This is a genomic window from Streptomyces sp. NPDC002181, from assembly GCF_042890485.1.
Lineage (GTDB): Bacteria > Actinomycetota > Actinomycetes > Streptomycetales > Streptomycetaceae > Streptomyces.
This window is the reverse complement of sequence record NZ_JBIASC010000017.1, coordinates 54415-112085: the sequence shown is the minus strand read 5'-3', so window position 1 is coordinate 112085 and position 57671 is coordinate 54415. Positions and strand designations below refer to the sequence as shown.

General features: G+C 72.0%; 50 protein-coding genes and 3 pseudogenes (2 of these 53 only partly in view). 35 read left to right on the top strand and 18 right to left on the bottom strand.

Annotated features, from left to right (window positions below):
• The 4 genes from ACFYXV_RS31395 to ACFYXV_RS31380 all read left to right on the top strand — a co-directional run.
• On the top strand, positions 1-161 hold the 3' end of the coding sequence (locus ACFYXV_RS31395) for a TetR/AcrR family transcriptional regulator (RefSeq protein ID WP_385462401.1). Its footprint begins 475 nt before the window's first position; 161 of the gene's 636 nt are visible here — the last part of the coding sequence; its start codon lies off the left edge, out of view; its stop codon occupies positions 159-161.
• Positions 162-495: 334 nt separating this feature from the next.
• Positions 496-1449: a DUF4344 domain-containing metallopeptidase gene (locus ACFYXV_RS31390; RefSeq protein ID WP_389384715.1), complete on the top strand. Its 954-nt coding sequence runs from the start codon at positions 496-498 to the stop codon at positions 1447-1449.
• A 93-nt stretch (positions 1450-1542) separates the two neighbouring features.
• Positions 1543-1860, top strand: coding sequence for a hypothetical protein (locus ACFYXV_RS31385; protein WP_389384714.1), 318 nt, complete (start codon positions 1543-1545; stop codon positions 1858-1860).
• Positions 1861-2042: 182 nt separating this feature from the next.
• Complete coding sequence (locus ACFYXV_RS31380; protein ID WP_389384713.1) at positions 2043-3887, top strand: sugar-binding protein; 1845 nt, start codon at positions 2043-2045, stop codon at positions 3885-3887.
• Between the two features lie 121 nt (positions 3888-4008).
• Here ACFYXV_RS31380 and ACFYXV_RS31375 read toward each other — a convergent pair whose 3' ends face one another.
• The 6 genes from ACFYXV_RS31375 to sigK form a co-directional block, all read right to left on the bottom strand.
• Complete coding sequence (locus tag ACFYXV_RS31375; protein WP_389384712.1) at positions 4009-4914, bottom strand: oxidoreductase; 906 nt, start codon at positions 4912-4914, stop codon at positions 4009-4011.
• Positions 4915-5175: 261 nt separating this feature from the next.
• Positions 5176-5619 carry a tetratricopeptide repeat protein gene (locus ACFYXV_RS31370; protein WP_385462415.1) on the bottom strand — a complete coding sequence of 148 codons (444 nt, stop codon included), beginning with the start codon at positions 5617-5619 and terminating at the stop codon, positions 5176-5178.
• A 262-nt stretch (positions 5620-5881) separates the two neighbouring features.
• On the bottom strand, positions 5882-6610 hold the full coding sequence (locus ACFYXV_RS31365; protein WP_389384711.1) for an NB-ARC domain-containing protein: 729 nt from the start codon (positions 6608-6610) through the stop codon (positions 5882-5884).
• Positions 6611-6619: 9 nt separating this feature from the next.
• Positions 6620-7048, bottom strand: a complete 429-nt coding sequence (locus tag ACFYXV_RS31360; protein WP_389384710.1) for a hypothetical protein — start codon at positions 7046-7048, stop codon at positions 6620-6622.
• A 148-nt stretch (positions 7049-7196) separates the two neighbouring features.
• A complete protein-coding gene (locus ACFYXV_RS31355) occupies positions 7197-7946 on the bottom strand; it encodes an anti-sigma factor domain-containing protein (protein WP_389384709.1) in 750 nt (249 codons plus the stop codon).
• A complete protein-coding gene (gene sigK / locus ACFYXV_RS31350; RefSeq protein WP_389384708.1) occupies positions 7943-8548 on the bottom strand; it encodes an ECF RNA polymerase sigma factor SigK in 606 nt (201 codons plus the stop codon). Before sigK ends, ACFYXV_RS31355 begins: the two co-directional genes overlap by 4 nt.
• Before the next feature lie 226 nt (positions 8549-8774).
• On the opposite strand from sigK, the gene ACFYXV_RS31345 reads away from it, so the two are divergent.
• From ACFYXV_RS31345 to ACFYXV_RS31275, 15 genes and pseudogenes are all read left to right on the top strand, one after another.
• Entirely contained in the window at positions 8775-10361 is a 1587-nt protein-coding gene (locus ACFYXV_RS31345; RefSeq protein ID WP_389384707.1) for a molybdopterin-dependent oxidoreductase, read from the top strand.
• 82 nt (positions 10362-10443) lie between these two features.
• A complete protein-coding gene (locus ACFYXV_RS31340) occupies positions 10444-11088 on the top strand; it encodes a fasciclin domain-containing protein (RefSeq protein WP_389384706.1) in 645 nt (214 codons plus the stop codon).
• A gap of 248 nt (positions 11089-11336) precedes the next feature.
• Positions 11337-11867 carry a GNAT family N-acetyltransferase gene (locus ACFYXV_RS31335; RefSeq protein WP_389384705.1) on the top strand — a complete coding sequence of 177 codons (531 nt, stop codon included), beginning with the start codon at positions 11337-11339 and terminating at the stop codon, positions 11865-11867.
• Between the two features lie 231 nt (positions 11868-12098).
• Positions 12099-12677, top strand: coding sequence for a TetR/AcrR family transcriptional regulator (locus ACFYXV_RS31330; RefSeq protein WP_389384704.1), 579 nt, complete (start codon positions 12099-12101; stop codon positions 12675-12677).
• A gap of 83 nt (positions 12678-12760) precedes the next feature.
• Positions 12761-13213, top strand: a pseudogene (locus ACFYXV_RS31325) (MFS transporter); the annotation flags it as partial.
• A 100-nt stretch (positions 13214-13313) separates the two neighbouring features.
• Positions 13314-13982 (top strand): hypothetical protein, encoded by a 669-nt coding sequence (locus ACFYXV_RS31320; RefSeq protein ID WP_389384703.1) that lies wholly within the window; start codon positions 13314-13316, stop codon positions 13980-13982.
• A gap of 69 nt (positions 13983-14051) precedes the next feature.
• A complete protein-coding gene (locus ACFYXV_RS31315) occupies positions 14052-14984 on the top strand; it encodes an MBL fold metallo-hydrolase (RefSeq protein WP_389384702.1) in 933 nt (310 codons plus the stop codon).
• Positions 14985-15190: 206 nt separating this feature from the next.
• The gene (locus tag ACFYXV_RS31310; protein ID WP_385462446.1) at positions 15191-15400 is read left to right on the top strand and encodes a hypothetical protein; all 210 of its coding nucleotides are present in this window, start codon (positions 15191-15193) and stop codon (positions 15398-15400) included.
• The gene (locus tag ACFYXV_RS31305) at positions 15387-16778 is read left to right on the top strand and encodes an amidase (RefSeq protein WP_389384701.1); all 1392 of its coding nucleotides are present in this window, start codon (positions 15387-15389) and stop codon (positions 16776-16778) included. Before ACFYXV_RS31310 ends, ACFYXV_RS31305 begins: the two co-directional genes overlap by 14 nt.
• Before the next feature lie 303 nt (positions 16779-17081).
• Positions 17082-17561, top strand: coding sequence for a DedA family protein (locus ACFYXV_RS31300; RefSeq protein WP_385462452.1), 480 nt, complete (start codon positions 17082-17084; stop codon positions 17559-17561).
• 191 nt (positions 17562-17752) lie between these two features.
• Positions 17753-18385, top strand: coding sequence for an NAD(P)-dependent oxidoreductase (locus ACFYXV_RS31295; RefSeq protein ID WP_389384700.1), 633 nt, complete (start codon positions 17753-17755; stop codon positions 18383-18385).
• 90 nt (positions 18386-18475) lie between these two features.
• Positions 18476-19057, top strand: coding sequence for a hypothetical protein (locus tag ACFYXV_RS31290; protein WP_389384699.1), 582 nt, complete (start codon positions 18476-18478; stop codon positions 19055-19057).
• Between the two features lie 116 nt (positions 19058-19173).
• The gene (locus ACFYXV_RS31285; RefSeq protein WP_389384698.1) at positions 19174-20538 is read left to right on the top strand and encodes a pyridoxal phosphate-dependent decarboxylase family protein; all 1365 of its coding nucleotides are present in this window, start codon (positions 19174-19176) and stop codon (positions 20536-20538) included.
• Between the two features lie 358 nt (positions 20539-20896).
• A complete protein-coding gene (locus ACFYXV_RS31280; protein ID WP_389384697.1) occupies positions 20897-21334 on the top strand; it encodes a hypothetical protein in 438 nt (145 codons plus the stop codon).
• 161 nt (positions 21335-21495) lie between these two features.
• Positions 21496-22167, top strand: a complete 672-nt coding sequence (locus ACFYXV_RS31275) for a lysophospholipid acyltransferase family protein (RefSeq protein WP_389384696.1) — start codon at positions 21496-21498, stop codon at positions 22165-22167.
• Here ACFYXV_RS31275 and ACFYXV_RS31270 read toward each other — a convergent pair.
• From ACFYXV_RS31270 to ACFYXV_RS31260, 3 genes are all read right to left on the bottom strand, one after another.
• Entirely contained in the window at positions 22152-22460 is a 309-nt protein-coding gene (locus ACFYXV_RS31270) for a hypothetical protein (protein ID WP_385462470.1), read from the bottom strand. The two genes, ACFYXV_RS31275 and ACFYXV_RS31270, sit on opposite strands and share 16 nt — an antisense overlap.
• 105 nt (positions 22461-22565) lie before the next feature.
• Positions 22566-23621: a tartrate dehydrogenase gene (locus tag ACFYXV_RS31265; RefSeq protein WP_389384695.1), complete on the bottom strand. Its 1056-nt coding sequence runs from the start codon at positions 23619-23621 to the stop codon at positions 22566-22568.
• A gap of 70 nt (positions 23622-23691) precedes the next feature.
• Positions 23692-24594, bottom strand: a complete 903-nt coding sequence (locus ACFYXV_RS31260; protein ID WP_389384694.1) for a LysR family transcriptional regulator — start codon at positions 24592-24594, stop codon at positions 23692-23694.
• Between the two features lie 285 nt (positions 24595-24879).
• On the opposite strand from ACFYXV_RS31260, the gene ACFYXV_RS31255 reads away from it, so the two are divergent.
• The 4 genes from ACFYXV_RS31255 (at position 24880) to ACFYXV_RS31240 (ending at position 27212) form a co-directional block, all read left to right on the top strand.
• Positions 24880-25104, top strand: coding sequence for a hypothetical protein (locus tag ACFYXV_RS31255; RefSeq protein ID WP_385462478.1), 225 nt, complete (start codon positions 24880-24882; stop codon positions 25102-25104).
• 201 nt (positions 25105-25305) lie between these two features.
• On the top strand, positions 25306-25989 hold the full coding sequence (locus tag ACFYXV_RS31250) for a DUF4232 domain-containing protein (RefSeq protein ID WP_389384693.1): 684 nt from the start codon (positions 25306-25308) through the stop codon (positions 25987-25989).
• Between the two features lie 132 nt (positions 25990-26121).
• Entirely contained in the window at positions 26122-26400 is a 279-nt protein-coding gene (locus ACFYXV_RS31245) for a GlsB/YeaQ/YmgE family stress response membrane protein (RefSeq protein ID WP_389384692.1), read from the top strand.
• A gap of 455 nt (positions 26401-26855) precedes the next feature.
• On the top strand, positions 26856-27212 hold the full coding sequence (locus ACFYXV_RS31240) for a hypothetical protein (RefSeq protein WP_385462487.1): 357 nt from the start codon (positions 26856-26858) through the stop codon (positions 27210-27212).
• Positions 27213-27244: 32 nt separating this feature from the next.
• On the opposite strand, the gene ACFYXV_RS31235 is transcribed toward ACFYXV_RS31240, so the two are convergent.
• The 3 genes from ACFYXV_RS31235 to ACFYXV_RS31225 all read right to left on the bottom strand — a co-directional run bounded on the left by ACFYXV_RS31235 (position 27245) and on the right by ACFYXV_RS31225 (position 29830).
• Positions 27245-28609, bottom strand: coding sequence for an NAD(P)/FAD-dependent oxidoreductase (locus ACFYXV_RS31235; protein ID WP_385462490.1), 1365 nt, complete (start codon positions 28607-28609; stop codon positions 27245-27247).
• Between the two features lie 120 nt (positions 28610-28729).
• Entirely contained in the window at positions 28730-29122 is a 393-nt protein-coding gene (locus tag ACFYXV_RS31230; protein ID WP_383497635.1) for a YciI family protein, read from the bottom strand.
• 57 nt (positions 29123-29179) lie between these two features.
• Entirely contained in the window at positions 29180-29830 is a 651-nt protein-coding gene (locus tag ACFYXV_RS31225; RefSeq protein ID WP_389384691.1) for a dihydrofolate reductase family protein, read from the bottom strand.
• Positions 29831-30065: 235 nt separating this feature from the next.
• Here ACFYXV_RS31225 and ACFYXV_RS31220 point away from each other — a divergent pair, with 235 nt between their 5' ends.
• Complete coding sequence (locus ACFYXV_RS31220; protein WP_389384690.1) at positions 30066-31742, top strand: serine/threonine-protein kinase; 1677 nt, start codon at positions 30066-30068, stop codon at positions 31740-31742.
• 57 nt (positions 31743-31799) lie between these two features.
• Here the strand turns inward: ACFYXV_RS31220 and ACFYXV_RS31215 are convergent, their stop codons facing one another.
• Positions 31800-33071, bottom strand: coding sequence for an ankyrin repeat domain-containing protein (locus tag ACFYXV_RS31215; protein WP_389384689.1), 1272 nt, complete (start codon positions 33069-33071; stop codon positions 31800-31802).
• 135 nt (positions 33072-33206) lie between these two features.
• Between ACFYXV_RS31215 and ACFYXV_RS31210 the strand changes: the two genes are divergently transcribed.
• Positions 33207-33791, top strand: coding sequence for a phosphatase PAP2 family protein (locus tag ACFYXV_RS31210; protein ID WP_389384688.1), 585 nt, complete (start codon positions 33207-33209; stop codon positions 33789-33791).
• A pseudogene (locus ACFYXV_RS31205) lies at positions 33746-33985 on the top strand (phosphatase PAP2 family protein); the annotation flags it as partial. The gene ACFYXV_RS31210 and the pseudogene ACFYXV_RS31205, both read left to right, overlap by 46 nt.
• Before the next feature lie 117 nt (positions 33986-34102).
• On the opposite strand, the gene ACFYXV_RS31200 reads toward ACFYXV_RS31205, so the two are convergent.
• Positions 34103-34837 carry an SDR family oxidoreductase gene (locus ACFYXV_RS31200; RefSeq protein WP_389384687.1) on the bottom strand — a complete coding sequence of 245 codons (735 nt, stop codon included), beginning with the start codon at positions 34835-34837 and terminating at the stop codon, positions 34103-34105.
• A 172-nt stretch (positions 34838-35009) separates the two neighbouring features.
• Here ACFYXV_RS31200 and ACFYXV_RS31195 point away from each other — a divergent pair, with 172 nt between their 5' ends.
• On the top strand, positions 35010-35846 hold the full coding sequence (locus ACFYXV_RS31195) for a helix-turn-helix domain-containing protein (RefSeq protein WP_389384686.1): 837 nt from the start codon (positions 35010-35012) through the stop codon (positions 35844-35846).
• On the opposite strand, the pseudogene ACFYXV_RS31190 reads toward ACFYXV_RS31195, so the two are convergent.
• The 4 genes and pseudogenes from ACFYXV_RS31190 to ACFYXV_RS31175 all read right to left on the bottom strand — a co-directional run.
• Positions 35800-36354: pseudogene (locus ACFYXV_RS31190) on the bottom strand (class I SAM-dependent methyltransferase); the annotation flags it as partial. The gene ACFYXV_RS31195 and the pseudogene ACFYXV_RS31190 sit on opposite strands and share 47 nt — an antisense overlap.
• Before the next feature lie 5 nt (positions 36355-36359).
• The gene (locus tag ACFYXV_RS31185; protein ID WP_385836007.1) at positions 36360-37247 is read right to left on the bottom strand and encodes a hypothetical protein; all 888 of its coding nucleotides are present in this window, start codon (positions 37245-37247) and stop codon (positions 36360-36362) included.
• A 31-nt stretch (positions 37248-37278) separates the two neighbouring features.
• Positions 37279-39225: a DNA/RNA non-specific endonuclease gene (locus ACFYXV_RS31180; protein WP_389384685.1), complete on the bottom strand. Its 1947-nt coding sequence runs from the start codon at positions 39223-39225 to the stop codon at positions 37279-37281.
• Between the two features lie 313 nt (positions 39226-39538).
• Positions 39539-42895, bottom strand: coding sequence for an ALF repeat-containing protein (locus tag ACFYXV_RS31175; protein ID WP_389384684.1), 3357 nt, complete (start codon positions 42893-42895; stop codon positions 39539-39541).
• 447 nt (positions 42896-43342) lie between these two features.
• Here ACFYXV_RS31175 and ACFYXV_RS31170 point away from each other — a divergent pair, with 447 nt between their 5' ends.
• From ACFYXV_RS31170 to xdhC, 8 genes are all read left to right on the top strand, one after another.
• A complete protein-coding gene (locus tag ACFYXV_RS31170; protein ID WP_385462521.1) occupies positions 43343-43858 on the top strand; it encodes a hypothetical protein in 516 nt (171 codons plus the stop codon).
• A gap of 44 nt (positions 43859-43902) precedes the next feature.
• Entirely contained in the window at positions 43903-46356 is a 2454-nt protein-coding gene (locus ACFYXV_RS31165) for a trypsin-like serine protease (protein ID WP_389384683.1), read from the top strand.
• 86 nt (positions 46357-46442) lie between these two features.
• A complete protein-coding gene (locus tag ACFYXV_RS31160; RefSeq protein WP_389384682.1) occupies positions 46443-48449 on the top strand; it encodes an RICIN domain-containing protein in 2007 nt (668 codons plus the stop codon).
• Positions 48450-48493: 44 nt separating this feature from the next.
• Entirely contained in the window at positions 48494-50818 is a 2325-nt protein-coding gene (locus ACFYXV_RS31155) for an FG-GAP-like repeat-containing protein (protein WP_389384681.1), read from the top strand.
• A gap of 148 nt (positions 50819-50966) precedes the next feature.
• Entirely contained in the window at positions 50967-52568 is a 1602-nt protein-coding gene (locus ACFYXV_RS31150; protein WP_389384680.1) for an FG-GAP-like repeat-containing protein, read from the top strand.
• Between the two features lie 418 nt (positions 52569-52986).
• Positions 52987-54495 carry a xanthine dehydrogenase small subunit gene (locus ACFYXV_RS31145; protein ID WP_389384679.1) on the top strand — a complete coding sequence of 503 codons (1509 nt, stop codon included), beginning with the start codon at positions 52987-52989 and terminating at the stop codon, positions 54493-54495.
• A complete protein-coding gene (gene xdhB, locus ACFYXV_RS31140; protein WP_389384678.1) occupies positions 54492-56894 on the top strand; it encodes a xanthine dehydrogenase molybdopterin binding subunit in 2403 nt (800 codons plus the stop codon). The genes ACFYXV_RS31145 and xdhB overlap by 4 nt, the downstream gene beginning before the upstream one ends.
• Position 56895: 1 nt before the next feature.
• Positions 56896-57671 carry the 5' portion of a xanthine dehydrogenase accessory protein XdhC gene (gene xdhC, locus ACFYXV_RS31135; protein WP_389384732.1) on the top strand. It continues 34 nt past the right edge of the window, so only the first 776 of its 810 coding nucleotides appear in the window; the start codon lies at positions 56896-56898; its stop codon lies beyond the right edge, outside the window.

The following is a 57671-nucleotide window of genomic DNA, read 5'->3' as shown; positions in this document are numbered from 1 at the left end:
CGGTGCAGATCGTCACCGTCCTGCGCACCCTCGCCGACCGCAACAGCGACCAGGTGCAGGCGGGCCGCCCGGCCGACGACGTCTACCCCGAGGCGGTGGCCGCCGCCGACCGGGCCTTCCGACTCCTCGGCGCGGGCCTGGCCGACGCTCTTCCCGCCTGAACACCGGCCCTTCGGGACGGGCACGGCAACGCTTCCGTACCGCGCCCTCGATCGAGCCGTCCGAGGGGCGATGGTCAGCGGTGGCCGGGGTTGAGCAGAGCGGCCGCTGCCGCGATGAAGGCCGTGGCCGCTTCCCTGGCCGTGCGCCGCGGCGCGCGCCGGCACCCACGACGTGCCGGGGGTTCCGGCCGATGGGTTTCGCGCTGCCACTTGAGTCGTCCTGTGCGGGCATCACACGAGCCCGAACGCGAACCCGCACGCGAACCCGAACGCGAACCCGAACGCGGCGGGGTGTCGCGCGCCGGTCAGCGGGTCGGGCCGAAATAATCGGGCGGTGAGCAGTGGTGGCTACTCGACCCTCGTGCGGACCGCCATGGCGGGCGCGCTCCTCGTCATCGGCTTCGCACTCGTCTCCTGCGGTGGCGACGACGAGGGGGACGAGCCGACCGGCAAGGTCACGGTCGTCTACGAGGACGCTGAGATCGCACCGAAGAACAGGCGTGTCGTCGAGGTGATCCGCAAGTCCCGCGTCCTGGAGCAGGCGGCCGACTGGGTGAACACGTCACTCGCCCTCCCGCACGACTTGGCGGTGAAGGTCACCGACAAGGTCCCGCCCGGGGTCGAGGACGCGGTGACCCAGCCCGACGGCAGAACGATCTACGTGCCCCCGGAGTTCCTCACCAAGGTCGAGGGGGTGGCCACGGACGTGGCCAAGACCGTCGAGCGTCCCGCCGTGTTCCCCCAGGACGAGTACAACGCCGACGACCTGACCGCGCTGTCGACCCAGTTCATCTTCGGTCACGAACTGGGCCACGCCCTGCAGCGTCAGCTCATGCTGGCGAACCTGGGACTGGAGGAGGACGCCGCCGACGGGTTCGCGTCGTTCTACACCGTCAACGAGGTCGGGCCCGCTCCCTCGCTCGCGGCGGCGCTCGTCTTCGACGAGCTCGCCCGCAAGGAGGGCACGACGACCCTGGAAGGGCTCTCCAGCGATCACCCCGTCACCCAGGCGCGGGTCTTCAACTTCCTGTGCTACCTCGAAGGAAGCGACCCGAAGAAGTACGAAGGCCCCCTGGTCGGCGCTGGCTACCTGCCCAAGACCCGCGCCCCGCTGTGTCCTCAGGCCTGGGCGATGCTGGACCAGGGCTGGTGGACCCAGCTCCAGCCGCATTTCGCGGCGGCGTTCAAGAAGGAGGGCGACAAGAACCAGGAGGACGCCCGCGCGCACCTGATCGCGGAGACGAAGGCCTTCGCGGAGAAGCTCGACGAGCTCCGCAGCGGCCAATGAGCGTGCGCCGCCCCCACCGCGCGCGTTGGCCCCTGCCGAACGGGCAGCAGGTACCGTCCCGTAGCGGCCCGTCCCGAGTGAAAGGGCCCCACCATGATTGAGATCTCCCCCGGGGATCCGGAAAGCGCGGAGCCCTACCGCAGCCTGCTGCCCGTGGTCGAGCTGCTGCTCGCGCACGGCAACCGCTACGTGCCGGGCCGCGAAGGCTTCATCGTGGATCCTCGCGGCGGGGCCGTATGCGAGCTGGAACTGCCACTGGAATTCGACCTGTTGGCCTCCGAGGTGACGTTCCCGCCGACGGTGAAGGCGAAGCCCGGCGGAGACGGCATCCTGGACCGCGAGACATGGTGCCTGATCTCGGGACCCGGAGAACGCGCGAGCCGGATCGTGATGCCGAAGCGGCTGGAGTGACTTCGCCACGTCCGGGCCGTCCGCTTCTCGGCAGGCCCGAAGACGTGGACACGGCTGCGGCGGGCCTTCTGCATGCGGCCGCAGCCGCACCTCCGGCGGGATCCAAAGCCGGCCTGCGGTGCGAGAACCGCGCGTTCCGCCCCACGTTCCGGGGAGCGGCACCGTCCAGGAGGAATGGTCCTTTGACTCCACACGCATGGCGGCGGCGCGCTGCGCCGACCGGAGCCGCCGTATTCGCGCTGAGTACCGCCCTGGCCCTGCAGGGGCCCGCCGCCCAGGCCGTGGTGGGCCTGCCCGGCGCGCCCACGGCGGACCGCGGTACCGCCCATACCGACGTGCTGTTCGTCGGGGCCCATCCCGACGACGAGTACCAGTCGCTGGCCACCTTCGGCCAGTTGAAGGAGCGCGAAGGGCTGAGTACGGGCGTCGTCACCATCACCCGGGGCGAGGGCGGAGGCAACGCCGCCGGCCCACAGGAGGGAGCCGAGCTGGGGTTCCTGCGGGAGACGGAGGAGCGCAAGGCCGTCGCCCTGGCCGGAATCCGCAATGTCTTCTACCTCGACAAACCGGATTTCTGGTACACGCTGTCCGCTCCGCTGACCGCCGAAGTGTGGAACAAGGCGGCCGCGCGGCCCACGGACACCCTGGAACGGATCGTGAGGCTGATCCGGGCGACCACTCCCACGACGGTGGTGACCACGGAGGTACGCCCCTTCCACCAGCACGGCGCGCACCAGGAGGCCGCGCGCCTGACGATCGAGGCGTTCCGGCTGGCCGGTGACCCCGCCGCATTCCCCGAGCAGATCTCCCGCGAGGGGTACGAGCCGTGGAAGCCCGCGACGCTGCTGACGCAGAGCTGGGGGTTCAACGGGCCGGTGGGGCCCGGCTGCGGCACGGACCGGGTACGAGATCCGCACACCGGCCTGCCGCTACGGGGGTACTGGAGCGGCGTGCGTTCGCGCGCGCACGCCGGCAAGACGTGGGCCCAGGTGGAACGCGACGCGGCACGCAGCTACACCTCGCAGGGCTTCGGCGTCCTGCCGGCGACCGTCACCACGCCCACCGGGCAGCTGCCGTGCGAGTGGTTCACCGTGCTGGCCAGCGAGGGCAAGGCCGTGACGGCGCCGGTGCGTGAGCAGAGCGGGCTGCTTCCCCTGTACGCGGAGTTCAGGGACTGGGCACGGCAGACGGGCCTGCCGTGGCTCGCCAACGGCGCACAACCCGCCTACCCGTCCCACCCCGCCACCAGCGTGCCGGCCGTCGCAGTGGCTCCCGTCGTGGACGGGAAGGCGGAACCCGGTGAGTACCCGGGACCGCCGCTGACGCTGCAGCACTGGGAAGGCGGTGAATGCGCGACGCCGGCCGACTGCTCGGCTGCCGTCCACCTCTCCCGCCACGCGGACGCCCTGTACGTCTTGATGCGGGTCTCCGACGATACGAAGGGCGTCGCGCTGGACGGCGCAGGTGACTGCAAACGCCACTGGCGCACCGACTCCGTCGAGATCGACCTGGACCCCGGCGGTGCCTCCGACGACACCTCGACCACCTTCAAGGCCGGCGTTCTTCCTTACACCGCCGGCCAGGACGGCCCGTGCGCCGGACGGGACGGCGACAACCGCCAGGGCCCGGCCGCCCGTACGGCACCCGGCATGGCGGTCGCCGCCACCCTCACCCAGCCGTACACCGGCTACACCGTCGAAGTGAAGATCCCCCTGGGCGATCTGCCCGCCACCGCCGACCCCGCCCGCCTGCGCGCGAACTTCCTGGTCTACGACTCCGACACCCAGGACAAGACAGGGCACAGCAGGCTCGCCTGGTCACCCTTCGGCAGCGCCCAGGCCGACCCCTACGTCTGGGGAGCCCTGCGCCTGCCCGGGTACACGCCGGTCCGCCGCCCGCCCACCCCGGCCGAGATCCCGCTCGAAGCCGCCGGGAGCCGGGACTCACCCGCCTCGCTCGCCCAGTACCGCCGCACCGGCGTCCCACTGGCCGCAGGCTCAAGGCGAGAACCGGCCGCGGGCGCATGAGATGGAGCCGGTGAAGCATGCGCGGGAGATGGAAGCAGTCATCTACGACCAGGGCTCGGGCCGGTCGGAGCATGTGGAGTGCGACCCGGCGGGCGATGGCGGCCAGAAGGACGAGGCGGGCTCAGTCCATGTCCTCGCCCGCTCCGTCGAGGACGGCCAGCTGTTCCTCGGTCAGACGCAGAGTTCCGGCAGCGATGTTCTCTGCGAGGTGTGCCGGGTTCGTGGTGCCGGGAATGGCCAGCACGTGGGGACCACGGTGGAGCGTCCAGGCGAGCCGTACCTGGGCCGGCGTCGCATCGTGAGCGCGCGCCACGGAGTGGACGCGCGCGTCGTGTTCCCGGCCCGCGGCCGCCTCGCGCCGTAGGCCGGAGACCGCGAAGAACGGGACGAAGGCGATGCCCCGCTCCCGGCACAGGTCCACGAGCCCGCTCTCGTCAGCGCGGCGCCAGTCCAGGCCGTAAGGGTTCTGCACACAGACCACGGGTGCGATCGTCAGTGCTTCGGTCACGTGTTCCGGGCGGACGGCCGAGAGCCCGAGGTGCCGGATGAGGCCCGCCCGGCGCAGCTCGGCGAGGGCGCCGAAGTGCTCGCTGACCGAGGCCGTACCGGGGCCGCCACAGCGCAGGTTCACCACGTCCAGGTGGTCGCGGCCGAGCTGGCGCAGGTTCTCCTCGACCTGTCCGCGCAGCTGGTCGGGGCGGGCCATGTCGAGCCACTCACCGGAGGGATCGCGCGCCGGGCCGACCTTGGTCACCACGGTCACGTCGCCGGACCAGGACGACAGGGCGCGGTTGATGAGCTCGTTCGCGGAGCGCAGCGGCGAGAAGTAGAAGGCGGCCGTGTCGATGTGGTTGACACCCTGCTCGAATGCCGTGTGCAGGAGGCCGACGGCGACGTCGCGGTCGATCGGTGTGCCATCGGAGTTGCCCATCATGCCGTTGCCCGTCAGCCGCATCGCGCCGTAGCCGATGCGATTCACCTCCAGGTCGCCGAGCTTCCAGGTCCCTGCTGCCGCCGCTGCGCTCACCGTGCTCCTTCGTCGTCCGTCTGCTTGTCGGGTCCTGGAGTATGGGGTGATCGAGACATGCCGCGAAAGGTCAACGGACGGGGCGAAACGTCACATCCCCGTGGGGAACCAACGCTCGGCATCCAGCCGTTGGACCTACCGGGACAGCGTCGTTGAGCACATGTGACGGCCCATCCGGCAGGGGCTGCCGGGGCCGCGGGCGCTCATGGCGATGCGCCCGGGCGACCGCCGTACTTCCCCGCGCCGCCGGCGGGACCGGTCTCACGGCCCTTCTTCGCCCTCCTCGCCGAGCTCCTCGATCTCGCGCCGCACCTCGTCCGCCGCGGGATCGCCGGCCGCCTCCAGCAGGGCCAAGGCGTTCAGCAGCGTGGCGTGCGCGTCGTCTGCGCGCCCCAGATCGCGGAAGCAGCGCGCGCGGGAGCGCAGGGCGATGGCCTGACCGTACGGATGGCCGGACTCCGCAAACGCGTCGGCGGCTTCGCCGAAGCCCGCCTGCGCGGAGTCCGGATCGCCCCGCAGCAGTGCGACCTCGGCCAGGCCGGTGAGGGCGAACCCGATGCTCTGGCGGTCGGCCGAGGCCCGCAGCCCCAGGCTCTCCCGGTAGTTCTGCTCGGCCGCCTCCAGGTCGCCCTGTGCCAGGTGCAGGTCACCGAGCAGTTGTTCAGGGTCTTGCCCTCGCCCTCGGCATCTCCCAGTCCGCGCCACAGCGACACCGCTTCCCGGTTCTTCTCGGCGGCCTCCTCGTTCAGGCCCAGTTCGCGCAGCGCGCCCCCGAGGCTCATCAGGCTCCACGCCTCGCCCCAGGCGTCACCGGCCCTGCGGGCGGCGTCCAGCCCGATCTCGCAGACCTCACGGCGGTCCGCGTGGTAGGAGGGCAGGACGAGCGGGGTGATCAGGGCCATGGCGAGGCGCCAGCACAGGCCGTCCTCACCGATCGCCGCGGCCTCCCGGACCATCGCCACGGAGTTCAGCCTCTCCGTGTCGCACCAGGCGAGGGCCTCCTCGTACGAGGCGAACGGTTCGCCCGCCGCCTCCTCCGGCAGCACGTGACGGCGCCCCGGAGCGAGGACGCGAAGGTGTCCAGAGCGGCACGCGCGTCCTGTAGTTCTCCGATGATCGCCGTGGCGTGGTCGCCGAACGAGCCGATGCCTCGGCTCGCCAACCGTTCGAGAGCGAGCCGCAGTGTCAGGGGGAGGCATCCGCACTTGCGGGCGATGTCGTCCGCCAGCAGCAGCTCGTTCTCCGGTAGGCCGTCCCGGTCACCGACGAGCGTCTCGACCGCGACGCGGCCGTCGAACGGTTCCAGGGCGATGCGGAGCGCCCCGAGCTGGACCGCGAGTCCGGCGAGCCTGTTGCGGCTCGTGATGACGGTGAGCGAAGTGCCGGCCGAAGGGATCAGCGGCCGGACCTGGCGGGCGTCCAGGGCATTGTCGAGGAGCAGCAGGAGCGACCGGCCATGGGTGACCGATCGGAAGAGGGCGGCGCGGCCGTCCTCTTCGTCGGGGATCTTGTCCACGGGTACGTCCAGCGCACGCAGGAACTGTTCGAGCACCTGGCTCGCCGTGGCGTCGGGTCCGTCCGAGAATCCGCGCAGGTTGGCGTAGAGCTGGCCGTCGGGGAACCGGTCGGCGATCGCGTGGAACCAGTGGACGGCGAGCGATGTCTTGCCCACGCCGCCCATGCCGCTCACGATCACGACGGCGGGCTACTCGTCCACCCGGCGCCGCTCCAGCTTCACGTTCAGGCTGCTCAGGGCCGCCTCACGGTTCCTGAAGCCGGCGACTCTGGGCGGTAGCCGATGCGGCATCGGCAGAGGAACCGCCGCCGTTCCCGCGATCGTGAGCCGGTTGATGACTGCGGCCTGTACGACGGTGTGCGCGGTCCCCGAGAACTGGCCGTCGATGTGGAAGTGTCCGGTGTTGGCGATGCTCCCTGCGGCTGCGTTCGCGTCCCCCGTGTCGCTGACCTGTCCGCCGGCGGCAGGTTCCACAGCCGTTGAACGGAAGCCGGTCACGGCAGTCGATCCGTCCGCGGCGTGGGCGTCCCCGGTGTCGGTGACGGTCACGGGAACGCCCTGTCCGTTGCGGCCTCCGGCCCCTTCCTCGGCACCGGCGCGGCGCTTCCACCAGCGCATGGCAGACAAGCCCCCTTGTTCTCGCGAACGTGACCGGCGGCCAGCCTCGTGACACGCTGACCCCTCCCCCTCACCAGGGCGCACCCGGTCGGTGCATTATCAACTCTATTACCTGATAACCGAGTTGCATCACCTTTGGGCCGCGGCTTCAGGCGGGGAGGGCCATCAGGAGCAGGGGGACGGCGGTGGGTTGCGGGGAGCCGGCGGCTGGTTCGAGGGTCAGACCGACGGCGGTCGCGCCGGCCGTGTCGCCGTCGAGCACGACGGTTCCGTCCCGGCGGATGAACCCGGCCGGGCGCATGGTCCCGTCGTGGTCGAGCCACAGCTGGTACGTCTTGCCCCTGGGCGGCGCGGGCAGGCCGGAGGCCGTGAAGACGGCCCTGTTCCGCAGGTCGGAGAAGACGACCGAGGTCAAGGCCCCGTTGGCGGCCCGGCCGTGGACCGTGCGCACGTCCGGCGCGGCCAGGACGCCGCCGACGGCGTCCACATGCTGCTCGCTCCGCCGGGCCCGCTGCTCCAGCCGCTGCTTCTCCTGGTGCTCCCAGGCGGCCAGACCGGCGAACGAGGCCGCCGCGACCAGGCTCGCGGCCAAGGCCATCGGCAGCACCTTGCGGCGCAGCACGCCACGCCAAGGGACCGGGGCGTCCGCGGAAACCCGCAGCGGGAGCTGCCGTACGTGATCGACGGCCGCCAGCGTGCGCTGTTTCATCGGGTCGGGAGCGGCCCGGGCCGCGGAGGCCGCCAGGCGCGCGGCGGTGGCCAGGAAGTCCGCCACGTCCTGCCGGCAGGCCTCGCACGCGGTCAGGTGGGCGGCGAACTCCGCGCGCTCGCCGGGGTCCAGCGCGTCCAGCGCGTACGGGGCGGCCAGGCCGTGGACATCGGATCCGTGCCGATTCACGCGGTCACCCCCATGCAGTCGCGAAGCCGGATCAGCCCGTCGCGCATGCGTGTCTTGACGGTCGGGAGCGGCGTGCGAAGCGTCTGGGCGACTTCACGGTAGGTCAGACCCCCGAAGTAGGCCAGGGTCACGGCCTGGCGCTGGAGTTCGGTCAGGCCGCGCAGACAGCGGCGTACCTGCTCGCTCGCCAGGCGGGTCTCGACCTCCTCGGCAACCTCGTCGAACGCCGTCCGGTGCTCGCGGGCCGCCTGGGCCTGTTCGCGGTCGGCGGCGGCCTGTGCCGAGCGGACGCGGTCGACCGCCCTCCGGTGGGCGATGGTCGACGCCCAAGTGGTCACGCTGCCCGCCTCAGGCCGAAAGCGGGCGGCCTGACGCCACAGGTCGATCATGACCTCTTGGGCGACCTCTTCCGACTGGGCACGGTCCCGCACCACCTTGACCACGATCCCGAAGACCATGGGTGCGAGAGCGTCGTACAGGGCCGAGAAGGCCTGCTTGTCGCCGCGCGCGACCTGTTGCATGAGCTCGGCGTGATCGGTGTGGTCTGCGTGGTCGGCGGGGCGGCCGGGGCCGGCCTCCCGGAGACGGGGTGTCCATGGCATGGAAGTCCTTCGCGAGTCGGGCGCCACCGGGCCGCTCGTTGGCGCGGACCGGCCGCAGAGCCGTACGGATGGCCTCCCGCCCGGACTTCGTGGCGGGGCGGGGGCGGGTCCGGATGGGGTGGCAAGGGCGTCACCGTCGCAGACGTGCAGGGGCCCTGGTGGCCACGAGACGGCGGCTGTCACTCGTTCGGGTGAGGGGGGCAATCCGCCCGGCGCGTGGGGGCGAATGCCGGGTGTGAGCAGCCTCCGCAACACCCTCCTCCGTACCGCCCGTGGGGCGTCGACCGGGCTTCTGGCCGGGTTCAGCGCGCTGGCCGTCGCCGAGCTGACCGCCGGTCTCGTGCGGCCGGCCGCCGGACCGGTGACGGTGGTCGGTGGTGCGGTCATCGACCGCACGCCAGCGGGGATGAAGGACTTCGCGATCCGCACGTTCGGGGAGAACGACAAGACCGTCCTTCAGGTCGGCATCCTGCTCCTGCTGGCACTCTTCGCGGTCGTCCTGGGGGTCGTATCGCTTTCGTACCGGCGCGCGGGGGCGGCAGGGGTCCTGGCCTTCGGGGTCCTCGGCGCGGCCGCCGCCCTGAGCAGGCCCGATTCCGAGGGTGCCGGTGACGCCCTCCCCTCCGCCCTCGGCGCCCTCGCGGCCGCGGCCGTCCTGTACGGCCTGGCCGCCAAAGCCGCCCCCGTCGGCTCCACTTCAGGTGACACGGGCACCGGGAGCGGCTGGAGCCGACGGGGGTTCCTGACCGTGGCGGCCGTGACCGCCGCGGCCGCCACCGGAGCCGGGGTGGCCGGCCGTGCCCTGTCCGGGCGGCGCGGCCGGGGCGCCGCGGCCTCCCGCGACAGCCTCGCGCTGCCCGCCCCCTCGTCACCGGCGCCCGCGGTGCCGGCCGGAGCGCGGCCGGGGGTTGGGGGCATCAGCGCCTTCACCACACCCAACCGGGACTTCTACCGGGTCGACACCGCCCTCGTCGTACCCGAGGTCGACGCCGGCTCCTGGCGGCTGCGGATCCACGGGAAAGGCATCGCCCGGCCGCGCAGCTACACCCTCGCCCAGCTTCTGGCCCGACCGCTGATCGAGCGCGACATCACCCTGACGTGCGTGTCCAACGAGGTGGGCGGGCCCTACGTCGGCACCGCCCGCTGGCTCGGTGTCCCACTGGCCGGCCTGCTCGCCGAATGCGGCGTCCGAGCGCCGTCGAAGGGCGGCGGGGCCGACCAGTTGGTGGCCCGCTCCGTGGACGGCATGACCCTTGGATCCCCCGTCGAGGACGTGATGGACGGGCGCGACGCGATGCTCGCGGTCGGCATGAACGGCGAGCCCCTTCCCTTCGCGCACGGCTATCCCGTCCGGATGCTCGTACCGGGCCTGTACGGCTACGTGTCGGCCTGCAAGTGGATCACCGAGATCGAGCTGACGACGTTCGACGCCTACGACCCGTACTGGGTCAAGCGGAAGTGGGCCCGCCGGGCGCCGGTCAAGACACAATCCCGGATCGACACCCCGAAGCCCTTCGCCCGCCCCGCCGCCGGCACCGTCGTGATCGCCGGTGTGGCCTGGGCGCAGCGCCGCGGCATCACCCGCGTCGAGGTCCGTGTCGACGACGGGCCCTGGAAGGACGCGGACCTCGCCGCGCAGCACTCCCCCGACACCTGGCGCCAGTGGTCGTACCGCTGGCAGGCGGCCGCGGGAGGGCACACGCTCACCGTCCGCGCCACCGACGGCACCGCGGCGGTGCAGACCGAGGAACGCGCGCGGACGATCCCCGACGGTGCGAGCGGCTGGCACAGCGTCTTCGTCACCGTCCCCTGAGACCACCGGACCGCCGGCCCCGGGCCGCGTCCGGCAACCACCAACCATCGATGCGAACCGTTCCTCCAAGGAGAAAACGATCATGAACAGCATGCAGATCCGTCGTACCGGGATCACCGTCGCCGCAGCCGTCCTGCTGCCCTTCTCGCTGGCCGCCTGTTCCGATGCCTCCGGCGACGCGAAGGCGGCCCCGGCAGCGGCCGGCGATGCGGCCCGGGCGGGCGAGAGCACCCGCGGCGACGCGATGACCATGGACCAGCCCTTCGGGCCGGCCTGTGCCGGCGTTCCCAAGGAGGGCGCCGGCTCCTTCGACGGCATGGCCAAGGACCCTGTCGCCACCGCCGCGTCCAACAACCCGGCCCTGTCCACGCTGGTCGCCGCGGTCAAGCGGGCGGGGCTCGTGGACACCCTCAACAACGCCAAGGAGATCACGGTCTTCGCCCCGACCAACGACGCCTTCGCGAAGATCCCGAAGGCCGACCTCGACAAGGTCCTCGCCGACAAGGCCACCCTCACCAAGATCCTCACCTACCACGTCGTCGGCCGGCGGCTGACGCCCGAGCAGCTGGGGAACGGCTCCTTCGAGACCCTGGAGAAGGGCATGGTCACCACCAAGGGCTCCGGCGAGGCCTACACGGTCAACGGCACCGCCGGTGTGGTGTGCGGCAACGTGAAGACCGCCAACGCCAACGTGTACATCGTCGACACCGTCCTGATGCCCAAGTAGCGGCGGGCGAACGAGCCTCGAAGCCACCGGGAGCGCCGCCACGACGGCGCTCCCGACCGGGCTCGGCGGACCCGCGTCGTCCGTGACCATGGCCCCCCTGGACGCCTCCTGGTTCACACACGTCACCCTGACCTCCCCGCTCACCGCCGTTGTCCGGCCGGGCACGTCTCGCGGCACGAAGCGCCGGGCCCGGAGGTGAGGGGCACCCCGGATCACCGAGGACCGTGTCGGGGCAGGACCATGTCGGGATGGACCACTTGTCATCCGTGCCACCGACAGCGGTGCGCCTCGCGCGATACACGACGACCGAGCAGGCGGAAATCCTCGGCGAGGGGGCCGATCCGTTCGGTGTCGCCGACACCGGCTTGGCATGGCTGCCCAAGAAGGAGCACTTCGGCATCACGCTGGAGGGCCGACTCGTGGCGCATACGGGCCTGCTTCGGATACCCGTGTCGGTCGGTGGCGCCGGGATCGAGGCGGTGGGGGTCGGAGGGGTGGCCGTCGCAGCGGACGTACGCGGACGGGGACTCGCCCGCCTCGTCATGGCTGCCGCCCTCGACCACGCCCGGACGATGGGCCCCCGGCACGGACTCCTCTTCTGCCGGCCGCCGCTCGTCGCCCTGTACCGGCGACTGGGCTGGCGGGTGCTGGAGGGGGACGTCAGCGTGGAACAACCAGAGGGTCCCGTGATCATGCCGTTGCGCACCATGTGGACGCCGCTGCACGACGGCGCGGACTGGCCGGCCGGAGCGGTACGGCTGCTCTCGTACCCCATGTGACCGACCACCCCGCGCACCCGGGTGGGGAAACGTCTCCCCTCGTGCGTGTCCGTCTCCGCGCCGCGGCGATGACGACGGTGGTCACGGGGTCCTCCCGATGGGGTGCGGGAGCGAACTCGGTCGTCCGCACACCCATGAGAGGCGCGGCGGGCGCAAAAGGATTCAACCCGATGAGTCGGCCCAGGGGCCTGGACCGACCCAGACGCAACTCCTTCGCGTTAAGCTGTGTGCATGAGTGCCCGTGCGACCACACGCCCCGGCGGGCGCAGCGCCCGCGTCCAGCAGTCCGTACACCAGGCCGTCCGCGATCTGGAGGCGGAGGCGGGGCGGGACGCCCTCACCGTGCCGCTGATCGCCGCCCGCGCGGGAGTGACTCCCTCCACCATCTACCGGCGCTGGGGGGACCTGCGGGAGCTGCTGTCCGACGTGGCCGTCGAGCGGCTGCGCCCGGACACCCCGCCGGCCGACCACGGCGTCCTGCGGGCGGACCTGGAAGCGTGGGCGGTGCAGTTCGCGGAGGAGATGTCCTCGACGGCGGGCCGTACGTACATCCGCGACGCCCTGCTGGGCGACCCCGGGCAGGGCAACGCGGTTCGGTGCTCCGACTACGCCGCCGAGCAGTTGAAGGCCATCGGTGTGCGCGCGGCCGGGCGCGGAGAGGCCGTACCCGATGTGGAGACCATGCTGGACGCCCTCGTCGCGCCCTTGATGTACCGCATCCTGTTCCGTCCGTCGGATCTGTCGGCGGCCTATACCGACCGCCTCGTGGCGGCTGCCCTCGGCCGGGGCTCCGGCCACCCCTCAAGCTAAAAGCTAATCGTTTGCGTTTTGTGCGACGCGGGGCCTACTCTGCCTAAAGCAAAGCGTTTGCCTTTAGGCATGAGAGGTGCTCCATGCTCAGCGTCGTAGCCACGCCGTCCCCTTCCCGCCGTCTGCCCGTGCTGGGCCGCCGCGGCGCGTTCCCCCTCCACGCCTCCGTCCTCATCGGCCTGTTAGGCGCCTCAAGTGCGCCGACCCCCCTCTACGCGCTCTACCAGGCCGCATGGCAGTTCTCGGCCATGACGCTCACCGTCGTGTTCAGCGCCTACGCGATCGCCCTGCTGGTGGCGCTGCTGACCGCGGGAACCCTCTCGGACCACCTCGGCCGGCGCCCCGTCCTCGCCGGGGCTCTGCTGGCCGAGGGCGCGGCCATGGCCGTCTTCGCCACCGCGCAGGACGTGACGGCGCTGATCGCCGCCCGGATCCTCCAGGGCCTGGCCACCGGCGTGGCCACCAGCGCCGCCGGAGCCGCGCTGCTCGACTTCGAGGACCCCGACCGCCCGGGCCGGGCGACGCTCGCCAACGGCATCACCCCCGTGGCCGGCATGGCGGCCGGCGTGCTGGCCTCCACCGCCCTCGTGCAGTACGCCCCCCGCCCCCACCCGCACGGTCTACCTCCTGCTGCTCGTGCTGTTCACCGCGCAGGCGGCCGCGGTGCTCCTCACCGCCGAGACCGCACGCCCCCACTCCGGCGCGTGGCGCTCCCTGCGTCCCGGCATCGCCGTCGCGCCCGCCTCCCGTCCCGCCATGGGCCTCCTCGCCCCCGGCATCGTCGCCGCCTGGGCACTGGGCGGCTTCTACTCCTCCCTCGGCCCCTCGCTCGCCCGGCTCATCGACCCGCACACCTCCCCGGCAACCGGCGGCCTGGTCTTCTTCACCCTGACGGCCGCGGCCGGCCTCGCCGTCCACGCCGCGCGGCGACTGCCCGCGGGCGCCGCGAGCCGGGCCGGCAGCGCGCTCCTGATCCCGGGGGCCCTGCTGACCCTGAGCGGACCCCACCTGCACAGCCTGCCCGCGCTGTTCGCCGGCACGGCCCTGGCGGGCGCGGGCTTCGGCGCCGTCACCCAGGGCGCCCTGCGCCTGCTGCTGCCGCCGGCCGCCCCCGGCGAACGCGCCGGCACGCTCGCCGCCTACTACGTCCTGAGCTACCTCGCCATGAGCGTCCCGGCCGTCCTCGCGGGCCTGCTGACCAACCTGTACGGCCTGCAGACCGCCGTCTCGCTCTACGCCGCGACGGTCGTCCTGCTGGCCCTGACCGGCCTCGCACGCACCGTGCGGCAGCCGCGCACCGACTGAGCGCGTCACGCCCCGCCGACCGAGTCCTGCCTTCCCGCACCACCGTGCCGCATCCGAAAGGCCCCACCCATGAGCACCGCCACGACCCGTACGGCCACCTCCCCCACCAGCACGGGATGGAGCCTCGGCGACATCGCCGTACGCCGCGTAGACGAGATCGAACTCCCGCGCCAGACCGGACCCTGGCTGTTGCCGGACGCCACCAAGGAGGTACTGGACGAGGCGTCGTGGCTGCGCCCGGACTTCGCCGACGCCGACGTCCCCCGCCTGGCGAGCCACGGCTTCGCCGTGGAGGCCGGCGGACTGCGGATCGTCGTCGACACCGGCATCGGCAACGCCAAGCCGCGCGCCAACCCGGCCTGGAACGGCCTCGACACCGACTTCCTGCAGCGCCTGGCGGCGGCCGGCTTCCCGCCCGAGTCCGTGGACCTGGTGATCACCACGCACCTGCACACCGACCACGTCGGCTGGAACACCCGCCTCGCAGGCGAGGACTGGGTGCCCACCTTCCCCAACGCCCGCTACCTCACCAGCCGCACCGAATGGGACCACTGGGCCGGCACCGAACTCGACGAGGCCCGCCGCCAGATGTTCCGCGACTCCGTCACCCCCGTCCGCGACGCCGGACAGTACGACCTCGTCGACGTGCCCGAGCAGGGGTGTGAGGTGGCGCCGGGCGTCCTCCTGGTCCCCGCCCCGGGCCACACCCCGGGGCAGGTGGCCGTGGAACTGCGCGGAAGCCACCGCCGCGCCCTGATCACCGGCGACAGCATCCACCACCCCGTGCAGCTGTCCCACCCCCACGTGAGCAGCTGCGTCGACATCGACCCCGCCCTGGCCGTCCGCACCCGCGCCCGGCTGCTCGACGCCCTGGCGGACTCCGATGCGCTGCTCCTGGGCACCCACTTCCCGCAGCCCACCGGCGGCACCGTCCGCCGGGAGGACGGACGCTACCGGCTGCTCGCCGAGCACGGCGTCGAGATCCCGGCCACCGCGGCCTGACCGCGCGACCGGCCGGCTCGACCTGCACGCGCGGCGGCCGCCGCGCGGCAGCTGCGGCCCGTGCGGCCCGTGCGGCCGCCCTAAAGCGAATCCTTGGCCTTCAGGGTCTCGCCCACTCCGCCGCTCCGGCTTGCCGCTTCCCCGCTTCCCCGCTTTCCGGCTTCCCGGCTTCCCGGCTTCCCGGCTTCCACTGAGGGAGAACTTCCATGTCCGCCGTCGTACTCACACCAGCCGAGGCCGCCCGCTGGGCCGCCCGCGCCGGTCTCCTGCTGCCCGCCGAGCGCCACGCCGCGGTCACAGCGGTCGCCAACCACATCCACGACGTCGTGGCGGTCCTGCGCGAGCTGGACTTCGCGGACGTCCCGCCCGCCGCCGCCTACCGCGCCGGAGAGGAGAAGCACGATGGAGCCGTATGAACTGTCGCTCGCCGCCGCCGCGGACGCGATACGTGCCCGGCGGCTGTCCCCCGTCGAACTGGTCGACTCCGTCCTCGATCGCATCGAGACGGCGGAGCCGCATCTCGGCGCCTACGTCACGGTCACCGCGGAGCGGGCGCGCCGGACGGCGGTCGAAACCGAACGCGAAGCCGCTCAAGGCCGCTACCGGGGGCCTCTGCACGGCATCCCGATGGCGCTCAAGGACCTGATCGACGTCGGCGGGATGCCCACCACGGCCAGTTCCCGGGTACGCGCCGACCACCGCGCGGCAGCGGACAGCACGGTCGCCGCGCGTCTGGGGGCGGCCGGCGCGATCCTGCTCGGCAAGACCCACACCCACGAATTCGCGTTCGGCCTGACCACCCCGCAGACCCGCAACGCCTGGGACCGAGGACGCGTCGCAGGCGGCTCCAGCGGCGGGTCCGCGGTCGCCGTCGCGTCGGGCACCGCCACCTTCGCCCTGGGCACCGACACCGGCGGGTCCATCAGGGTGCCCGCCGCGCTCAACGGGGTCGTAGGCCTCAAGCCGACCTACGGCCTCGTCCCCCGTCACGGCGTCACCTCCCTCTCCTGGTCACTGGACCACGTCGGCCCGATCACCCGCACCGTCGAGGACGCGGCCCTGGTCCTCACGACGCTCGCCGGGCACGATCCGCGCGACCCCGCCTCGCTGTCCGTGCCCGCCGCGGACTACCGGCCCGGTGCCGGCACGGACCTGTCGGGACTGCGCGTCGGCGTGCCGCGCAGCTACTACTTCGACCACGTCGACCCCCAGGTGGAGGCCGCTGTCAGGCAGGCCATCGGCCGGCTGGAAGCCCTGGGCGCACGACTCGTCGAGGTCGACATCCCGATGACCCGCTACATCCGGGCCACCCAGTGGGGCCTGATGGTGCCCGAGGCCGGCGCCTACCACGAGGGCAGCCTGCGCACGGTCCCCGAGCTGTACCAGGAGGACGTCCGCATCCTCCTGGAGGCCGGCGAGCTGATGAGCGCCGGCGACTACCTGCGCGCTCAACGCTCGCGCACGCTGATGCGCACGCAGTGGGCACGGATGATGGAGGAGGTCGACGTGATCGCCGCCCCGAGCGTCCCGATGCCCGCGGTCGGGGCCGACGAGGAGACGGTCACCTGGCCCGACGGCACGGCGGAGAGCGTCTCCGACGCGTACGTGCGCCTTTGCGCCCCCGCCAACATCACCGGAGTACCCGCCCTGACCGTTCCGGTCGGCCACGACGCGTCGGGCATGCCCCTCGGCATGCAGCTGCTCGGCCGGCCCCTCGGTGAACCCACGCTCCTGCGGGTCGGCCACGCTTACGAGCAGACGCAACCCGCCCGGGCGCTCGCCACACCGGCCTGATCGTCCGCACCACCCGGCCGACGGGCGGGACCTCGCCGGGTCGTCTTCGGCCCGACGCGCCGTGTCCGCCGCATGCACGTTCGGTTAGGCTGGCCTTGCCTGGCGTGCGGACCCCGGCATGCGGGTCCGGGCCCGGGTCCGGGTGTCGCAGGTGGCAACCCATAGGGCGGAACAGGCAGAGGCAGGCGCAGGTGGGAGACGGTGACCGGGCTCGTGCGCAGCGCGCGCCGGGCGGGGCGGCGGGGGCACCCGTGCGGGTGACGGAGGACGCGGGTTTCGGCTCCGTGCCCGGGACGAGGTGCCGTGGATAAGATCGCGCTCACGGCCGGGGCCTTGTACGTCATAGTCCTGCTTCGCGCGGGAGGAACCTTTGCCGTCGGATGGCTCGCGGGCGCCGGTGCCCGGCGCAGCAGGTTCGCCGCTCGGATCTCCTCGGCGAAGTTCCGGCGCGCCGAGGAGGCGATCCAGCGGTGGGGCGCACCGGTGGTCGCCGTTTCCTTCCTGACCGTCGGTTTCCAGACCGCCGCCAACTTCCTCGCGGGCAGCATGCGCATGCCGTTGTCGCGCTACCTCCCCGCCCTCTTCCTGGGCGGAGCGGCCTGGGCGCTGCTCTACGCGACCGCGGGGCTCGGCGTGCTCGAAGTACTCGGGCGGCTCTTCGCCGAGCACACGGCCCTCGGAGTGTCGGCCGTGGCCGTCCTCCTCCTGACCGTGTGCGGGGTGTTGATCCATCGCAGGAGGGCTGTCCCGTCCTCCGGTGACGCCGTGACCGACGAATCGTGAGCTCGTGAGCCCACGAGCAGGTGAGCACGTGCGCTCGTCCCGCGACGGCTGGGCAAGCGGCGGGCGAGATCGTCGGCGCCGAGCGCGAAGCGGGGCCTCCTGCGAGGGACGATGGTGGAGACGAGGCCCGCGACCGGGGCTCGCTGCCGCGCCCCCCGGAGGGCCGGCCACAGACGGCAGGAGGCCCGATCATGCAGCTCACCCTCCTCGGCGCCACGGGCCCCATCGGCCGGCAGGTACTGGAGCAGGCCCTCGCGGCCGGGCACCGGGTCACCGCACTGGTCCGCGACGCGGCCCGGCTGCCGCAGCGTGACGACGAGCGCGTCACCGTTCTCATCGGCGACGCCGCCTCCGCCGCCGACGTCGAGCGGGCGGCCCGGGGCAGCGGGGCCCTCATCTGCGCCCTGGGGCCGGGCAAGGACTACAAGTCGACTCTCGCCACCCGCACCGCCGGCCCCGTCCTGGACGCCATGGCCGCGGCCGGTGTGCAACGTCTCGTCTGGCTCTCGGCCCTCGGCTCGGGCGACACCCACCGACGCCAGTCCCTCTTCCAGGCAGGGGCGTCGAGGCTGGTGATGGGCACGCTCATGGCGGACAAGGGCGTCGCCGACGAGACCATCGCCCGCAGTGACCGCGCCTGGACCATCGCCCTGCCCGTGATGTTCGCCGACGGCCGGACAACGGGCGACTACGAGACGATCCCGCTGGACGGGACCCGAGGACGCGTCGGCGGGCGGATCAGCCGCCCCGACGTCGCGGACTTCCTCCTCTCCGCCGCGACGAGCGGCCTGTGGATCCGCCGGCGCGTCATCCTCACGCGCTGAGCCGCCGCGTCCGAGCCGCCGGGTCCTCCAACGGCGCTTCCGGAAGCCGCCGTACGGGCCGGCGGAGCCGATGCCGGAGAATGGCGATTCATGATCGAACTCAAGCGCGGCATCACCACCCTCGCAGTCGCCCTCGCAACCGCCCTCGCAGGCACCGTGGCCCTGGCCTCACCCGGTACGGCCTCTGACCGCGCACGGCCCGAGGCCGCCGACGCGGGACCTCGCGCGACGATCGGCGTGGGGATACCCGCCAGGGCGACGATCACGGAAGGGCAGGTCAAGGAGGTCGCGCCCGGGGGCGTGATCACCTATCCGAGCGTCACCAGCTGCCTCACCGTGACCGTGCGCCTGCGCGACGGCGGCCTCGTCGGCGCCCACGCCAGCCTGTTCCAGGTGCCGGGCGAACTGCGGTCGGACGAGATCCTGGCCGCGCTCAAGCAGCTCACCGGCACGCGCCCCGTGATCGCCGTCCAGGTCAAGGGGGCCGTCGGCGCCTGGCACCCCGGCTACTTCGTCAAGGCGATCGAGAGCTACGGCGAGGAGGAGCAGCCGCCGTACCCGTCGCACCCGGACCCCGAGGGACTCGCCGCCGCGGTGTCACGGGGCCTCTCGGTGCCCGGCGGCCTCGTCACGGTCGAGGACGTCCCCGACGGGGACCAGACCGTCGGCTGACGACGCGATCGGGCATCCGCCGGTCACGGGTCGCGGCCGCCCCGGTACGGGAACCGGCTGCGCACTGCCCGCCGCGCCGATTGCGGAGCGGCGGCGCCGGTCGCATAGTCCGAGGTATGGACGCGCGACAGGAAGCGCTCCGACGGGCGTACGACCACGCCGCCCGGTGGCTGGCGAGCCTGGACGGCCGCCCGGTACCCGCCCGCGCTTCGGTGGGCGAGATCGTGGGCGCGCTGGGTGCGGAGCTGCCCGAGGGCCCGAGCCCTCCGTGCGACGTCGTCGATCTGCTGGCCACGGCCTGTGAGCCGGGGCTGACCGCCTTCCCCGGCGGCCGCTTCTACGGATTCGTCGTCGGCGGCACCGAACCGGCCGCACTCGCCGCGGACTGGCTGGTCAGCGCATGGGACCAGAATTGCGTGATGCGCGCCGCCTCCCCGGCGTACGCGGCGGCGGAGGACATCGCCGGCGGGTGGCTCCTCGACCTGCTCGGCCTGCCGGGCGGCAGCGCCGTCGGCTTCACCACCGGTGCCACGATGGCGAACTTCACCTGTCTCGCCGCGGGACGCGACGCCGTGCTGCGTCGCGCGGGCCGGGACGTCGCCCGCGACGGGCTCGCGGGTGGGCCGGCGGTCCGCGTCCTCGTCGGCGAGGACCGCCACATGGCCGTTGACCTGGGGCTGCGCTATCTCGGGCTGGGCGGGCCGGAGCCGGTGGCGGCGGACCGTCAGGGACGCATGGTGCCGGAGGCCCTGCGCCGGGCCCTGGCGGACGGCGGACCGCGTCCGACGATCGTGGTCCTCCAGGCCGGAGACATCCACTCCGGTGCGTTCGACCCCTTCGCCGAGACGATCCGTACCGCCCGGGCGTCGGACGCATGGGTGCACGTGGACGGTGCCTTCGGCCTGTGGGCGGCCGTGTCCCCGCGCTACGCGCATCTGACGGCGGGCTGTTCGGAAGCCGACTCCTGGGCGACCGACGCCCACAAGACCCTGAACGTCCCCTACGACTGCGGGCTCGCCGTCGTGCGTGACCCTTCCGCGCTCCGGGCCGCCATGGGAATGCGCGGCGATTACCTCATCCAGGACGAGGAGGGCGACCCGATCGACAAGGTTCCCGAACTGTCCCGGCGCGGCCGGGCCTTCACCGTGTGGGCGGCACTCAGGTCCCTCGGCCGGTCGGGCGTCTCCGACCTCGTCGAGCGGTTGTGCCGGCACGCCGACGCGTTCGCCACGGGCATCGCCGGGATCGACGGCGCGCGGGTCGTCAACGACGTGGTGTTCACGCAGGTGTGCGCCGAGTTCGGCAGCGACGAGCGTACGGAACGGGTGCTCGCCCGGTTGCTCGCCGACGGCACGGTGTGGATCAGCGGCTCGACCTGGCGCGGCCGCCGTGTCATGCGGATCTCGGTGAGCAACTGGTCGACGACGGACGAAGACGTGACCCGCGCCCTCACCGCGATCCGTCGTGCCTGCGCCGGCTGAGACCCCGCCCGCCCGTTTGCCCGGTGTCGACCGCTCCCCGGTGGGCACACGCGGTTGCATGACTCTGTTGCTGCTGTTCCTGCTGCCTCTCGGGCTGGCCCTCGTGCTGCTGACGACCGGCGAACCGCACAAGCACGGCCGGCACCGCCACACCCGATGACCGCCGGCCCGACCCGGAATCAGTGAAGGCAGGGGCATGACGGGTGCCAGGCCGGGCCGTTCGGGCGGCCGGTGGCCGTCCACTCGCGCGGACGTGCCGGCGCGCCGGCTGCTCCACCCGCTCCGACCGCTCCCCGTTTGACATGCCTCCGAGGGGTGGGAGGGTGGATGGACGGGGGTCATCGCTGGGAGGCTCGGCATGGTTTCCTGTGAGGCATGGAGTTCGGCGGCACGGCAGCTTCCGCTCAGGCTCACTGCCGGAGCGTTCTTCCTGAGTTCCGGGCTCTCGAAACGCGGTGCGGACGAGGCCACGGCCGAGGGACTGCAACAGTTCGCCGCCGGGACCTACCCGTTCCTGGGCGAGCAGGACGCCCAGAAGTTCGTCCGCCTGCTCTCCGCCGGGGAGCTGGCCATAGCCGCCGCGCTGCTCGTGCCGATCGTTCCCGCCGCTGTCGCCGGGGTGGCGCTGACCGCGTTCTCCGCCGGCACCCTCGGGCTCTACCTCCGTACGCCGGGCATGCGCCAGGAAGGCAGCCTGCCTCCCACCGAGCAGGGGATCGCGCTGGCCAAGGACGTCTGGCTGCTGGGCATCGGCGTTTCGCTCATCGCCGAGGGCGTGACGGAACGGCGCCGGTGACGCTCCCGAGCGCGCCGGCCCGCGCCGGCTCCCGCTCCCAGGAGTGACCGTCCGCTCTGGGGTCGGGAGCCCTGAGGGGTGAGTACGGCTACTCATGACCGGCGCTCGGCAGCGGCCGACGATGAGGGTGTCAGTGCGGAACCACCCGAACGAGGCCCTCCATGCTCAGCCGAATCGCCGCCGCAGTCGTCCCCGTCGCCGGCCGACTGACCGTCACCTCCGAAATGGGTGCGGGTCCCCGCGCCGGCAGCATCCTGGTGGCCAACCACACCTCGCTCGCCGATCCGGCCGTGGTGATCGCGGCGCTGCGACGGTACCGAATCGAGCCCGTCGTCATGGCCGCCGCCGGCTTGTGGCGGCTGCCGGTACTCGGAGCGGCGCTGCGCCGCGAGGGGCACATCCCGGTCCGGCGCGGGACCGCCCGCGCCGCCGAATGCCTCGATGCCGCGGCGGCCGCCCTCTCGGCCGGGCGCTGCGTCCTGCTCTACGGCGAAGGCCGGCTGCCCGAACGCACCGATGCGGGCGAGACCGCACCAGGGCCCTTCCGCAGCGGTCCGGCGCGACTGGCCGCCATGACCGGAGCGCCGCTCGTCCCGGTCGGTCAGGCCGGTGCCCGGCGGCTGTGCTCCGGCGGCCTGGTCAAACAACTCGCCGGAGCCGTGACCGCGCCGCTGCGGCGGCCGGGCCTGCACGTCCACATCGGCGCACCGATGCACGTTCCGGGCCCGCTCCCGGAAGCGACGCTCCGTATCCAGGCCGCCGTCAGCGCCGCGTGGCAGAGCGCGATCCGAGCCCGGCAGCCGGGCCCGGAATCGTCCTACAGGGCGGTGTGACGCCTCGTCTCGTCGCGGATCACGTTGCGGTGTTCCTCGTAGACGAGTCTCGCGTCATCGCTCGGGAGCGCCTCGGTGGCGAGGCCGCAGGCACACGTGACGACGGTGAGACCGCGGGGCGTGCGCGACGTGGGCCCCTCCGGAGTGGTCCCGGCGTCACCGGTGGGGCTCTCGTACCGGAGGCTGTGGCGGTACAGGGGCTTGCGGGTGTCGCTCGGGGTGCTGCCGGTGTCGTCGCGGCTGTCGGCGCTGTCGGCGCTGGTCAGGTCAACGGTGAAGCGGTGCTCGGTCATGTCCCCAGTGTGGCCGCCCGCGGGCGGCACCGGCTGCTTCGACCCCACGGCACCGTCATCCGCGCGCGCGTGTTCGGTGCGGTGCGCACCTCCCCCGCTCCCGTCTCAGAGGTGCTGGACGACGGCGGACGTGAACTCGGCGGTGGAGGCGGAGCCCCCGAGGTCGCGGGTGCGCAGCGGGGTGGTGGCCAGGACTCGGGCGATGGCGTCGGTGATGTCGGCCGCGGCCCCGGGGTGGCCGAGGTGTTCGAGCATCATGGCGGCGGACCAGATCGCGCCGATCGGATTGGCGATGCCCTGCCCGGCGATGTCGGGGGCCGATCCGTGGACCGGCTCGAACATCGAGGGGTACTCGCCCGGCGGGTTGAGGTTGGCGGACGGGGCGATGCCGATGCCGCCGGCGACCGCCGCGGCCAGGTCGCTGAGGATGTCCCCGAAGAGGTTGGACGCGACGACGACGTCGAAGCGGGCGGGGTCGAGGACGAACTTGGCGGCCAGCGCGTCGATGTGCTCCTGGTTCCACTCGACGGCGGGGTGCGCGGCGCCGCGTTCGGCCACCAGCTCGTCCCAGAACGGCATGGTGTGGACGATCCCGTTGGACTTGGTCGCCGACGTGAGGGGGCCGCCGCGCCGTTCGGCGAGGCCGAAGGCGAAGTCGAGGAGCCGGGTCACTCCCGGGCGCGTGAACACCGCCTGCTGTACGGCCATTTCATCGGGGAACCCGCGGTTCATGCGACCGCCGATCTCGCTGTACTCCCCTTCGGTGTTCTCCCGGACGACCACGAAGTCCACCTCACCGGGCAGGGCCGTGCGGACGGGGCTGGGAAGGCCCTCGAAAACGCGGATCGGGCGAAGGTTGACGTACTGGTTGAAGGCCCGGCGGATCGGGATGAGCAGCCCCCACAGGGAGACGTGGTCCGGCACGCCCGGGTAGCCGACGGCGCCGAGGAGGATCGCTTCATGCCGGCGCAGCCGCTCCAGTCCGTCCTCCGGCATCATCGATCCGTGGCGGAGGTGGCGCTCGCAGGACCAGTCGTAGCTCTCGTAGGTGAACGTGATGCCGTGGCGCGTACCGATGCTGTCGAGGACCTCGCACGCCGCCGGCAGGACTTCGGTGCCGATGCCGTCGCCGGGGATGAGGGCGATGCTGTGGTTCGTCATGGTTGGCATTCCAGCAATCAGGGGTCGGCCGGGTCCAACACGTATCGCCGATGTCACTGATAGGCCGGCCCTATGGGTCGACGGCTTGCGGGTCGACGGCCGGCGGGTCGGCGATCTCCAGGAAGGCTTCGGCTGCCGGCGTCAGCTGCCCCTTGCGGCTCACCAGGACGTTGTGCTGGACGCGGGCCGGTTCCAGATCGAGGACGAGGGCGCCGGACCGCTCGGACAGGGCGGCCCAGGACTGCGTCACGACGGCCAGCCCGACTCCCCCGAGCACCAGGGGCAGGAAGGCCATGCGGTGTTCGGTCTCCACCGCGATGCGGATGTCGATGCCCTGCGCCTCCAGGTCGTCGACGTAGGAACGGATCCCGGTGCCCCGCTGCCCCACGATCAGCCGGTGTCCTCCCAGCTGCTCGGCCCGCACCGCCCGCCCGGGCGGGAAGGGGCCGTCCATCGGGGTGACCAGGACGAGACGGTCGTCTCCGACATGGTGCGGGACCACGTCCCGGCTCGCCAGCGGCGACGAGGTGACCAGCAGCCCGAGTTCGCAGGCGCCGGTACGGACCATCTCGACCACCGCCTCGGGGGTGAGGGCTACGCGCAGACTGAGCGACACCGCCGGAAAGCGCTCGGTGAAGCGCCGGATCATCGTGCCGAGGGGTTCGATGGTGGGAGAGGCCATCGTGGCCATCTCCAGGCGGCCGCCGCGCAGTTCGCGGACGGATGCGACGCCGGCCCTGGCCAGCTCCAGAGCGTGCAGCGCTTCCCGTGCCCGGGGGACCAGGGCGGTGCCGGCCTCGGTCAGGACCACGCGCCGGCCGATCCGGTGGAACAGGAGGCCGTCCACGTCGCGTTCCAGGGCCTGGATGGCCTGTGACAGGGAGGGCTGCGATACGTAGAGTGCCGCGGCCGCGCGGTTGAAGCCACCGTGGTCCACGATGGCGAGGAAGTACGTCAGCTGGCGGAAGTCCACGGTTCAGCGTAGGCCGTCCGCGCCGGGCCGGGACGCGACCGGGCGGGCGGGCGGGCGGTGCGCCGGCCGACACGCTCACGCAGTGACGGGAAGACGTCCGACGGGAGCGGGACAAGTGCTCCGGCGCTCCGGCGCGGGACCGCGCGCCCCTGGACGAGCGGCTCGCTCGTTCGCATGGCGTGCCAGCGGGTCGGAACGACTCCAGCGGACCGATTCGTCATGGTGGGAGACGGATGTGGTGGTGGCGCAGAAATGCTGTCACGTTACTAAGCGGTAAGGCTGGAAATGGAAAACGAGAAGCCGAAAAGCCCCGACGACCCGGAGACGCTGTCCGACGAGGAGATGATGAGACTGATCAATGAAATCCTCGACAGCGTCCCGCCCGAGCAAGCGGAGGACTGCCTCCTCGCCATCGCCGAGGGGAGAGCGGCTCCCCACAGCGTTCCGGTTGAACTGACCCCCGCCCAAGCGGACAACCTCCTTCTCTTCCTCCACAGAGGCGGCGGCTGATTCCGCCCACGATCGCGACGACCCGTACGGCCACCACCCGCGTGGCGGGCGCGCCACCGGGCGGCGGCCGGGGCGGTACGTCATGGTCGTGTCACCGGAGCGGCACAGCACCGTAGCCACGGGAACTCCCGCCGCCGCTGCGCCGTGGCTGTCGGCGTGCGGGCCGGCACGGCACCGGTCGCCATCCCAGGGAGGTTCCCCATGCAGTACACAGCAGGCGTCCGACGGACCGCTTCCGCACTGGTGGTCGCAGCCGCGGCTGCCGCCCTGATGACGGGCTGCACACCGTCCGCCGACGCCGGCGCGGCCGACGAACCGACACGATCCGTACAGTCGCCGGTCCCCGGGGCCGCCGCGGGCGGCAGCGGCTCCGGAGGCACCGGACAGCCGAAGCCCGCCGAACCGGTCTCCCCCTCCCCCGTCAAGTCCGGCGGCAAGACGAAGCCGTGCACGATCGACGACGTGAAGGTCGCGGAGGCCCGCCAGGCCTCCGTCCGGCCGCCGGGCACGGGGACCGGCGCTGCCATCGTCGCCGTCGCCAACGTCTCGAAGAGCGCCTGCACTCTGCAGGGATTCCCCACCGTGGCGGGTGCGGGCAACGGATCCCCGGACAAGAACGTACCGCTGGCCACGACCCACAGCGGCTCGGCGGCCACGGTGTCCCTTGCCCCGGGTACCCGCGCCTGGACCAAACTCACGTTCGTGAACGTGCAGGGCGAGGCCGACGGGTACTGCGAGTCCGGGGCGGCGCCCGCCTCGTTCCCCACGCTCGTCGTCGGCGTCCCGGGGGCGGGCGCGCACCAGACGGCCCTCGATGACGGAATCCTCGCCCTGTGTGACAACAAGGCCACGGTCACGGCCTATTCGGCGACGAAGCCCTCGTGACCCGCCGGCGGTCCATGTGCCTGTCTTCTCCGCAGCCGCGGCTCAGCGGCGCGAACGTTTGGAATCGCGAGCAGCGTGCAGAAGCGATCCGACACTGACACCGACCTCGCAGGACAAGGCAGGAGACACACCATGGGCATCATCGCTTGGATCCTCATCGGACTGCTGGCCGGCCTCATAGCCAAGGCGCTCATGCCGGGCAAGGACCCGGGCGGCATCATCATCACCACGCTCATCGGTATCGCGGGAGGCCTGCTCGGCGGCTGGCTCGGCAAGGTCGTCTTCGGCGTCGACTCCATCGACGGCTTCTTCGACCTGTCCACGTGGATCGCCGCCATCGTCGGCTCGGTCATTCTTCTGGCCGCCTATCGGCTCGTCACCGGACACCGGCACTCCCGCCGGCACGCCTGACCCGCGCACCAGGCACCAGGGAGCAGGCCGGCACCACCCCGAGGACGCGGTGCCCGGGGTGGTGCCCCCGCACGGCGAAGACGTGGGCGCCGGGAAGGCCGGCAGCGGGAAGGCCGTCAGCGGCAGGCGTAAAATGAGAGGCCTCGGGAGCGGACTGATTCCTGAAGGGGAACGTGATGATGCCCCGGAACCGAGGACGCGTACTCGCTGCGCTCTCAGCACCCCTACTGGCCATCCTGGCGGTCTCGCCCGCCCCGGCGGCCTCCGCACCGGCTCACCAGCATGCGCCCTCGGGGTCGGCCGCGGCGGCTCCGGAGCCGTGTCACCTCCTGGGGCGCGGCCCCGGGGACGCCTACCACAAGGGCTGTCGAGTCGGTTACCTGCTGGGCAAGTCCGCGGGCGTGAAGGCCGGCAGTCCTCCGATCTGCCAGAAGCTGCCGCCGCCCCTGTCGCCCGTGAACCCCAACGATTACGAGCGGGGCAAGACCCAGGGGTACCGCACCGGCTACGACGAGGGCTTCGCCAAGGCCTACCCGCTCAATTGCAACAAGCCGCCGGAGCCGCCGAAGAAGCCGGACGCTCCGCCGCCCCAGCAGCAGACCCCAGACAGCATGTTCGCGGCGGGCAAGACGGCCGGCGAGGGATGGGGGCGGGAGGACGCCAAGCAGTGCAACCCGCCGACGCGCGCCCACTCGGACCTGGTACCCCCCAGCCAGCCGAACACTCTGATCCTCTCGTACCAGAACGGCTACCGTTTCGGCTACCAGACCGCCTACGACGAGGCGTTCCGGGACAACTGCCTCAAGCCCTGACCGGAGCGGCGAACGAGCCCTCGCCGGATCCGTCAGCCGCCGTCGGCCGCCGTGCGGGCCCTTACCTCCTCCCGGGTGAGGTATTGGTCCGTGTATTCGAAGTCGCGCAGCGTCCCCGGCTTGTACGTCTGGAAGCCGGTCCGGACGAAGTCGTCGCCGGCCACGGCGTTCAGGAGCCAGTTCGTCATCACCCGGGTCTTCGCGGCCCCGGTGCGCAGCGCCGCCCAGTGGTAGCCGCGTGCCACGGCCTGGGCGGGCATCCCGCGCAGGCCGATGCCGAGCGGCCGGGAGACACCGTCGCGGCCGCCGAGGTCCACGACCAGCCCGAGGTCCTTGTGGACGTACGAACGCAGCGGCGTGCCCCGCAGCGTGGCGACCACGTTGTCGGCGGCGACCCTGCCCTGGCGCTCGGCGTGCTGCGCGGTGGGCGGGCACACGGTGCCGTCCCCGCCACCGGCGAGGTCGGGCACCGCTGCCGCGTCACCGAGCGCGAACGCGCCGTCCGCGCCCGGCACCCGCAGATCGGGAGATACGACGAGCCGTCCGCTCTTCGCGGTCTCGGCGCCGAGGGTGGCGACGAGCGGGCTCGCTGCGACGCCGGCGGTCCAGATGAGGGTGCGGCAGGGCAGCACGCGCCCGTCCGAGAGGGTGACGTCCTCCGGGCCCGCCTTGGCGAGGGAGGCACCGAGCGAGACCTCTATCCCCCGGCGGCGCAGCACGTCGAGGGCTGCCCGGCCCAGCCGGTCACCGAGCTCGGGCATCAGCTTCGGGGCCACGTCCACCAGGTGCCAGCTGATCTCGCGCCGGTCGAGCCGGGGGTAGCGGTCGACGGCGTTGGTGGTGAGCCGCTGCAGGGAGGCGGCCGTCTCCGTACCCGCGTATCCGCCGCCCACAACGACGAAGCCGAGCCGTGAGGCCCGTTCCGCGGAACCCGGTACGGCGGCGTCGGCCAGGTCGAGCTGGGCGATCACGTGGTCGCGCAAATGGGCGGCCTCCGCCAGCGACTTCATTCCGCGGCCGTGCTCCGCAAGGCCCGGGATGTCGAAGGTGCGGGTCACGCTCCCCGGCGCGAGCACCAGGTAGTCGTACGGCTGGTCCACCAGCTCCCCGGTGATCTTCCGGATGACGCAGATCTTGGCCCGGGTGTCGACGCCCACGGCCCCGCCGGGGACGATCCGGGTCCGGTGGTGGCGGCTGCGGCGCAGCGACACCGCCACGGACTGGGGGGTGAGTACCCCGGACGCCACCTGCGGCAGCAGGGGCAGGTAGAGCTGGTAGGAGAACGGAGTGACCAGCAGGATCTCCGCCTCCCCGGGTGACAGCGTCCGCTCCAGGCGGCGTACGCAGGAGACGCCGGCGAAGCCCGCGCCGACGACCACGATCCTCTGTCGTGCCATGGTTCCGTCCCTTCTCGGGTGTACGGGTCTCCCGCACGCTTTCCCCGACAGGCCGTTCCATGCACGCGGAGGCCGCCGACTCGTCACGGAGCGCCGCTCCGTGACCATTTGCCGGACGGGTCAGGCTTGTGTCGGGTCGCCGGGAATCGCGTGCACCTCGATGGGCTCGTTGCCGGGCTTCCCACCCGGGCCGGGGCACGCCGACGCCCGTGCGGCGATCTCCAGGGCCCGGTCCTCGCTCGTGACGTCGACCAGCCAGTAGCCGGCCAGGATGTGCCCCGGCCGCGCCGGTCCGTCGCTCACCTGCGGCCGTCCGTCGCCCGCGGCCCGCACCGTCTTGACCCGTGAGGGTCCTCCGAGGCCCTGCCCGTCCAACCACTCGCCGGCGGCCGTGAGCTCCGAGTTCAGGGCGTTCATGTGGGCGAACATGGCCTGCATGTCGTCCTTGGAGTAGGAGGACATGATGGCGTCCCACTGATCGGCCGGCACGTTCATCTGGATCATGTACTTCATGGTCTTCACCCTTCCGGGGCGGCTACGGCTGATTTTCGGTTTGCGGGAAGGCGGACTTCACCTTCGCCAGAACAGGTGGTGCGTCACGCCGCTCGGGCTGGGCACGACTTCCATGTGGAACCGGTCGAGCAGCTCGTCGGGGGAGTCCCAGAGCCGTACTCCGGACCCGAATTCCAACGGCGAGACCGCCACGTGCATGGTGTCGACGAGGTCGGCGTCGAGGAACTGCCGGATGGTGGTCGCCCCGCCGCCGAGGCGGACGTCCTTGCCCTGCGCCGCCTCCCGCGCCTGCTCCAGGACCGTGGCCGGGTCGCCGTCGACGAAGTGGAACGTCGTGTCGGAGAGCGTGAACGAGGGACGCTCGTGGTGGGTCATGACGAACACCGGGGTGTGGAACGGGGGCTCGTCCCCCCACCAGCCGCGCCACTCCTCGTCGGGCCAGGGCCCGCGCTGGGGTCCGAACTTGTTGCGGCCCATGATTTCCGCGCCGATTCCGCGTGCGAAGTCCCGCGTGAAGTAGTCGTCGAGACCCCGGCTCCCTCCGGGGTCGGTGCGCATGGGCCAGCTCGCGGTGGCTCCGGCCCATCCGAACAGCCTCTCGGCGCCGGGGAGACCGAACGGATTCTCCAGACTCTGGTCACCGTCGGCACCGGCGCCGATCCCATCGCTCGAAACGTTGAAGTTCTGGACCCTCAGCAGCTGAGCCACGTGTTCCTCCTGTGCTGTCGACGGTAATGAGACCCTCAGGGCCGGGAAAACTCATCGCTCCTGCCGTGAGAACACGGTCTCCGCCACGGGCGGGCATCTCACTATCCGCTCCACGCGACCGACCCGGGCAAGGCCTCGCCGCCGCCCGTGCGCCAATGGCTCGTTCGGGTGGTCCCCGAGGGCCTCCCGCGCCCTAGACTTCCCTGCACACGAACGCCGAGCGGGGGCAGGCAGCGTGACACAGGGGGCACAGCCCGGCGACGTGGTCGGCGGTCGCTATCAGTTGGTCGAACCCATCGCCTCGGGCGGCATGGGCCGCGTCTGGAGGGCCTCGGACGCCCGGCTCCAGGTGGAGGTGGCGGTCAAGGAACTGTGGCTGACCGGCCCCATGTCGCCCGCTCAGCGGGCCACGCTGCTGCGGCGCGCCGAACTGGAGGCGCTGAGCGCCGTCCGGCTGCGCGACCACCCGCACATCGTCACGGTCCACGACGTGGTCGTCGAACACGACGTTCCCTGGATCGTGATGCAGTACGTCTCCGGCGGCACGCTCCAACAGCGTCTGGCAAACGGCCCTTTGACGGTGTCCGAGGCCAGAGGGCTGGGGGCGGCCCTGCTCGGCGCACTCCAGGCCGCGCACAAGAAGGGCATCGTGCACCGCGACGTCAAACCCGCGAACGTCATGATCAGCACGGCCGGCCAGTTCCTGCTCGCCGACTTCGGCATCTCCGCCCCCGAGACGGGCACCGGGCTCACCTCGACCGGCATCGTCATCGGCTCCGCGCCCTACCTCGCCCCGGAACGCGCCGTCGGCCAGCCCGGCAGAGCGAGCAGTGACCTGTTCTCGCTGGGCGTGACGCTGTACGAGGCGGTGGAGGGCGTCTCGCCCTTCCTCCGCGACTCCCCGGTGGCGTCCGTCCACGCGGTCCAGTACGAGCCGTATCCGCCCATGCGCCGTGCGGGCCCGCTGAAGCCTCTGATCGCCGGCCTCCTCGCGAAGGACCCGCAGGCCCGGCCCACGATCGACCGGGCGCTGACCCTGCTCGAACGCGGCGCGCAGCCCGAACCGCCCGAGCGGCCCGGGGCTCCCGACGCGCCCACGCAGGACGTCGGGCCGGCTGCGCCGCCCGGACCCGGGCGGGGCGCCGCCCTGTTGGCGCTGCGCATCACCAACGCGTCCCGGACGCCCGTCCGGGCTTACCTCGGCGTGAGCGACCTCGGCGAGATAGCCGGCGGGACCATCGCCGGTTACGAGGTCGAGCCCTTCTCCGCCCGCACCCTGAGGGTGAAGGCCTCCGGTCTGACCACGGGCTCCTGCGTACTGCAGCCGAAGACCGGAGAGCCCCTGGAGGTCACCGTCCGCAGCGAGGGCACCGGACTGCGCCTGACCGGCGCCGGGATCGCGGAGCGGTCCGCGCGCCGAAGGCCCGCGCCCGTACGGCCGCCCGCACCGGCGGCGGCGCCCCCGCCCCGGAAGCGCCCGGCAACGTCCCCGCAGACCTCCCCCAACCCCCCGAAGTCCCCCGGCACCACGATCGCCAAGGCGGTTGCCATCACCCTGCTCCTCACCATCGCGGGGTACACGGGCGAGTCCGGCTTCTCCGGCTGGGTCAGCCACTACCTCCACGGGTCGGCCGCGTCCTCGCAGACCGGCGACTGCCTCTACCTCGACACCCGGCAGAAGTCGGGGTCCGGCGCTATGCCGATGCTCGACGGCCACGTGTGGGTGATGGTGCCCTGCTGGTCCGCGGCCGGCCAGTACGAGGCGCGCACCGGCCCTCTGTACACACCGGACACCAGCCGGACCCACTGCCCGTCCGGATCGAAACCGATCTGGCTCTCCGCCAGAACCGGCGGCGCCACTTCCACGGACGCCCTCTACTCGGGGACGTACGTGTGCGCAGAACCGACATGAGACCAGTCCCCAGGAGGCCCGCGAGACCAGGAAGGACAGTGGGGCCCGGCTGAGACGTCAGCGGCCGTCGCGGCGCCACTCGTAGCGCCACACCGCGTCCAGGTAGCCCTCCTCTTCCGCGGAACCCCGCTGCGGCGGGCCGAGCAGGCGTGCCGCTTCCACGCACCGCTCGTCGTCGTGGAGGGCGAGTCCGTAGACGGCCGCGAGCCGGACCATGCGATCCGCGTCGTCCAGCAGAGCGGCCATGGCCTCCGCGAAGACGCGATCGTGGTCCCTGCCCTCGGCGACCTTGTGACAGGCGGTCTTCCGTACCACCGCGTCCCGATCGGCCATCAGCCGGAGCAACGCCGTGCGGGCATCGCCGGAAAAGGCGGGCGGCGAGCCCAGGTCGCTGAACCCCTGCGCCACCGCCCGCCTCACCCGGGCGTCGGGATGGCCGGTGTGCGGCAGGAGGGCCGCCTCGGCGCGGAGGTCGCGGTGTTCTCCCAGAGCGACCAGTACCTCGGTGAGTACGGCCACGTCCGTCTCCGCGGCCGACCAGGGGGTGAAGATGTCCAAGGCCGGCACCGCGTAGGCGTCCTCGTCGCTGTCGTCGAAGAGATGGGTCAGCCGCATGACCTCGGCGCCGAACAGCCGGCGGGAGGGGTCCGGGTGCGCCCGCAGGGCCGCGGCGGTCGTCCAGGTCGCCCGGTCGCGCCGGTTGGCCAGCTGGATGGCGGCCCTCCCCCAGGCCGGGTGGTCCTGGCGGGCGTGGGGCAGCGCGCGGTTCATCAGCCCCTCGAACGGGGTGTGGATGCCGAGCAGCTCCTCCAGGTGCGTGAGGATCGCCCCGTGTCCGTCCCGCACGCTCATGCCGCCCAGGGTGAACTCGTCGACGCTGTTGTACTCGTCGTCCGGGAGCCGGGTGCGGACGACGGCGCCCCGGGACCCCGTGCGACGCCGCAGTCCGGCTTCGGCTCCGGTCTCGTGCCAGTGGCGCGCGAGGTCCCGCACGTCCAGCAGCTCGGGCTCGGGGTGACGTTGCAGGATCGAGTCGTCCAGGAGCGCCTCGACGAGCGCCGGCGAACCCTGTTCGACCGCCTCGTGCAGCGGCAGCAGGTCGTCCGGTGCGCACCGGGAGGGGTCCGCACCGTACTGGAGCAGCAATTGGGCGATGTGTCCGTCGTACGAGCGGACCGCCAGGCAGAACGCCCGCTCCCTCTCCCCCGGATTGACGTCATCTCGGAGCAAGGCCCTCACCAACTCCGTGTCCCCGGCCCGGACCGCAGAGATCAGGCGGCCGTCGCCGTCCTGTGCGTCCTTCGTCCCCGTGTCCCCCGCCGGCGCCATCCCCGTGTCCCTGCTCCCCCGTCGCGTCCTCGCAGCTCGGCCGAGGTCTGCCGGAAACAGTCTGCCGCACGGGGCCGGCGGGGCCGCTCGTCCCTCCGCAGCGCGAGCCTTCGCGGTCGCTGGTGGCGCGAGGCGGTGTTCCTGGCGGTCTCCGTCGCCGCGCAGTCCGCCGTGTTCGTGCTCGTCACGCTCGTGGTGGAACGGCCCCGGCCCGATGTGCCCCACCTGGACGCGGCGCCGCCGACGTCCAGTTTCCCCTCCGGGCACGTCGGGGCCTCCGTGGCGCTCTTCGGAGGGCTGGCCGTGCTCGCGGCGGGGCTGCTGAACGGGGCGTGCACCCTGCTCGTCGTCGCGTACGCGCTGCTGCCGGGCGCCGGGGCCGCACCCGGCCCCGGCGGCCGGTGGCGCTCTGCCCGCGGCCCGGCCCGTCGGGGGCGGCAGGACGCCGTCCGGGGTGCGGGGCCGGGTCGTGGTGGTCCGTCATCCGCACGCCTGCGGCCATGGAACGGCGGCGAGCGTGCGGGCCGTGCTTCGCCGTCACCGGTAGCGGACCAGGTGTGGGCGCAGCCCTCCGCCGATGAGCCGTGCGGCGCGCCGGCCGCGCGCACTGTCCGGTCGGACCGTCGGGCTCGACGTGGGCCGGGTCGACGGCGACGGCTTGACGCCGAGGCGGGCTGCCGCTCCTCCCGGATTTCTCCTTCCCCTCCGGGCACGCCATGACGGCCACCACGTCCTGCGCCGTGCTGCTGCTCGTGCTGCTCCCCCTGGTCCCGCCGGTCTGGCGGCCGCTGCCGTGGGTGCTCGCCGCGGCTTCGGTGATCTGCCTCGGGTTCGCTCGGGTCGCGCTCGGCGTGCACTGGGTGAGCGACCTGGCCGGCGGCTGGCTGCCCGGCGTCGCGGTGGTCACCGCCACCGCATTCGCCTTCGAGGCATGGCGCAGCGACATCGGCCGGACGCGCACCACGCCGGCCCAGGGCCTGGAGCCCGAGATCGCGACGGCCGATCCCGAACCCCCGGCCGGGGCGTCAGCGTCACTGCGCGCTCGCCGCAGGCCGGACGACGAGCTCGTTGACGTCGACCTCCGGCGGCTGGGACACGGCGTACGCGATGGCCTCCGCGACGGCGGAGGCGGGCAGCGCCACGGCGCGGTAGGCCTTCATGGCCTCCCTCGCCACGGGATCGGAGATGTGGTCGGCGAGTTCGGACTCGGTCACCCCCGGGGAGACGAGCGTGACCCGGACGCGGCCGTCGGACTCCTGCCGCAGCCCTTCGGAGATCGCCCGCACCGCGAACTTGGTGGCGCAGTACACGGCCGCGGTGGGTGAGACCTCGTAGGCGCCGACGGAGGCGATGTTCACGATCTGCCCGGCCCCCTGGGCGCGCATCACGGGCAGGGCGGCGGCGATCCCGTGGAGCACTCCCCGTACGTTCACGTCGATCATCAGGTCCCACTCGTCGACCGCGAGCGCGTCCAGCGGCGAGAGCGGCATCACTCCGGCGTTGTTGACCATCACGTCCAGCCGCCCGTACCGCTCGCACGCCGCCGCCACGAAGGCCCGTACGTCGGCGGCGTCCGTGACGTCGAGCCGCCGGAACACCGCGGTCCCGCCCGCCGCGTTGATCTCCTTGCTCAGCGCATCCAGCCGCTCCGTGCGCCGCGCCCCGAGGAGCAGCACATGCCCGTCGGCGGCGAGCCGTCTGGCGGCCGCCTCCCCGATCCCGCTGCTCGCTCCGGTGATCGCGACGACCTTGGGTTCGTTCCTCATGACTGCCCCACTCCTCGACTACGGGCGCAGGTCCGTCCTGCCGGACCGAGTCTTCGCGAGCCGAAGGGGAGCGCCCAGGACGCGGGTTGCCCGGGTACGGGCTGCCTGGGTACGGGCTGCCTGGGTGTGGCACACCCTGGCAGGGCACATCGCCACGGCCTAACCTGTGGCCATGACCACGACCTCGGCGGACCGGGCCCTCGGAGAGTTCCTCCACGCGCGCAGGGCGGCCCTGCGGCCGCAGGACATCGGTTTGGCGAGCTGCGGCGTGCGCAGGGTCTCCGGGCTGCGCCGCGAGGAGGTCGCCGTCCTGGCCGACGTCAACGTGGACTACTACGCCCGCCTGGAACAGGGCCGCGAGCGCCACCCCTCCCCGCAGGTCCTCGACGCGCTCGCGCACGCCCTGCGGCTGCGCCCCGATGCCCACGCCCACCTTCACCGCCTGGCCGGCTCCGCGCCCGCCGACCGTCCGGCCACCGACCAGCTGGATCCGGCGCTGCTCCAGCTCCTCGACGGCTTCGCCGGCTCTCCGGCGTTCGTCGTCAACGCCGCGCTGGACATCCTGGCCGCCAACCCCCTCGCCCGGGCCCTGCATTCGCCGTTCTCACCGGCGGACAACCTGGCCCGCATGGTCTTCCTCGACCGGGCGGGCCGGGACTTCTACACGGACTGGGCCTCGGCGTCGCGGGGCACGGCGGGCCACCTCCGCGAGGCCACCGGCATGGCCCCGGACGACTCCCGCCTGCGCGAACTCGTCCGTACCCTCACGACGCGGAGCCCGGACTTCGCGCGCTTGTGGACCACGCACGAGGTCCTGGCCAAGACCCGGGACGCCAAGCACCTCCACCACCCGGTGGTCGGACCGCTGACCCTGACGTACCAGTCCTTCGACGTCCGCGCCGCCCCGGGTCAGCAGCTCATCGTCTACCAGGCGGCCCCCGGCACCCCGACCGACCGCGCCCTCACCCGGCTGGCGGCCAGCACCGGCAGCCACGAAGGGCGGGTGTGATCCGCCGGTCCTCGGGGAACAGCTCTCGGGCGGCCGGGGCGGGCTGCGGCTCGCTGACGGCTGAGAGCCGGAAGCCGGCGGTGGTGAAGGCGTCCGCCATCGCGTACAGGGGTTTGCGCCGGAACCTCATCGGGACGGACTGCCCGTTGAAGGTCCAGTCGAAGGAACAGCTGGTGGTCGCGAAGCAGTCGGGCCGGGGACCCGGGAACGTGTAGGCGACGAAGGGGTGGTCCACCGACGCGATCAGCCGGCCGCCGGGCCTGATCACCCGCCGCAACTCGGCCAATGCCGGAACCCAATCCTCCAGGTAGTGCAGCACCAGCGACGCGACCACGTCGTCGAACGCACCGTCGTCGAACGGCAGGGGGTCGCGCAGGTCCGCCACGTGGAGCCCCGCGTCGCCACCCAGCCGCCGCCTCGCCAGCGCCGGCATCCCGGCGCTGGAGTCGATGCCGGTGACGACTGCACCGCGCTCGCGCAGCGCGGCGGACAAGGGGCCCGAGCCGCAACGGCTCACTGGATCAGGCTGGTGTGCGGATGGTCCGGGGACTGCGGGCAGACGTAAAGCTGGAGGCGATTGCTCCTGGAGACCTCGACCTTGGGCGGGTTCGCGGCGTCGGGGTCATCGAGGGAGGTCGTGTCCCGGTCTTCGTACGGGACCCAGCCCGTGTTGCTCCTGTCCCATTCGCTCGAGGCGATGGTCAGCAGCGGTACCGTCTGGGCACCGCAGGCGGTGCAGAAGCGGGCCATGGGATCGGTGAGACCCCAACGGGGCCAGCCACCGACCTTCCAGCCCGGGGCCACGGACAACTCGCTCCCGTAGTACGCATCAGGGTGGCGGCCCCAGGAGTCGTCCACCGCGACTCCGGCCGCCCGCCAGTTGTCCCAGTCTCCGAGCTGCTGCCGCAGCTCCTTGCTCAAGTCCATGTGGTGGGGGTACTCGGTGACCTGCTCCGGCGCGAGCGCGCATGGCTGCGGCCTGTAGCCGTCGTACTCCTCCTCGATCGGCTCCGGTGGCTCGGCGAGGACATCGGTGACCTCGGCCGCGGATCGCCAGAACAGCACGGTCGGAGGCTTGTAGTCCGGTTCATGCTCGAAGGGACACCACAGCACCTGGAGCACATCGGCCTGCCCGGGCGGTCGCAGCAGGGGTACGTCCCGCACGTACAACTGGGTCACGGGCAGCATGGCGTTCAGGTCCTCTTCGGGCCACCCGTGCGGCTCCGCGCAGTGCGGCCACGGCTCGTCGGCGGGCCACAGCAGTGGCCCGCCGACCGAGCTGTCGTGCGGAGTCGGAGACCCGGGGCGTGGATGCAGCCGGATCGCCGGACGGGCCAGCGGGGCCAGTTGAGGAAAGGCCGCGGTCACGTCGACCGGCCGCGGCGGGGTGGTACGGCTCATTCTGGCTCCCGATGGCACGAATCGGATGGGACTAGTTTCCGAGGTTCAGCTGTCCGGTGTTCCTCTTGGTGTTGAGGATCTCGACCTGGGGGAACAGCGGCTGTGTCTTTCCGTCCGACCGCTCGACCCTAGCGTTCATCACGACCTTGTCGGGAATCGTGCTGTCGGGGGTCGCGTAGTGAGGCGTCACCTCGTAGAAGATGGCGTCGTTCGGCCCGAGGATGCCGCCTTCCGCGAACTCCCTCACCGCCTTTTGAGCCACGGCCTCGTAACTGCGCATGCTGGGCGTTCCGGTGTTCATCCCCACCTGCCAGCAGGGGACGAGGTTCGCACCGTCGTCCTTTCCGCCCAGGCCGCCGAGGATGTTGGGTATCAGATGGCACCGGGCGAGCCCGGTCCCGGGCGAGTTGGCGTCGCGGAACAGGTTGGCGTCCTGCCAACCGGTGATGTCCCCTTCGGCCTCGGTGCCCTTCGGGGGCTTGATGCCCACGCAGGCCTGTGCCGCGGCCGCCCGTTCGCCGGGCAGCCCCAGCGTGGGGGTGGTCTTGTTGACGTGCGGAACCGGATTGGTGGTGTTCTTGATCCAGCCCTTGCCGTTGGGGAACGACCCGGCGGGAGCCTTCTGGAGGCAGACGGCCTGCGGCTCGGCGGTCGATCCGGAGATCTCCACCTTGAACTGGTCGCCTTCCACCACTCGCTGGCCGTCGAAGGCTTCGGCGAGCCGGGCGTCACCGGCCTGCTTGTCCCCGAGCGGAACGTGGGCGCGCGCGCAGGGGCTGCCCGGCCCGCCGTGCACGACATCGGTGACCCATCCGCCGCCGGTGCTGCTGCGGGGAAGGATCTCGGCGCACTGGGCGCCGTCGACGCCTCCTTCGCGGGTGACCGCGAAGGGAAACTCTCCGCAGCTGTCGTCCGCGACGAGGTCCGTGCGGGCCTGGAAGGTTCCACAGGTCCGGGCCGTCCGGCCGGCTACGTCACCCTTCGCGCGGGTCAGCGGCTTGTCGCGTCCCCAGCCAGCGAGGTTGCTCTGGGCCCACAGGTAGCCGGCCGCCGCGGCACCCGCGCCCGACGGGGCCGGCTGGTCGCTCATCTTGACGACCGGCATGATTCCGGGCACGACACAGCCGGGGTCGGGCGTGCCGGTGGCGGTCGTGTCCCGGACGGCGTCGTCGCAGCGGATCTTCTCCGGGTTGCTCCACGAGGCGCTCGGGTCGACGATCTGGGCGCCGGGAGAGGACACGTACAACTCGTACGACGTCGTGAAGTCGACCTGCGTCCCGGGAGCCGGGGTGGATTCGTAGAGCACGTCGCCGGAAAGGATCTGGTCCGGGATGATCGTCTTGCCCGTCCACCGGGGGGACTTGGTGACCTTGCAACCGGCCGAGCAGGCAGGCTTGAACCGCACGTTCAGGGACTTGACGGTCCCGGTCGCACCGGTCATGGTCACCCGGACCAGCTCGCTCCACGTCGTGCCCTTGGCGGGCAGGGACGCACTGCTCGAAACGTCCAGCGTTCCGGTGCCGACCACCGTGCCGTTGGTGTCCTTGAGCGTGTACAGCACGGTCAGGCCGTGGACACAGTAGGCGAAGCGGTTGTGGTACCAGGTCCGAGCGGGTGCGATCGCGCAGCTGCCCGTGTCGGCGGCGGCGGCGGGCGCCGCCGCGGGTGCGGCGGCGAGGAACTTCCGCCCGACCGGGGCCGCCGGAGCCGCCGGGGTGGCGACCATGGTGACGCAGCTCTTCACGGCTCCCGCCTTGCGCTCCCGGGAGCCGACAGGCGTGGGCTCGCACTTCTCACCGGGAGTCAGCGTGGCGGGCTGGAGCTTGGCGGGGACGGGAACGCCGGACGGGTCGACACCGGCAGCCTTGCCGGCCGCGCCCGGGGCGGGGACCTCGCCGGCGGCGGCGGTGCCGGTCGCGGTGAGGCTCAGTACGAGGAGGAGACCGGGAAGTATTCGTCTCCAGCGTGGTGAATTCATGTCTTCTCTCGGTGGGAAGGCGCCCCGGGCGACATCCGGCCGACTGTGCGATCAGTCGAGCCGGAATGCCTTCTGCCGCCCGGGGCGATGAGTGGATGTGCTGCTGCCGCTGAGGGATGTGCTCCCGGAGCGGATTCGGTACGGCGCCGGCCTGCCGGGGCCGGCCGGCGCGGAGTGCCCGCCGTATCGGGCGGCCGTATCGGGCCGAGCGATCGCGGAAACGTTTCACCGCAGGCCGAACCACCCCCCGCGGCCCGAAGGCCGAGGCAATGGGCCCGGCATGGCCGGGGGGGGCGGTCAGGTGGATCAGCTGTCAGGCGACGAGGTCGTAGAGCAGCTTGGACGCGGTCCCGGCGACCTTCTCCACGGTCTTGACGACCGGCTTGGCCACCGCGGAGGCCGCGCGTCCGCCGCCGCGCGTGACGAGTCCCAGTGCCGCGCGGCCGGCGGAGGAGACGAATTCACCGCTGGTGAAGCCGTATTCGATTCCGGAGGCGATCGCGCTGACTCCGGCGGCGACGACGGAGACGCCGAAGCAGACCGCCGCGATGCTGCCCAGAACGGGCGCCGCCGGGAAGAACACGCACGACACGGCGAAGCCTGCCGCCAGGAGGCCCGCGGCGGTGCTCACCTTGTCGGCGCTGTCAGCCCACCACTTGGCGTCGTTCCACCACTCGTCCTTGCCGGGCTGGCTCCCCTTGGGGTTGACCTGGTCGTTGTTCGTCGTGTTGGAGGGGTTGCGGTTGGCGTCGCGGTCCTTCTGTGCCTGCTCGGCGGCCACACGCGCCGCCTCCCGCACCTCGGCCGTCCGCTTGTCCGCGGCGATCTGGCGTGCCTCGGCAGCCGCCGCGGCGGCCGTCTTGGCGTCCCGGCCGGCGGCGAGCTCCGCCTGGTGGGCGTTGGCGGCGGAGGCCTGGGCGCTGTAGGCGGAGGCCTGGGCGCTGCGGGCCGCGTCGATGGCACGGTTGGCGGAGTAGTTCGCGGCGCGGGAGGCGCTCTGGGCGGTGGCCGCGGCGTCCTTGGCCTTGTTCGCCGAAGCCTGGGCGTCGGCCGCGGACTTGTCCGCGGCGTCCGCGTGCTGGCGGGCCTTCGTCGCGTAGTCGTCGGCCTGCTTCGCCGAGTCCAGCGCCTTCTGGGCCCATTCCTGGGCCTTCTGGCCGGCGTCCCGGGCCACGGCCGCCACCTGGGAGGCGAGTGCCGCGTCCCGCTGCGCCTCCTGGGCGATCTTGGCCGCTGCCGCGATGGTCGCCTGCATGGCGGCGGCGTGGCTGAGGGAGTCGTAGTCGAGCTGGGCGGCCTTGTGCAGGACGGATTCGATGAAGTTCCGGCGCATCCAGGCGGGGCCCTCCATGGCCACCTCGGCGTAGGCCTTGGAGTACGCGTCACCGCTCGCGATGACCTTCATGGTGGCGACGGCGTCGTCCTGTTCGACCGCCTTGGGGAGGTCCTCGTCGAAGAACTTCTGGAGGGCTTCCGGGGTGTTGGCGTTGAGCGCGTCGTTGGCCGCCTTGGTGACGGCCTTGCCGGGCTTCTCGTGCAGGATCTTCAGGATGTTGACCCGGTTGTCCTCGGCGCGCGACCTGATGACGCCGGAGGTGTTGAAGTCCCCTTCCGCGGGGATGCCGCCGGCGAGGGCCTGGACCGCGGCCTTCGCGACGGCCGGTTCGGAGACCTGGGCGATGAAGAGGATGGTCTCGCGGTTGTCCTGGGACTCGGCGATCTGCCGGTCGATGTCGATCCAGGAGTGGACGTCGTAGTCGGATCCGGCGAGCGCGAAGCGTGCGGCCTGACGGGTCCAGGTGCCCTTGGAGTTCAGCAGGGCGACGGCCGCCTGGCGGCCGATGGTGGCGGCCGCGGGGAGGTCGTCGTTGCCGAGGGCCTGCTCCGCCTTGGCGATGAGGTCCTTGGTGGCCTGGGCGGTCTGCTGGGCCTGGGTGCGCTTGTTCAGGGCGGCCGCGCGTTCGCTCTTGTCCACCAGGGCGAGCTGCGCGGCTTCCTTCATGCCTTCCAGCTTGTCGGCCGCCAACGCGGCGGCCTCGGCCGCCCGGGCGTTCTTCTCCACGGCCAGCGCGTCGACGATGGCCTGCGTCGCGACGTTGGCCGCCTTGACCGCTTCGTCGGCGTGCGCGGTGGACTTGTTGGCGAAGTCGATGGCCTGGCCGGCGTACTTGACGGCCTCCTCGGCGGCGTCGGCGGCCTTCTCCGCGTGTCCGGCGGCGGACTTGGCCGCGGCGTTCGCCTTGCGGGCGGCCTGCGCGGCGGTCGAGGCCAGTGCCTGGGCCGTGGAGGCGGCGTTGGTCGCCTGGTTGGCGGCGCTGGAGGCGATGTCGGCCTGGCGCTTGGCCTCGGCCGCCTCGCCCTGGGCCACGCCGGAGGCGGCGGCCGCCTGGGCGGAGGCCTTGGCCGCTGCCGCGGCGTCACGGGCCGCGTCGGCGGCGGCCAGGCCGGCGTTCGCGGACTGCTCGGAGGCGACGGCGGCGTCGTCGGCGGCCTTGGCGGCGGAGTACGCCTTCGCGGCGGCGTCGCGGGCGGCGACGGCGGCGTTCTTCGCCTCGTTGGTCTTCGAAGCGTCCTTCGACGCGGCGATCGCGGCGTTGTAGGCGCGGGTGGCGGCCGATCCTGCGGCGGCGGCCGCCTGGGAGGCCGCCGTGGCCGCCCAGGACGCCCGCTGCGACGCCTGGACCGCGGCGGAGGAGGCACGGATGGCCGTGCGGGCCGCGGACGCGGCGCCGCTCGCGGCGGTGGCGGCCTGGCGGGCCGCCTCGGCGGACCTCCGGACGTCGTCCCGTGCCTTCTCGGCCTCGGCCGCGGCCGTTTCGGCCTTCTCCTTGGCCTTGCTCGCGGCGGTCGTCGCCCGCTCGGAGGCCTCGACGGCGAGGTCGGTCTGCTCCCGGGCCCGGGCGCTCTCCCGCTCGACGACGGCGACCAGCTGCGCGATGGTGGCGGCCTCCTGGTCGCGTGCCCGTGCGATGTGCTGGCCGGTGTCGAGGTACCACTGCACGTCGTCCGCGGTGCCGCTCAGTGCGCGGTTCGCGTACTTCTTGAGCTCCGGGCCGGCCGTGGCGAGACTGCGGATGATCTCCACCCGCATGTCCTCAAGCCTGGCGTTGTACTGGCCGCCCAGCAGGAACTGCTCCAGTGCCTGGTCCGTACCGGCGGTCAGCGCGGCGTTGCCGTCCCGCTTGACGCTCTTTCCGCCGTTGGCCATGACGGAGAGGGTCGAGACCCGCATGTCCTCGGTGACCGAGGAGCGGAAGCCGTCCTTGACGAACGTGGATATCGCCTCGTCGCCACCGCCCAGGGCGGCGCCCGCGTCCCTCCGGACGCTCTTGCCCCCGTAGCCCAGGTAGGTGAACGTGGCGACACGGTTGTCGATCCGCGTGGCCTTGGGCAGCTGCTCGGTGAGGAAGGCAGTGATCTCCCCGTCGGTGCCGGCGAGTGCGTAGGCGGCCGCTTCCTTGGCCGAACGTCCGCCCAGGATCCACGCCTTGACGGCCTTGGCCCGGTCCGTGTCCGGAAGCGCCAGTGCGTCACCGGCGGGGGCCGCGGCGGCGGTGGCGCGGGTGGCTGCCCGTACCGGCGTGGTGAACAGCAGGGGTGTCGATACGGCGGCTGCACTCGCCGCGAGAGCGGTGGTGAAACGACGCCGGCTCCAAAACGTTTCCTGCACAGAAGAACCTCTCTGATTCCGATTCCTCGATGTCGAGGTCAAATCACGCCCGGAAAAACTTCACCGGGACGGCGATGACCCGACCTTATGCAGCGCAGACGCCCGGAACATACCTGGGCGGAACCCAACGGGCACCACGACCGAAAGATGGCCGAATCTGGCCCCCAACTTTTCGCAAAACCGTCGCAACCATTCCACAGCGTGACACAAGTCACCCCATCGACAGGTGATATGTCCCTTTATGTAGCTATTTATTCTCTTGGCTGGATGACACATGGCTTGGTTTCATTCGAAAGATAGCCAGCAAGTGCGCAACGCCGCCGCATTTCTCTTTCGATGGCATCGGGCAGCCGTGACCGGGGGGCACGAGAACCCGGACGATCCCCCTTCCTTCATTGCGCACTCACGCATGCTCGCGAACACCTTGAATCGACACTAAGGACGAAAATGAAGGCACGTACCGCAATCCTGCGAATCGCCGGTGCAGCTGTGGCCGCAGGCGCTCTGACCTGGGCTGCCGTCACGGGCGGTGTGACCGGCGGATCCACCACGGAAGCCATCGCGACGAAGGCGATCGCCGATGAAGGCCCGGGCTACGCCATCGAGGACTTCGCTTACCCGAACGCCGACAAAATCCTCGCCGAGCAGAAGATCAAGCTCAAGAGCGGAGACGGTCACATCCTCCTCGCGGAGTGCACCGGCGCACCCGAACTGATGGAGGTCTTCTCCCACAAGAACGAGAAGATCTGCTTCCGCGTCACCGGGGACAAGGGTTACCTCAGCCTGGAAATCCCGTCGGTATTCGGAGTCAAGGGCAACAACTACGCGGCTCAGGTCGAAATGTCTGCCGGCGCCGAACAGAAGTCCTTCACCGTCGACAAGAACGCGTGGACGGCCGTCGGCGAGACCGCGGACGACCAGGGCCGCGATTTCATGCTTCTGGAGATCAGGACCTCCAAGTAATCACCGCCGGGGATCCGCCCTTTTTCCTGCTCCGAAAGAAGACCATGCCTGAAACTCGTCCCCTCCCCGCACGGGCGACCGGTCTGCTCGTCACGGCCACCGCCGTCGCGGCGGGCCTCGTCTCGGCCGTGCCCGCCCAGGCCGTCACGGGCCCCGAAGCACCGGCCGGCCGGTACGCCTTCGCCGCGGCCCTCACCGTCGGCAACGAGACGAACCCCCGCGGCTGCACCGCGGTCCTGGTCGACCCCCGTTGGGTCCTGACGGCCGCCAGTTGCCTGGCCACCACACCCGGCACCCCGGTCCCGGCCGGGAAGCCCGCGCTGAAGACCACCGCCACGTTCGCCCGGCAGACCCGCGACATCGTGGAAGTCTCCGCGAGCGCCACCGATCGGGACCTGGTCCTGGGCCGGCTGGCCACCCCGGTCACCGACGTCGCTCCGGTCAAGCTCGCCACCGCCGTCCCCGCGGCCGGCGCCGACCTGGTCGCGGCCGGCTTCGGGCGGACCAAGACGGACTGGGTGCCCGGCAAGGTGCACACCGGCGCGTTCACCACGAACTCCTCCGACGCTGCCACCCTCTCGATCACCGGCAAGGGCACCGACTCCCTCTGCAAGGGGGACACGGGAGGCCCCCTGCTCAACGCCAACGGCGAGCTCGTGGGCATCAACAGCCGCTCCTGGCAGGGTGGCTGCCTCGGCACCGACGCCGCCGAGACCCGTACCGGCGCCCTGGCCGCCCGCACCGACAACGTCGGTGCCTGGCTCGCTTCGGCCACCGCCCCGCGCACCGGCAACCAGGTGTCCCTGCTGGCCGGCGGCGGCGGTGCGATGTGGTCCCAGTTCGGGGACCTCGGCTACGGGGAGTACGGCCAGTCCTGGACCAAGGTCGACGGCAAGGACGTATCGCGGGTGGTCACCGTCCGCGACGGCGACACCGTGCGTGCGTACGCGATCGTCGGCGGCCGGGTGTACGGCCAGGACCTCGACCTGGCCGCGAACGGCAGGTGGTCCGGCTGGGGCGAGATCCCCGGTGGCGCCGCCGGTGCCAAGGACATCGCCGCCTCCCTGGTCGGCTCCAAGGTCCACGTGCAGATCGTCGGCTCCGACGGCAACCTGTACTCGCAGGTGGCCGACTACAGGGCCGGTCGCTGGAACGACGTGTGGACCTCGGTCGGCGCGTCCGGGCTGACCCGCGTCACCAGCGCTCCCGCCGGTCCCATCGTGCGCGTACAGGCCGTCGCCGACGGGCACGTCTACGGCCGCGACCTCGACACCCGCAACGGCAACTGGTCGCCCTGGGGCGAGATCCCCGGTGGCGCCGGCGGTGTCAAGGACATCGCCTCCAGCATGATCGGCAACAACGTCCAGGTCCAGATCGTCGGCGGTGACGGCGCCCTGTGGACCCAGTTCGGCAACTACGACGCCGGCCGCTGGAACGACGCTTGGACCAGGGTCGGCGGAGCCGGCCTGACGAACGTCACCAGCGCCCCCTCGGGCAACGCCGTCGAACTGTACGCGACCGACGCCGCGGGCAAGGTGAACAACGCCCGGCTCGATACCGGTACGGGCACGTGGAGCGCGTTCCAGGAGCTCAGGGGCGGCATCTCCGGCGCCACCGACGTATCGGCCGGGATCCTGGCCGCCCCCTCCAGGGTGACGCTGGCCGCGACGGTGAACAACGCACTGTCCCTGCAGACCGCCACCCTGGCCACCGGCGCCTTCGGGGCCCAGTGGAACACCGTCGGCGGCCTCCCGGTCACCAACCTGACCAGCGTGGACACGGGCAGCACGATCCGCTACGTAGGTGTCGCCGGCGGTCGGGTCTACGACCGCGAGTACAACCCGTCCACCAACGTCTGGGGCGCCTGGACCGAGGTGCCGGGTGGCGCCGCCGGTGTCAAGGACCTCTCCGCCGCCATGATCGACAACGTTCTGTACGTGCAGATCGTGGGATCCAACGGCGACCTCCACACGCAGGTCGGCGACTACAACGCGGGCCGCTGGAACGACCGTTGGACCGCCGTCTCCGGCTTCACGGGACTGACCGGCCTCACCTCCGTGAAGGCCGGCCCCTACGTCCGCCTCTACGGCATCGCCGGCGGCAAGGTCTACGGCCGCGACCTCGACACCCGCAGCGGCACCTGGAGCAACTGGGGCGACATCCCGGGTGGCATCACCGGCGCCAAGGACATCGCGGTCTCCCGTGTCGGAGCCACCGTCCAGATCCAGGTCATCGGCTCCGACGGCGCCCTCTACGGCCAGGCGGGCGACTACCTCGCCGGCGCCTTCAAGCCGTCCTGGACCAAGATCGGCGGCACTGGGCTGACCCGCCTCTCCAGCGCGTCCGCCGCCGGCAACACCCACGTCTACGCGATCGGCGCGGGCGGCAAGGTGCAGGGCACGACCCTCGACACCGCGCTGGGCAACTGGACCGCCTTGCGCCAGGTTCCCGGCACTCCCGCCTCGCCGACCGACCTCACCGCCACCGCCACCCGCTGACACTCCGCACGGCCGACCCGTCCGCGCCGCGACCGCCTTCCCGGCGCGGACGGCGATCAGCGCCACCCGACACCATAAGGATCAACATGCCCGTAAAGGGTTCACGCACCGCGTGGGCTGCCGCCCTGCTCTCCGCCGCAGCGGGAGGCGGACTGCTCACCGCGGTCCCCGCCGCGGCGCTCGGCGGCAGCGACGCCCCGAACACCGGCTACGCCTTCGCGGCGAAGCTCAACGTGGGTGACAAGGCGGCCTGTTCGGGCTCGCTGGTCGACGCCCAGTGGGTTCTCACCGCCGCGTCCTGTTTCCGCAACGGCTCCGCGCAGGTGCCGGCCGGCAAGCCGGCCCTGAAGACGACCGTCACCGTGGGGCGCACCGACCTCACGCAGTCCACGGGCACCGTGGTCGAGGCGGTGGAGCTCGTTCCGCACGCGGACCGTGACCTGGTGATGGTGAAGCTCGCCTGGCGGGTCGTCGGAGTGGAGCCGGTGAAGGTCGCCACCACCGCCCCGAAGACCGGTGAGCAGCTCACCTCGCTGGGGTTCGGGCGGACGAAGACGGAATGGGTGCCCGACAAGGCACACACGGGCGCGTTCACCGTGGCCTCCGTGGACGGCGGCACGATCGGACTCGGCGCGTCGGGCGACTCGGTGGTCTGCAAGGGCGACACCGGCGGTCCCGCCCTGCGCGGGAAGGACGGCCGCCTGGAACTGGCCGCGGTCAACTCGCGTTCCTGGCAGGGCGGCTGTCTGGGCACGGACCCCGCCGAGACCCGCACCGGGGCGCTCGGTGCCCGTGTCGACGACGTCGCGGCCTGGGTGGACCAGGTCCGCGGGACCACCCCCGCGGTGCGTCTGGCGTCCGTGGTGCCCAACGTCACCAAGGTGATGGGTACGGGCGACTTCAACCAGGACGGCCGTACGGACATCGCCGCCGTCACCGCCGACGGCAACCTGCACACCTTCGCCGGCCGCCCCGACGGCACCTTCGAGTACGGCCGCCCGCTGTGGCGGGCCGACGGCAGCTGGGGTCCGGCAAAGAAGATCATCGGGGGTGACTTCAACGGCGACGGGATCACCGACATCGCCTCCGTCTGGAGCGACGGCGCCCTGCGCCTGTACGCGGGGCGCTCCGACGGCAGCCTGGCCGCCGGCAAGTCGATGTGGGCGGACGCGAACACCAACTGGGACGCCATGCGCCAGCTGGAGCGGTACCGCGCGGCGGGCTCCGACCGCGACGGGCTGATCGCCGTCTGGGGTACGGGTGACGCCAAGGGATCCCTGCACGCCTACTCCACCACCCCGGACGGGGTGCTCACCAACCAGAACCGCAAGATGTGGGCGGACAACACCTGGCTGGGCATCCAGAAGATCACCACCGGTGATTTCAACAACGACGGCCGAGACGACATCGTCGCCATCGCCTCCGACGGCGCCCTGCGCCGCTACAACGGCAACACGGCCGGCGGCCTCGACGGCGGTGCCTCCGTCTGGCCGGACAACACCTGGAACAACATGCCCGTCCTGTTGTCCGGTGACTTCAACGGCGACGGCAAGACCGACCTCGGCGGTCTGTGGAGTGACCAGCAGCGCTTCAACTCCTACAAGGGCAACGGACAGGGCGCCTTCGCCCTGGGCGCGAACGCCTGGCCCTCCCCCCTGCCGCTGCCCGCGGGCGGTCTGATCCGCAACGTGAACAGCGACAAGTGCCTGGAGATCACCAGCTCCAGCAAGGACAACGGGGCCCCCGCGCAGCAGTGGGCCTGCGTCGGCCAGGCAGGCGCGAAGTGGGAGTTCCGCCCGACGGCCACCGCGGACGTCTACCAGATCGTGAACGTGAACAGCGGCAAGTGTCTGGAGATCGTCAACTCCAACAAGGAGAACGGGGCCCGTGCGCAGCAGTACACCTGCCACGACATCCCCACCATGCAGTGGACGATCAAGCAGGCCGGCAGCACCGTCGGCCTGAACATCAGCAACGTCAACAGCGGCAAGACCCTGGAGATCAGCAACTCCAGCAAGGACAACGGCGCCCCCGCCCAGCAGTGGCAGCACGCTGCCGACCCGGCCTTCGCCACGCAGAGCTGGTACCTGTGACCAGCGCCGCCGACCAGCCCGCCCACCGTTCCGAGGAAACCCACATGTCCGTATCCCGTCCGCGCCCCGCGCGGATGACCGGCCTGCTCGCCGCCGCCATCGCCGTGGCCTCCGGTCTCACCTCCGCCGGAGCGGCCCAGGCCGTCTCCGGTCCCGAGGCCGCGGCAGGCCAGTACGCCTCCGTCGTCAGGCTGAACGCCGGCGACGGAGCGGGCGGCCGCGCCTGCACCGCGGCGCTCGTCAACGAGTGGTGGGTCGCCACCGCCGCCAGTTGCTTCGCGGCCGTCCCCGGCCAGCAGGTCGCGGCGGGGAAGCCCGCTCTGAAGTCGACCGTCACCCTCGCGGACGGCCGGACCCTCGACGTGTCCGAACTCGTTCCGCGCACCGACCGTGACGTGGTCCTGGCCCGTCTGGCGGCGCCCGCCCGCGGCGCGGCCCCGGTCCGGCCCGCCGCCGCCGTCCCCACGGCCGGCGCTGAGGTCACGGCCGCCGGTTTCGGCCGGACGAAGACCGAGTGGGTGCCCGGCAAGCTCCACACCGGGGCGTTCACGGTGGATTCCACCGACGCCGTTTCCCTGAAGATCACCGGCAAGGGCTCCGACGCGATCTGCAAGGGCGACACCGGCGGCCCGCTGCTGAACGCGGCCGGCGAGCTCGTCGGAGTCAACAGCCGGTCCTGGCAGGGCGGCTGCCTCGGTGCGGACCCGGCCGAGACCCGCACCGGCGCGGTCTCCGCGCGCACCGACGACCTCGGACAGTGGATCGCCTCGGTCACCGATCCGCTGGTGGTGCGCCCCGGCCAGACCATCGAATCGGGCACGACCCTCGTCGGCAAGGACCTGAAGCTGTCCATGCAGGCCGACGGCAACCTGGTGATCTACCACAACAGCGGTGGTGAGGGTAAGGGCGCCGCGCTCTGGTCGTCCGACACCTACGGCAACCCGGGCGCCTACGCGATCATGCAGGCCGACGGCAACTTCGTCGTGTACAAGAAGGACGGTGGGGACGGCAAGGGCGGCCACCTGTGGTCCACCGCCACGTTCGGCAACGCGGGTGCGTACCTGCGCTTCCAGAACGACGGCAATCTCGTCGTCCACCGGAAGGACGGCGGCGAGGGCGCCGGCAGCGGCCTGTGGTCCTCGGAAACCGGTCTGCGACCGAACACCCTGGCCAGCGACGGCCGTTACCAGGCCGGTTTCTGGATGGACGGCCCCACCAAGATCTTCGTGATGGCCCGCGACGGCCGCCTGTACATCTGGGACAAGCTTCAGGCCAAGCAGGTGTGGAGCTCCGACGTCGCCGGCGGTGAGGGCTCCTACCTGTCCATGCAGCGCGACGGGAACCTCGTCGCCTACCGCAAGGGCGGCGGCGACGGCGCGGGCAACTCCTACTGGTCCACGGCCACCTTCGGCAACGCCGGCGCCTACCTGACCTTCCAGAACGACGGCAATCTCGTCGTCTACAAGAAGGACGGCGGCGAAGGCAAGGGCGGCGCGCTCTGGGCCAGCGGAACCGTGCCCACCGACCCGCGTCCTTCGGCCGCGGTGAACGAGGCCGGCGGAAGCGACCGCGTGCGCTGGGCCGACTTCGACGGGGACCGCAAGCCCGACTACTTCACCATCGCCGACAACGGCGCCGTGTCCGTGTGGCTGAACCGCGGCGGCGACCCGGCCGGTGCGAACGGCTGGCAGGGGCTCGGCCAGGTCGCGACGGGTACGACCACCGACCGCTCCCGGGTGCGTCTGGCCGACTTCGACGGGGACGGCAAGGCCGACTACCTCGTCATCAACGCCAATGGCTCGGTGAACGTGTGGCTCAACCGCGGCGGCGACAAGGTCGCTCCGTGGAAGGCACTCGGCCAGGTCGCGAGCGGCCTCACCACGGACCCGGGCAAGGTCCGCTTCGCCGACTGGGACGGCGACGGCCGCACCGACTACCTCGTGTTCAACGACACCGGTGCCGTCGACGTGTTCCTCAACCGCGGCGGCGACCAGGTCGCCCCCTGGAAGGGCATCGGGCGTGTGACGTCGGGGGCCACCACGGACCGCACCCGGGTCCGGTTCGCCGACGGTGACGGGGACGGCAAGGCGGACTACTACGCCGTCAAGCCCGACGGAAAGGTCGACCTCTACCTCAACCGCGGTGGCGACGTCGTCCCGAACAACGGTTGGAGCGTCGTCGGCCAGGTCACGAACGGACTGACCGCCGACCACACCAAGGTGCAGTTCGTCGACTTCAACGCGGACACGCACGCCGACTACGTCCTCGCCGGTACCGGCGGCAGCGCCTCCGTCCTGGCCTGGAACGGTGGTGACCCTGCCGGCGCCAAGGGCTGGACCGACCTCGGCAAGGTCGCCAGCGGCGCCTGATCCGGGTAGGCCGTGCCCGCCGTCCGCCCTCGCCACAGCGCCGGGGGCGGGCGGCGGGCTCCTTCGTTTTCCGATGCCCGTCGGGCCTCCCGGCTGCCGACGGCTCCGCCGATTACACTTCCACCCCCTCCCAGAAGGGCCGTCACCCATGACACGGCGCATCACCCCGCTCGGCCTCGTCCTGCTGGCGGGCGCCGCCACCGCACTCGGCCTCGGCTCCACACCGGCCGCCGCCGCCGTCCAGCCCGCCCCACCGCTGGTGAGGATCATGCCGCTGGGTGACTCGATCACCGCCGGCGCGGGCAGTTCGCAGGGCGCCGGATACCGCTCCGAGCTCTGGCACCTGATGGGAGGCCAGTCCCGCTACACGCCCGACTTCGTCGGCTCCGGGTCCTTCGGCAACGTCGGCGACCCCGACAACGAGGGTCACAGCGGCTGGACCATCGACGACGTCCGCTCGAACATCGACCGGTGGCAGACCGCCGCCGACCCGGACGTCGTCCTCCTGCACCTGGGCATCAACGACCTCAACACCCACCACGCGGACCCCGCGGACGCCGCACGGCGACTGTCCGGACTCGTCGACCGCATCGTGGCGAACAGGCCCGGCGTGACCGTCATCGTCCAGGGCCTGCTCGTCGACACCCCGGGGCTCGAACGGCAGACGCACGAGTTCAATGCCGCCGTCCGCGGCCGGGAAGCGGAGCGCCGCGCCCGGGGCGAGCGGTTCCGCTTCGTCGAACCGCCCCGCCTCGACGTCGCGGCCGAGCTGCCCGACCACCTGCACCCCAATGACGCGGGCTACCGGAAGATGGCCGCGGCGTACCACGACGGGCTGGAGCAGGCCGTCACCGAGGGCTGGGCCGTACGGCCGAACCCGCCGCGGGCCGGTACGGAGGCGGGCGGCGCCGGCCCCGTCCGGTGGGCGGATTTCGACGGCGACGGACGCCTCGACCACCTCACCATCGCGGACGGCGGTGAGGTACGGGCCTGGCTCAATCAGGGCGGGAAGCCGGGCGGGGGATGGAAGGCACTCGGCGCCGTCGCCACCGGCACCACGACGGACCGTACCCGGGTGCATCTTGCCGACTTCGACGGCGACGGCAGGGCCGACTACTGGGTCGTCGACTCCGACGGGTCCGTCCGTGTATGGCTCAACCGCGGTGGCGACCCTGCCGGAGCCGGCGGGTGGCAGAGCATCGGCAAGGTCGCCACCGGCACCACGAACCGTGCCGAACAGGTCCGCATCGCCGACTTCGACGGGGACGGCAGGGCCGACTACCTCACGATCGCCGACAACGGCGCCGTCCGCGCCCACCTCAACCGCGGTGGCGACCCGGCGGGCAACACCGGCTGGCGTGACATCGGCCAGGTCGCCACCGGCACCACGACGGACCGGAGCCGGGTGCGCCTGGCCGACTACGACGGCGACGGCAGGGCCGACTACTGGATGATCGGCCCCGGCGGCGGCGTCACCACCTACCTCAACCGCGGCGGGGACGGCCACGGCGGCTGGCAGTACCTCGGCCAGACGGCGACCGGCCTCACCACCGACCACGGCAGGGTCCAGCTGGCCGACTTCGACGGGGACGGCCACGCCGACTACCTCCTCACCGCCTCCGACGGAAGCGTCGGCGTCCACCTCTTCGACGGGGGCGACCCCTCCGGGCCGCACGGCTGGAACCCCATCGGCACGGTCGTCGACGCCACGCCCCCGGGAGCCCGGCCGCTCTCCCGGCCGGCCGGCTGACACGACCGGGCCACGCCCCGGCGTGACCCCTCCCCGGGCGGCGGCCCCGCGCCGTCCGGGCCGTCAAGGCCTTCGCGCGTCGGCTTGACCGATGGACCTGCGGCGACGTAACTTCTGGCGCACTGACTCGTGAGCTGATGGAAGGGGGCGAAACCGGATGTCGACCGTCTCCGAACTGCTTCGCCCCGCCCACCAGGTCGCCTGGGCTCCGGGTCGTGTCGCACACGGCTGCTAGCAGCCCTTTCCCGGTGTGCCCGATCGCGGCCCCGGCACCTCGCAGTTTCTGTCACCGCCTCGGCACCCGTTCGCGTGCCGACGCGCGCACTCCGCGTTCCGGAGCTGCGCCACCAAAACAGAAGGCTCCTGACATGGCGACTAGGAAAACCAGTTCCCCCGCACACCGGAACGGGGACGAACGATGGTAGCGGCGCGGATCACGGTCAACGGGAAAGAGGCGCCGATCTCACCCGTGGAGCCCCACACCACGGTGCTGGACTTCCTGCGCGAGCGCGGCCTCACCGGCACCAAGGAAGGGTGCGCCGAGGGCGAATGCGGCGCCTGTTCGATCCTGGTGGCCCGCCCCGGGACGGACAAGCCCACCGACTGGGTGGCGGTCAACGCCTGCCTCGTCCCGGTCGCGGCGCTCGACGGTCAGGAGGTCATCACCTCCGAGGGTCTCGCCACGGCCGGCGAGCCCGGAACCCCGTCCACGCTGCACCCGGTGCAGGAGGAGATGGCCGTCCGCGGAGGGTCCCAATGCGGCTACTGCACACCGGGGTTCGTCTGCAGCATGGCCGCCGAGTACTACCGGCCCGACCGCTGCGCCAACCCTGACCCGGGGCCGGAACCGGCCTCGGGCCCGCACTCGGGCGACGGCGGTGATGACCCCGAGCACGGGCCGAACGGCTTCGACCTGCACGCGCTGAGCGGGAACCTGTGCCGCTGCACGGGATACCGCCCGATCCGCGATGCCGCGTTCGCCGTCGGTTCGCCCGCCCAGGACGACCCCCTGGCGCAGCGCCGTGAGCGACCCGCGCCGCAGCCGGTCGCCACCGAATACACCCGGGACGACAGCGCGTTCCTGCGTCCGGCAACCCTGGCCGATGCGCTGCGCCTCCTGCACGAGCGGGCCGACGCGGTGGTCGTCGCCGGAAGCACCGACTGGGGCGTGGAGGTGAACATCCGTTCCCGCCGGGCGAATTGCGTGGTGGCGGTCGACCGTCTGCCCGAACTGCGGGAGCTGCACGTCGAATCCGACCACGTCCGGATCGGGGCGGCACTGACGCTCACCGAGATCGAACGCCGCCTCGGCGGCAGCGTCCCGCTGCTCGCCGGCCTCTTCCCGCAGTTCGCGTCGCGGCTCATCCGCAACAGTGCCACCCTCGGCGGCAACCTCGGTACCGGCTCCCCCATCGGTGACAGCGCGCCGGCGCTGCTCGCTCTCGAGGCGTCGGTGGTGCTCGCCGCCGCCGACGGAGAGCGTGAGGTCCCCCTCTGCGACTACTTCACCGGATACCGCCAGAGCGTACGCCGGCCCGGCGAGCTGATCCGCGCCGTACGCGTCCCCCTGCCGCTGTCGCCGGTCGCGGCCTTCCACAAGATCGCCAAGCGGCGCTTCGACGACATCTCCAGCGTGGCCGTCGCCTTCGCGCTCGACATCGAGGACGGGACCGTCCGCAAGGCGCGCATCGGCCTGGGCGGGGTGTCCGCCACCCCGATCCGCGCCCTCGCCACCGAGCGGGCCCTGGAGGGCGAACCGTGGTCGGCGCCGACCGCCCTGGCCGCGGCCCGGGTGCTGCAGGCCGAGGGCACACCGATGGACGACCACCGCGCCAGCGCCGACTACCGCTGCGCGATGCTCCGCCAGAGCCTGTTGAAGCTGTACGCACAGACCACCGAGCAGACCACCGAGGCCGTGTCGTCATGAGCCAGTTGTCCCAGCGTCCCGAAAAGCCCGTCGTCGGTGTTCCGATGCCGCACGAGAGCGCCGCCCAGCACGTCACCGGCTCGGCGCTCTACACCGACGACCTGGTCCACCGCACCAAGGACGTCCTGCACGCGTATCCGGTCCAGGTCATGAAGGCCCACGGCAGGATCGTCGCGCTGCGCACCGAGCCCGCCATGGCCGTGCCCGGTGTGGTGCGCGTGCTCACCGGCGCCGACGTGCCCGGTGTCAACGATGCCGGAATGAAGCACGACGAACCGCTGTTTCCCGACGAGGTCATGTTCCACGGCCACGCGGTCGCCTGGGTGCTCGGCGAGACCCTGGAGGCGGCCCGGCTCGGCGCCGCGGCCGTCGAGGTGGAGCTCGACGAACGGCCCTCCCTGATCACACTGCGGGAGGCGATCGCGGCCGACAGTTTTCACGGTGCCCGGCCCGTGATGCTGGCCGGTGACGTCGACGCCGGGTTCGCCGAGTCCGCGCACGTGTTCACCGGCGAGTTCCAGTTCTCCGATCAGGAGCACTTCTACCTCGAAACGCATGCGTCGCTGGCCCTCGTCGACGAGGCGGAGCAGGTCTTCGTGCAGAGCAGCACCCAGCACCCTTCGGAAACACAGGAAATCGTCGCGCACGTGCTCGGCCTGCGCAGCCACGAAGTGACGGTCCAGTGCCTGCGGATGGGGGGCGGCTTCGGCGGCAAGGAGATGCAGCCGCACGGATTCGCGGCCGTCGCCGCGCTCGGTGCGAAGCTGACCGGCAGGCCGGTCCGGGTGCGGTTGAACCGGACCCAGGATCTGACCATGTCCGGCAAGCGGCACGGGTTCCACGCCACGTGGAAGATCGGCTTCGACTCCGAGGGCCGCATCCAGGCCCTGGACGCCACCTTGACCGCGGACGGCGGCTGGAGCCTGGACCTGTCCGAGCCGGTGGTCGCCCGCGCGCTGTGCCACATCGACAACACCTACTGGATTCCCCACGCGCGCGTCGCCGGTCGCATCGCCAAGACCCACAAGGTCTCCAACACCGCGTTCCGCGGGTTCGGCGGACCGCAGGGCATGCTGGTGATCGAGGACATCATGGGCCGGTGCGCGCCGCTGCTCGGCCTCGATCCGATGGAGCTGCGGGAGCGCAACTTCTACCGGCGGGGCCAGTTCACACCGTACGGCCAGCAGGTCGGCCAGCCCGAACGGATCGCCGCCGTCTGGCAGCAGGTCAAGGACAGCGGCCGTCTCGCCGATCGCCGGCGCGAGATCGAGGCCTTCAACGCGGCACACCCGAACACCAAGCGGGCCCTTGCGATCACCGGCGTCAAGTTCGGCATCTCGTTCAACCTCACCGCCTTCAACCAGGGCGGCGCGCTGGTGCTGATCTACAAGGACGGCTCGGTCCTGATCAACCACGGCGGCACCGAGATGGGCCAGGGCCTGCACACGAAGATGCTGCAGGTGGCCGCGACCACGCTGGGCATCCCGCCGCACAAGGTGCGTCTGGCCCCGACCCGCACGGACAAGGTGCCCAACACCTCCGCCACCGCCGCCAGTGCCGGGGCGGACCTCAACGGTGCGGCGGTGAAGAACGCCTGCGAGCAGTTGCGCGAGCGGCTGCTGCAAGTGGCCGGCACCCGGCTGGGCGCGAACGCCTCGGACGTGCGCATCGTCGAGGGTGTCGCCCGCGTCCTCGGCAGCGAGGCGGAGCTGGCCTGGGACGACCTGGTGCGCACCGCCTACCTCCAGCGGGTTCAGCTGTCCGCGGCCGGCTTCTACCGGACCGAGGGCCTGCACTGGGACGCGAAGGCGTTCCGGGGCTCGCCGTTCAAGTACTTCTCCCACGGCGCCGCCGCGGCCGAGGTGGAGGTGGACGGCTTCACCGGCGCGTACCGCATCCGGCGGGTGGACGTCGTGCACGATGTCGGCGACAGCCTCTCCCCGATGATCGACATCGGTCAGGTCGAGGGCGGCTTCGTGCAGGGCGCGGGCTGGCTCACGCTGGAGGACATGCGGTGGGACAGCGGTGACGGGCCGGGCCGCGGCCGGCTGCTGACCCAGGCCGCGAGCACCTACAAGCTGCCGAGCTTCTCGGAGATGCCCGAGGAGTTCAACGTCACGCTGCTGGAGAACGCCACCGAAGAGGGCGCCGTCTACGGGTCCAAGGCGGTGGGCGAGCCTCCGCTGATGCTGGCGTTCTCGGTGCGGGAGGCGTTGCGGCAGGCCGCCGCGGCCTTCGGGCCCGCCGGAGTCAGCGTGGAACTCGCCTCGCCCGCGACGCCGGAGGCGGTGTACTGGGCGATCGAGGCGGCCCGCGCCGGCGGCGTGCGGGGCGAAGGCGGCGGCGTCGGCAACAGCGGCGAGGTTCCCGTCGACACGAGTGCTGTGAGCCATGCCTGACATGAGCTGGGTGGCCGCGGTCGCGCGGTTGCGGGCCCGCCGGGAGCCCGGCGCGCTCGTGACCGTCGCGACCGTGCGCGGCCACGCGCCCCGCAGGGCCGGTGCCAAACTCGTCGTGGGGCGGACCGGGACCTGGGGTTCGATCGGCGGCGGCAACATCGAGGCCGTCGCCATCGACCGGGCCCGTGAGGCGATCGCGGAGCCCGATCCGCAGCCGGAGCTGATGGAGTTCGCCCTCAACGACAAGGTCACCGGCCCGCACGGCGTTCAGTGCTGCGGCGGAACCGTCAGCGTGCTGCTGGAGCCGCTCCCGGTGGTCCCGGCGGTGGCGATTTTCGGCGTCGGGCACGTCGGCTGGGAGCTGGCGCGCATCCTGGCCCGCCACGACCTCGATCTGCACCTGATCGACACCCGCCCCGAGCAGCTCGCGGACGAACGGCTCGGTGTGCTCGCCGATGCGGTGGCGCAGATCCACGTGCACCACACACCGCTGCTGCCGGAGGACGTGCTCGCGAAGCTGGCACCCGGGACGCACGTCCTGATCATGACCCACGACCACGCCGAGGACGCCGCACTGTGCGACGCCGCGTTGCGCACCGCCGGGCTCGGCTCGATCGGACTGATCGGCTCGGCCGCCAAAGCGGCCCGGTTCCGGCGCCGCCTGACCACCGAGGGCGGCCACGAGCCCGCCGCCATCGACCGGATCAAGACCCCGATCGGGATGACCGAGATCACCGGCAAGGAGCCCGCCGCCATCGCCGTGAGCGTCGCGGCGGA

Coding starts and splice junctions, on each gene's coding strand:
- ACFYXV_RS31290 (WP_389384699.1), top strand. CDS start 18,476: ATGATCGAACTCAAGCGCGGCATCACCACCCTCGCAGTCGCCCTCGCA.
- ACFYXV_RS31235 (WP_385462490.1), bottom strand. CDS start 28,609: ATGGCACGACAGAGGATCGTGGTCGTCGGCGCGGGCTTCGCCGGCGTC.
- ACFYXV_RS31150 (WP_389384680.1), top strand. CDS start 50,967: ATGACACGGCGCATCACCCCGCTCGGCCTCGTCCTGCTGGCGGGCGCC.
- ACFYXV_RS31315 (WP_389384702.1), top strand. CDS start 14,052: ATGAGCACCGCCACGACCCGTACGGCCACCTCCCCCACCAGCACGGGA.
- ACFYXV_RS31360 (WP_389384710.1), bottom strand. CDS start 7,048: ATGCGCTGGTGGAAGCGCCGCGCCGGTGCCGAGGAAGGGGCCGGAGGC.
- ACFYXV_RS31280 (WP_389384697.1), top strand. CDS start 20,897: ATGGTTTCCTGTGAGGCATGGAGTTCGGCGGCACGGCAGCTTCCGCTC.
- ACFYXV_RS31295 (WP_389384700.1), top strand. CDS start 17,753: ATGCAGCTCACCCTCCTCGGCGCCACGGGCCCCATCGGCCGGCAGGTA.
- ACFYXV_RS31155 (WP_389384681.1), top strand. CDS start 48,494: ATGTCCGTATCCCGTCCGCGCCCCGCGCGGATGACCGGCCTGCTCGCC.
- ACFYXV_RS31185 (WP_385836007.1), bottom strand. CDS start 37,247: ATGAGCCGTACCACCCCGCCGCGGCCGGTCGACGTGACCGCGGCCTTT.
- ACFYXV_RS31270 (WP_385462470.1), bottom strand. CDS start 22,460: ATGACCGAGCACCGCTTCACCGTTGACCTGACCAGCGCCGACAGCGCC.
- ACFYXV_RS31200 (WP_389384687.1), bottom strand. CDS start 34,837: ATGAGGAACGAACCCAAGGTCGTCGCGATCACCGGAGCGAGCAGCGGG.
- ACFYXV_RS31160 (WP_389384682.1), top strand. CDS start 46,443: ATGCCCGTAAAGGGTTCACGCACCGCGTGGGCTGCCGCCCTGCTCTCC.
- ACFYXV_RS31275 (WP_389384696.1), top strand. CDS start 21,496: ATGCTCAGCCGAATCGCCGCCGCAGTCGTCCCCGTCGCCGGCCGACTG.
- ACFYXV_RS31305 (WP_389384701.1), top strand. CDS start 15,387: ATGGAGCCGTATGAACTGTCGCTCGCCGCCGCCGCGGACGCGATACGT.
- ACFYXV_RS31255 (WP_385462478.1), top strand. CDS start 24,880: ATGGAAAACGAGAAGCCGAAAAGCCCCGACGACCCGGAGACGCTGTCC.
- ACFYXV_RS31335 (WP_389384705.1), top strand. CDS start 11,337: ATGGACCACTTGTCATCCGTGCCACCGACAGCGGTGCGCCTCGCGCGA.
- ACFYXV_RS31345 (WP_389384707.1), top strand. CDS start 8,775: ATGCCGGGTGTGAGCAGCCTCCGCAACACCCTCCTCCGTACCGCCCGT.
- xdhB (WP_389384678.1), top strand. CDS start 54,492: ATGAGCCAGTTGTCCCAGCGTCCCGAAAAGCCCGTCGTCGGTGTTCCG.
- sigK (WP_389384708.1), bottom strand. CDS start 8,548: ATGCCATGGACACCCCGTCTCCGGGAGGCCGGCCCCGGCCGCCCCGCC.
- ACFYXV_RS31330 (WP_389384704.1), top strand. CDS start 12,099: ATGAGTGCCCGTGCGACCACACGCCCCGGCGGGCGCAGCGCCCGCGTC.
- ACFYXV_RS31195 (WP_389384686.1), top strand. CDS start 35,010: ATGACCACGACCTCGGCGGACCGGGCCCTCGGAGAGTTCCTCCACGCG.
- ACFYXV_RS31230 (WP_383497635.1), bottom strand. CDS start 29,122: ATGAAGTACATGATCCAGATGAACGTGCCGGCCGATCAGTGGGACGCC.
- ACFYXV_RS31385 (WP_389384714.1), top strand. CDS start 1,543: ATGATTGAGATCTCCCCCGGGGATCCGGAAAGCGCGGAGCCCTACCGC.
- ACFYXV_RS31265 (WP_389384695.1), bottom strand. CDS start 23,621: ATGACGAACCACAGCATCGCCCTCATCCCCGGCGACGGCATCGGCACC.
- ACFYXV_RS31165 (WP_389384683.1), top strand. CDS start 43,903: ATGCCTGAAACTCGTCCCCTCCCCGCACGGGCGACCGGTCTGCTCGTC.
- ACFYXV_RS31285 (WP_389384698.1), top strand. CDS start 19,174: ATGGACGCGCGACAGGAAGCGCTCCGACGGGCGTACGACCACGCCGCC.
- ACFYXV_RS31310 (WP_385462446.1), top strand. CDS start 15,191: ATGTCCGCCGTCGTACTCACACCAGCCGAGGCCGCCCGCTGGGCCGCC.
- ACFYXV_RS31250 (WP_389384693.1), top strand. CDS start 25,306: ATGCAGTACACAGCAGGCGTCCGACGGACCGCTTCCGCACTGGTGGTC.
- ACFYXV_RS31180 (WP_389384685.1), bottom strand. CDS start 39,225: ATGAATTCACCACGCTGGAGACGAATACTTCCCGGTCTCCTCCTCGTA.
- ACFYXV_RS31340 (WP_389384706.1), top strand. CDS start 10,444: ATGAACAGCATGCAGATCCGTCGTACCGGGATCACCGTCGCCGCAGCC.
- ACFYXV_RS31245 (WP_389384692.1), top strand. CDS start 26,122: ATGGGCATCATCGCTTGGATCCTCATCGGACTGCTGGCCGGCCTCATA.
- ACFYXV_RS31145 (WP_389384679.1), top strand. CDS start 52,987: ATGGTAGCGGCGCGGATCACGGTCAACGGGAAAGAGGCGCCGATCTCA.
- ACFYXV_RS31215 (WP_389384689.1), bottom strand. CDS start 33,071: ATGGCGCCGGCGGGGGACACGGGGACGAAGGACGCACAGGACGGCGAC.
- ACFYXV_RS31170 (WP_385462521.1), top strand. CDS start 43,343: ATGAAGGCACGTACCGCAATCCTGCGAATCGCCGGTGCAGCTGTGGCC.